General features: G+C 61.6%; 37 protein-coding genes and 1 pseudogene (1 of these 38 only partly in view). 30 read left to right on the forward strand and 8 right to left on the reverse strand.

Features of this window, described 5'->3' with window-relative positions; all coding sequences use genetic code 11:
* Nucleotides 1-317: pirin family protein (locus B7L09_RS29095; protein WP_141213515.1), on the reverse strand; the 317-nt coding region annotated here is incomplete at its 3' end.
* A 333-nt stretch (nt 318-650) separates the two neighbouring features.
* On the opposite strand from B7L09_RS29095, the gene B7L09_RS29100 reads away from it, so the two are divergent.
* Both B7L09_RS29100 and B7L09_RS29105 read left to right on the forward strand, forming a co-directional pair.
* Nucleotides 651-1601 carry a GlxA family transcriptional regulator gene (locus B7L09_RS29100; protein ID WP_094471688.1) on the forward strand — a complete coding sequence of 317 codons (951 nt, stop codon included), beginning with the start codon at nt 651-653 and terminating at the stop codon, nt 1599-1601.
* Between the two features lie 184 nt (nt 1602-1785).
* Nucleotides 1786-3270 carry an ATP-binding protein gene (locus B7L09_RS29105; RefSeq protein WP_094471689.1) on the forward strand — a complete coding sequence of 495 codons (1485 nt, stop codon included), beginning with the start codon at nt 1786-1788 and terminating at the stop codon, nt 3268-3270.
* On the opposite strand, the gene B7L09_RS29110 is transcribed toward B7L09_RS29105, so the two are convergent.
* Complete coding sequence (locus B7L09_RS29110; protein ID WP_094471690.1) at nt 3235-6087, reverse strand: ATP-binding protein; 2853 nt, start codon at nt 6085-6087, stop codon at nt 3235-3237. The genes B7L09_RS29105 and B7L09_RS29110 overlap by 36 nt on opposite strands.
* Before the next feature lie 430 nt (nt 6088-6517).
* On the opposite strand from B7L09_RS29110, the gene B7L09_RS29115 reads away from it, so the two are divergent.
* A complete protein-coding gene (locus B7L09_RS29115) occupies nt 6518-7093 on the forward strand; it encodes a flavodoxin family protein (protein WP_094471691.1) in 576 nt (191 codons plus the stop codon).
* 32 nt (nt 7094-7125) lie between these two features.
* Nucleotides 7126-7950 (forward strand): alpha/beta fold hydrolase, encoded by an 825-nt coding sequence (locus B7L09_RS29120; RefSeq protein WP_094471692.1) that lies wholly within the window; start codon nt 7126-7128, stop codon nt 7948-7950.
* Between the two features lie 57 nt (nt 7951-8007).
* On the opposite strand, the gene B7L09_RS29125 is transcribed toward B7L09_RS29120, so the two are convergent.
* Nucleotides 8008-8448 carry a helix-turn-helix domain-containing protein gene (locus B7L09_RS29125; protein WP_094471693.1) on the reverse strand — a complete coding sequence of 147 codons (441 nt, stop codon included), beginning with the start codon at nt 8446-8448 and terminating at the stop codon, nt 8008-8010.
* 160 nt (nt 8449-8608) lie between these two features.
* Here B7L09_RS29125 and B7L09_RS29130 point away from each other — a divergent pair, with 160 nt between their 5' ends.
* From B7L09_RS29130 to ycaC, 5 genes are all read left to right on the forward strand, one after another.
* Nucleotides 8609-9529 carry a LysR family transcriptional regulator gene (locus tag B7L09_RS29130; RefSeq protein ID WP_094471694.1) on the forward strand — a complete coding sequence of 307 codons (921 nt, stop codon included), beginning with the start codon at nt 8609-8611 and terminating at the stop codon, nt 9527-9529.
* A 1752-nt stretch (nt 9530-11281) separates the two neighbouring features.
* Nucleotides 11282-11698: a DoxX family protein gene (locus B7L09_RS29135; protein WP_094471695.1), complete on the forward strand. Its 417-nt coding sequence runs from the start codon at nt 11282-11284 to the stop codon at nt 11696-11698.
* Nucleotides 11691-12284 carry an antibiotic biosynthesis monooxygenase gene (locus B7L09_RS29140; RefSeq protein ID WP_094471696.1) on the forward strand — a complete coding sequence of 198 codons (594 nt, stop codon included), beginning with the start codon at nt 11691-11693 and terminating at the stop codon, nt 12282-12284. The genes B7L09_RS29135 and B7L09_RS29140 overlap by 8 nt, the downstream gene beginning before the upstream one ends.
* Nucleotides 12281-14119 (forward strand): amidohydrolase, encoded by a 1839-nt coding sequence (locus B7L09_RS29145; RefSeq protein WP_094471697.1) that lies wholly within the window; start codon nt 12281-12283, stop codon nt 14117-14119. The genes B7L09_RS29140 and B7L09_RS29145 overlap by 4 nt, the downstream gene beginning before the upstream one ends.
* 68 nt (nt 14120-14187) lie before the next feature.
* Nucleotides 14188-14814, forward strand: a complete 627-nt coding sequence (gene ycaC / locus B7L09_RS29150; RefSeq protein WP_094471698.1) for an isochorismate family cysteine hydrolase YcaC — start codon at nt 14188-14190, stop codon at nt 14812-14814.
* Nucleotides 14815-15020: 206 nt separating this feature from the next.
* Here the strand turns inward: ycaC and B7L09_RS29155 are convergent, their stop codons facing one another.
* Both B7L09_RS29155 and B7L09_RS29160 read right to left on the reverse strand, forming a co-directional pair.
* Nucleotides 15021-16457, reverse strand: coding sequence for a mechanosensitive ion channel family protein (locus B7L09_RS29155; RefSeq protein WP_094471699.1), 1437 nt, complete (start codon nt 16455-16457; stop codon nt 15021-15023).
* A gap of 152 nt (nt 16458-16609) precedes the next feature.
* The gene (locus tag B7L09_RS29160) at nt 16610-17629 is read right to left on the reverse strand and encodes an alpha/beta hydrolase (RefSeq protein ID WP_094471700.1); all 1020 of its coding nucleotides are present in this window, start codon (nt 17627-17629) and stop codon (nt 16610-16612) included.
* 161 nt (nt 17630-17790) lie between these two features.
* On the opposite strand from B7L09_RS29160, the gene B7L09_RS29165 reads away from it, so the two are divergent.
* Nucleotides 17791-18687 carry a LysR family transcriptional regulator gene (locus B7L09_RS29165; protein ID WP_094471701.1) on the forward strand — a complete coding sequence of 299 codons (897 nt, stop codon included), beginning with the start codon at nt 17791-17793 and terminating at the stop codon, nt 18685-18687.
* Nucleotides 18688-18801: 114 nt separating this feature from the next.
* Here B7L09_RS29165 and B7L09_RS32630 read toward each other — a convergent pair whose 3' ends face one another.
* The 3 genes from B7L09_RS32630 to gspG all read right to left on the reverse strand — a co-directional run bounded on the left by B7L09_RS32630 (nt 18802) and on the right by gspG (nt 21278).
* On the reverse strand, nt 18802-19491 hold the full coding sequence (locus B7L09_RS32630; protein ID WP_094471702.1) for a hypothetical protein: 690 nt from the start codon (nt 19489-19491) through the stop codon (nt 18802-18804).
* Nucleotides 19492-19641: 150 nt separating this feature from the next.
* Complete coding sequence (locus B7L09_RS29175) at nt 19642-20829, reverse strand: type II secretion system F family protein (protein WP_094471766.1); 1188 nt, start codon at nt 20827-20829, stop codon at nt 19642-19644.
* Nucleotides 20830-20843: 14 nt separating this feature from the next.
* Nucleotides 20844-21278: a type II secretion system major pseudopilin GspG gene (gene gspG / locus B7L09_RS29180; protein ID WP_094471703.1), complete on the reverse strand. Its 435-nt coding sequence runs from the start codon at nt 21276-21278 to the stop codon at nt 20844-20846.
* A 195-nt stretch (nt 21279-21473) separates the two neighbouring features.
* Between gspG and B7L09_RS29185 the strand changes: the two genes are divergently transcribed.
* From B7L09_RS29185 to B7L09_RS29280, 20 genes and pseudogenes are all read left to right on the forward strand, one after another.
* The gene (locus B7L09_RS29185; protein WP_094471704.1) at nt 21474-22082 is read left to right on the forward strand and encodes a lytic transglycosylase domain-containing protein; all 609 of its coding nucleotides are present in this window, start codon (nt 21474-21476) and stop codon (nt 22080-22082) included.
* Between the two features lie 206 nt (nt 22083-22288).
* Entirely contained in the window at nt 22289-28114 is a 5826-nt protein-coding gene (gene mnxG / locus B7L09_RS29190) for a manganese-oxidizing multicopper oxidase MnxG (RefSeq protein WP_094471705.1), read from the forward strand.
* A 73-nt stretch (nt 28115-28187) separates the two neighbouring features.
* A complete protein-coding gene (locus tag B7L09_RS29195; protein WP_094471706.1) occupies nt 28188-30140 on the forward strand; it encodes a YncE family protein in 1953 nt (650 codons plus the stop codon).
* Nucleotides 30141-30153: 13 nt separating this feature from the next.
* Nucleotides 30154-30810 carry an SCO family protein gene (locus B7L09_RS29200; protein WP_094471707.1) on the forward strand — a complete coding sequence of 219 codons (657 nt, stop codon included), beginning with the start codon at nt 30154-30156 and terminating at the stop codon, nt 30808-30810.
* Entirely contained in the window at nt 30807-31427 is a 621-nt protein-coding gene (locus tag B7L09_RS29205) for an SCO family protein (RefSeq protein ID WP_094471708.1), read from the forward strand. Before B7L09_RS29200 ends, B7L09_RS29205 begins: the two co-directional genes overlap by 4 nt.
* 9 nt (nt 31428-31436) lie before the next feature.
* The gene (locus tag B7L09_RS29210) at nt 31437-32987 is read left to right on the forward strand and encodes a cytochrome c/ABC transporter substrate-binding protein (protein ID WP_094471709.1); all 1551 of its coding nucleotides are present in this window, start codon (nt 31437-31439) and stop codon (nt 32985-32987) included.
* A 14-nt stretch (nt 32988-33001) separates the two neighbouring features.
* Nucleotides 33002-33955 carry a peptidylprolyl isomerase gene (locus B7L09_RS29215; protein WP_094471767.1) on the forward strand — a complete coding sequence of 318 codons (954 nt, stop codon included), beginning with the start codon at nt 33002-33004 and terminating at the stop codon, nt 33953-33955.
* Nucleotides 33956-34173: 218 nt separating this feature from the next.
* Nucleotides 34174-34707 carry a response regulator gene (locus B7L09_RS29220; protein ID WP_094471710.1) on the forward strand — a complete coding sequence of 178 codons (534 nt, stop codon included), beginning with the start codon at nt 34174-34176 and terminating at the stop codon, nt 34705-34707.
* Between the two features lie 84 nt (nt 34708-34791).
* Nucleotides 34792-36498, forward strand: a complete 1707-nt coding sequence (locus B7L09_RS29225) for a GspE/PulE family protein (RefSeq protein ID WP_094471711.1) — start codon at nt 34792-34794, stop codon at nt 36496-36498.
* Entirely contained in the window at nt 36479-37282 is an 804-nt protein-coding gene (locus tag B7L09_RS29230) for a hypothetical protein (RefSeq protein WP_094471712.1), read from the forward strand. The genes B7L09_RS29225 and B7L09_RS29230 overlap by 20 nt, the downstream gene beginning before the upstream one ends.
* 1 nt (nt 37283) lies before the next feature.
* Entirely contained in the window at nt 37284-37829 is a 546-nt protein-coding gene (locus B7L09_RS29235; RefSeq protein ID WP_094471713.1) for a PilN domain-containing protein, read from the forward strand.
* A complete protein-coding gene (locus B7L09_RS29240) occupies nt 37816-38364 on the forward strand; it encodes a GspMb/PilO family protein (RefSeq protein ID WP_094471714.1) in 549 nt (182 codons plus the stop codon). The genes B7L09_RS29235 and B7L09_RS29240 overlap by 14 nt, the downstream gene beginning before the upstream one ends.
* A complete protein-coding gene (locus B7L09_RS29245; protein WP_094471715.1) occupies nt 38364-38882 on the forward strand; it encodes a hypothetical protein in 519 nt (172 codons plus the stop codon). The genes B7L09_RS29240 and B7L09_RS29245 overlap by 1 nt, the downstream gene beginning before the upstream one ends.
* Nucleotides 38879-40714, forward strand: coding sequence for a type II secretion system protein GspD (locus tag B7L09_RS29250; protein WP_094471716.1), 1836 nt, complete (start codon nt 38879-38881; stop codon nt 40712-40714). The genes B7L09_RS29245 and B7L09_RS29250 overlap by 4 nt, the downstream gene beginning before the upstream one ends.
* Nucleotides 40715-40716: 2 nt before the next feature.
* Complete coding sequence (locus tag B7L09_RS29255) at nt 40717-41190, forward strand: type II secretion system protein (RefSeq protein WP_094471717.1); 474 nt, start codon at nt 40717-40719, stop codon at nt 41188-41190.
* A 3-nt stretch (nt 41191-41193) separates the two neighbouring features.
* Entirely contained in the window at nt 41194-41568 is a 375-nt protein-coding gene (locus tag B7L09_RS29260; RefSeq protein WP_094471718.1) for a type II secretion system protein, read from the forward strand.
* The gene (locus B7L09_RS29265; protein WP_094471719.1) at nt 41543-42082 is read left to right on the forward strand and encodes a type II secretion system protein; all 540 of its coding nucleotides are present in this window, start codon (nt 41543-41545) and stop codon (nt 42080-42082) included. Before B7L09_RS29260 ends, B7L09_RS29265 begins: the two co-directional genes overlap by 26 nt.
* A complete protein-coding gene (gene csgE, locus B7L09_RS29270; protein WP_094471720.1) occupies nt 42079-42471 on the forward strand; it encodes a curli production assembly/transport protein CsgE in 393 nt (130 codons plus the stop codon). The genes B7L09_RS29265 and csgE overlap by 4 nt, the downstream gene beginning before the upstream one ends.
* Nucleotides 42468-42887, forward strand: coding sequence for a curli assembly protein CsgF (locus B7L09_RS29275; RefSeq protein WP_094471721.1), 420 nt, complete (start codon nt 42468-42470; stop codon nt 42885-42887). Before csgE ends, B7L09_RS29275 begins: the two co-directional genes overlap by 4 nt.
* Nucleotides 42888-42918: 31 nt before the next feature.
* Nucleotides 42919-43791 (forward strand): annotated as a pseudogene (locus tag B7L09_RS29280) (CsgG/HfaB family protein); it runs 30 nt beyond the window's last position.

The following is a 43791-nucleotide window of genomic DNA, read 5'->3' on the forward strand; positions in this document are numbered from 1 at the left end:
TGGTTGAACTCGCTGTGGGCCACGCCGCTGCCGGCGCTCATCAGTTGCACATCGCCAGGGCGAATCACCGAGCCGGTGCCCAGGGTGTCCTTGTGTTCCAGCGCACCTTCGAGGACATAGGAGAAAATCTCCATGTCGCGGTGCGGGTGCTGGCCGAAGCCTTTACCGGCCGCCACACGGTCATCGTTGATCACCAGCAGGTCGGAAAAACCCTGCTCTTTCGGGTTGCGGTAATTGGCGAAGGAAAAGGTATGGAACGACTTCAACCAACCGTGATTGGCGGCGCCGCGATCCGAGGCTTTGCGAAGGGTCAGCATGATGAAATCTCCTGTGGGGACGTTGATTCGTCCGAGTGAGGAGAAGGTTAATGGTTACTGGCTGGTGCAATAAGTAGATGTAAATTGAAATACTGTCGCGTTCAGGTTGACAGTGATGAACTGGCAATGAGGTATTTCCTCCGACGCTGGCGCCGTACATTGGCCATAATGCACAGCACCTAATGCCGAACACGAAACCCCTGTGGGATCGGTGTTCAGCCAGTATTATTTTTTAATTNNGGCCATAATGCACAGCACCTAATGCCGAACACGAAACCCCTGTGGGATCGGTGTTCAGCCAGTATTATTTTTTAATTCAGTGATTGTGAACCCATGAAAACCGTGGCTATGGTGTTGTTCCCGGACTTTCTGCTGCTCGACATGGCCGGGCCGATGGAAGTGTTTTCCATCGCCAATCGATACCTGGCAGCGGATGACCGTTATGAGCTGTCGACCCTCGGAACAGAACATGGCGCGCTACGCGCTTCCAATGGCGTCAGCGTGCAGACCGATCTGCACATCGATCAGGCCGATCAAGCCTATGACCTGCTGCTGGTGCCGGGCGGCCCGGGCGCGTACAACGAAAAACATCCGCCGTTGCTGTGCTGGCTCAAAGACGCCGTCGATCGCGCCGGGCGCTACGGCTCGATCTGCACCGGTGCGTTCGTGTTGGGGCATGCCGGTCTGCTGGACGGCTATCGCGTCACCACGCACTGGCATTACACCGAGCGACTGATCAAAGGTTTCCCCAAGGCGACGGTGGAGACCGATCAGATTTACGTGCAAGACCGCAACCTCATCACCTCCGGCGGCGTCACCGCCGGCATCGACCTGGCCCTGTCGGTGGTCGCCGAAGACCACGGCAAGAAAGTCGCACAGGACGTGGCCAAGGTGTTGCTGGTGGTCATGAAGCGCCAGGGTGGGCAAGCGCAGTTCAGTCCGTTGATGGCCACTGTCGCGCCGCATGAAACACCGATCACCCGCGTGCAGAACCATGTGCTCGAACACCTCGACGAAGCCTTCAGCATCGAACGCATGGCCAGCCTGGCGAACATGAGCACGCGGCACTTCGCCCGGATGTTCGCCCGGGACGTGAACATGACGCCCATGGAGTTTCTGCAAAGTGCGCGCATCGATTGCGCGAGGAATCTGCTGGAAACCAGCGATCTGCCACTCAAGACCGTGGCCTTCAAAAGTGGCTTTGGCAGCGTGCGGCACATGCGCTTTCTGTTCGCTGAAAAGCTCGGTCTGACCCCGACGCAATACCGCGAACAGTTCAGCTAGAGCGTTCTTGGCCGTTGTGCGCACCGCAATGGCCGTGACGCTCCCCCCATGGCAGTTGTACCGTCACGGAGGCCTGCCAAGATAGCGGTGAACTCTTTGCAATGGAGGTGCGGGAGCCTGGAAGGTGGGTGCGACGGATATTTCTGCACTGTGAGCCGGGCCAGGTTTCAGCACGCAAACGTGCATGAACAGCCTCAGAGATTTAAACAGCGATACGGTGCTGCGGTTCGGCCCCTACGCCTTTCACCAGCGGCAACGGCTGATCCTGGACGGTGATCGGCCGCTGCGCATGGGCGGTCGGGCACTGGATATCCTCCAGGTGCTGGTCGAGCGCGCCGGCCATGTGGTCAGTAAGGACGAGTTGATTGCCCACGTCTGGCCGACGTCCGTGGTCGAAGAAATCAACCTGCGCGTGCACATTGCGGCGCTGCGTCGGGCCCTGGGCGACGGGCAGGATGGCCAGCGCTACATCGTCAACATTCCCCAGCGCGGCTACAGCTTTATTGCCCCGGTGGAGCGGGTGCCTGCGGGTACTTTGGTCTCGCTTGAGACTGCACAAAAACATCAACACAATTTGCCGGCACGGCTCACGCCTGTCACTGGCCGGGATTCGATAGTCGGCAGTCTGGTCCGGCAGTTGCCGGTGCGGCGTTTCATGACCCTGGTCGGTCCCGGCGGCATCGGCAAAACCACCGTGGCGCTGCGCGTGGCCGAACTGCTGTTGCAGCACTATGAAGATGGCGTGTGGCTGGTGGATTTCGCGGCGCTCGATGACCCCGCGCAAGTGGTCGACCATCTGACTCAAACCCTGGAACTGGAAGTCAGCACGACCCTGGACGTGTTGGCGAATCGGCATATGTTGTGGGTGCTCGACAACTGCGAACACCTATTGGAACGCTGCCGGACATTGGTCGACGATTTGCTGGCGTCGGCGCCTCGGCTGTCGATCCTCGTCACCAGTCGTGAACCGCTCATGGCGACGGGGGAAACGATTCAGCGCTTGCCGTCCCTGGCGGTGCCGCCCGCGTCGGCGTTGCACAGCGTGGCCGAGGCCATGGGCTACTCGGCGGTGCAGTTGTTCGTCAGTCGCGCCCGAGCCCTTCAACAAGGGTTTGCCCTGCGCGAACAGGATCTGAAGGCGGTGCGTGAAATCTGTCGGCGGCTCGACGGTTTGCCGCTGGCCATTGAACTGGCAGCGGCGCAGATCGACGCGCTAGCGCTGGTCGGTTTGCAGGCTCAACTGGATAACTGTTTTCAGTTGCTGACCCAGGGTCGGCGCACGGCCGTCCCCCGGCATCAGACCCTCAAGGCCGCGCTGGACTGGAGCTATGAACGGCTGAGCCCGTTGGAGCAAACCGTGTTGCAGCGCCTCTCGGTGTTCAAGATGTCCTTCACCCTCGACGCGGCGATTGGCGTGAGCAGTTGCGAGGTGCTCAAGCCCAATCAACTGGCGGCACTGGTGCAGCGGCTGGCCGCCAAGTCGTTGCTCTCGATGGATCAGGTCAACGGCACGACGCGTTATCGCTTGCTCAACACCACGCGCACCTATGCCCTGGAGAAACTCGAGCACAGCGGCCACCTGCGCACGTTCGAGCGGCGCTACTCGCATTACATCAGCCGTGCGCGCTGGATCTCAGGCGTGCAGTTGCCCATGGAGCTCGTCGAGTAGCCGCCGGACTTTGCTCAGGTCCGGCGTGGCAAAGCCTTCGGTGAACCGGTTGTAGATCGGCGCCAGCAGTTCGTGGGCTTGCCGGTACAAACCCTGGCGCTGCCACAGTTGCGCCAGTGAGGTGGCGCTGCGCAGTTCCCAGGCCAGGGCGCCCTGATGCCTGGCCACGTTCAACGCCCGAACCAATACCTCTTCCGCCACCGCGCTTGTGTTGGAGTGAGCTTGCTCGCGATAGCGTCCGCTCAAACAATCCACCTCTGGTGGATATTCCTCAGCCAGCAATGCATCAGCCCTGGCCCGCAATATCTCCGCCGTGCTCCATCCCGCCGCCCCCGTATCGGCCCGTTGCAACAAGGTTTCATCGACGAACGCGGTGTCCAGCGTGACCATGATTTCCTTGATCAGCCCGGCGCCCGATGGTGGCGTTGACGGTGCTTCAGCCTGGTCAATCACCTGCGCATAGTGTTGCGCCCACGAATAAAACAGCAGCACCGAATGTTTCTGCGCCTGCTCCAGCAGCAGCCGTAAAAGTTCGCGAGCGGTTTTACTGTCGCCGTTGTAGTGGGCGATCAGGCAGCCGGCCAGCGCCAGGGTGTAGCAAATGGAGGTGCCGTGGTTGATCTGGAGCGCGATGTCCAGTGCCTGACGGGCGGTGCGCCAGGCTTGTTCCGGTTGACCTTGCAGCCAGAGGATGCGCGCCAGAATCGTCAGGGCGGCCACGCTCTGATCGTATTGCACGCCGAAACCGTGGGTGAAACGGTTGAGGTGTCCGCTGTGGGCCATGCGCTGGATGACCTGTTCGGCATTCACCCGGGCCAGCTGCTGATTGCCGGCAAAGTGCAGGGCCAGGACGCGCAAGCGGTGCGTGCTCAGCGACAGCACGGGGTCACCCTGTGCGCCCAGGCGGTCGAACAGCTGGCTCTGCTCCAGCGCCATTTGGTAATGGCCGCAACTGAGGTTAACCGCCATGTGCCCCGACACCGCCCGCAGTTGACCGGCCACGTCGTTGTTGTGCCTGGCCAGGGCTCTGGCGCTGACGAACGCGGCGATGGTTTCGGCCGTGCCGCCCTGGGTGTGGTAGCAGGAACTGCCGAGGGCGAGCTTGAGGGCCATTTGCAGGTGAGGGCAGGGCGCGGGGGCCGCCTCAAGCAAGGCCAGCGCTTTGCGCACGTAAACCCCATGTTCCTTGAGCAGCGACAATTCCTGCCAGAGGGCCGTCGACGTCGCGGTCAAACGGATCGCCAATGCCTGCGGACCTTGGGCGTTAAAGCCCCAGTCGAGGGCCGAACGAATGTCATCCAGACTGCGGGCGTATCGCTCGATCCACAGGCCGGTGGAAATCAGCTCCCAGTCAGTTTGAGCCTGATGCATCAAGGCCAGGCAACGTTCAGCGTGGCGTTTTCGCGTGTCCGGCAGATCCGCGGTCTGGTCGAGTTTTTCCAGGGCGTAGCTGCGGGTGGTGTCGAGCAATCGGTAGAACACTTCTTCGTCGCCCACTTCCACGTTCAACAACGACTTGGCCACCAGTTGCGTGATCGAGCCGAACACCTCGCCGGGCTCGATGTGTTCGCCGACGATCACCGCCGCGGCCGACTCCAGCGTAAAACCGCCCCTGAACACGCCCAAGCGGCGCAGGCAGGTTTGCTCGCAGGCGTTCAGCAGTTCGAAACTCCAGTCGAGCGTGGCACGCAGGGTCTGGTGCCGGCCCAGTGCCGACGGACAGCCCTGGGTGAGCAGGCGAAAACTGCCTTGCAGCTGGGTCAGCAAACCGCTCAGGCCAAAGTGGCCGACTTGCGCCGCCGCCAGTTCAATGGCCAGCGGAATGCCGTCCAGACGGTGGCAGATTTCAATCAATAGCGGCAGCTCGTGGTCGCTGAGCTCGAAACTGTCATGGCTGGCCATGGCTCGCTCGACGAACAGTTGCAGCGCAGAAAAGGTCAGCGCTTGAGCGCGGTCCAGCACCGCGATGGGTGGTGGGCAATCAAGCGATTCCAGACGCTGGACGAACTCACCTTCGGCCCGCAGGCTTTCGCGGCTGGTGGCCAGGATGTGCACGTGCGGTGCGGCGCGCAGGATGCTTTCGCAGAGCAGCGCGACGGCGTCGATCAGGTGCTCGCAGTTGTCAATCACCAGCAGCATCCGCCGCTCGCGCAGGAACGCGGCAAGGCTGCTCATCGGTTCGGCGTCGTGCAGGGACAAATCCAGCAGCGTCGCCAGATGCGCGGTGATCAGCGACGGGTCGTTGATCGGCGCCAGGTCCAGCAGGCGAATGCCGTCCCGATAGCGACCGATCAACAGTTCGGCGACGCGCAGTGCCACGGTGGTCTTGCCGATGCCACCGGGGCCGACGAGGGTGATGAAGCGCTGGCGTGACAGCTGCGTGACGAGGTTTTCGACCAGCGATTGACGGCCGATCATGCGTGTCTGGCGGATCGGCAGGTTATGGGCGTTCGGCTCGAGGCTTTCGCTCCCGGGGTGTTGCTCGATGGGTTCGAGGGAGAATGGCGCGACAAAACTGTAGCCGCGCTGGGCGACGGTGACGATATAGCGCTGGCCGGCCTGGCCGTCGCCAAGGGCTTTGCGCAGCGCCGCCATGTGCACGCGCAGGTTGATGTCTTCGACGACGCTTTTGGGCCAGACCCCGGCGATCAGTTGCTGTTTGCTGACCACGTTTGGGGCGTGCTCCAGCAGGATCAGCAGAATATCCATGGCGCGCCGGCCCAGGCGCAGGGGCTGGTCGGCCTCCAGCACCAGGCGTTGTCCGGGATAGATCCGGTAGGGGCCGAAATGGATGGCCTGCTCGGGGGAAAGGGTCAACGTGTCGCTCCTGCTTGCAGCCGTCTGGTACGCGGTTTTCGAGCATATTCGTCAGGTTTTTCCGGCAACGCAACGAGGGTTCGAGTGACTGTCGGGTGTTCGCGGCGACTGCCCGTACCCGGCGCCACGGGCGGGTGCCCTGTTTATTGGGTACAACCGTAGCAAAGCAGGTGTTCAGGCTTTTGGCGCGCCAATGAAAATTAACAACGTTTAACTCGTCCTGCGTCTGGTCTACGCCCAAAACTCTGCTGCTTCAACACCCGCTGGTCTTGTAGGCGCGAGCCCGCTCGCGAAGGCGGCGGGTCAGCTTGCATCGATATTGAATGTGCCGCCGTCATCGCGAGCAAGCTCGCTCCCACAGGGAGCTTTGCAGGGCTGGCGGGTATGGGGGCTTGTTGCAAAGGGATTAACTTGTCATGAGGACACCGCAATGAGCAACGTGGTGGTGGTCTATCACAGTGGCTACGGGCACACCCGGGTCATGGCCGAAGCCGTGGCCCAAGGTGTGGAACGGCACGTGGGCAGCACCTGCCTGCTGCTTCCAGTCGATGAAGTGGACCAGCACTGGGACCGGTTGCACAGCGCCGACGCCATCATCTTCGGCGCGCCGACCTATATGGGCAGCGCGTCGGCACCGTTCAAAGGCTTCATGGAGTCCACGGCGGCGTTCTACCTCGCCCAGCCGTGGCGCGACAAACTCGCCGCCGGCTTCACCAATTCCGGCTGCCTGTGCGGCGACAAACTCAACACCTTGCTGCAGATGGCGGTGTTCGCCGCGCAGCATTCGATGATCTGGGTCGGCCTCGACCTGCTGCCGGCGCGCTCCAGCACCGGCGCCTTCGACGGGCAAATGAATCGCCTCGGCAGCTCGCTCGGCGCCATGGCCCAGTCGAATGTCGAACAGACCCCGGACCTCGCCCCACCTGCCGAAGATCGCTGCACCGCCGCGCACCTGGGCGAGCGGGTGGCGCGGCTGGCTGAACGAATGAACCCTTCACCGCTTTGATACACCCCCAACACTCGCAAAGGAGACATCGCATGAGTACGTTCACGACCCGAGACGGCACCGAGATCTACTACAAGGACTGGGGCACCGGCCAACCCATCGTCTTCAGCCACGGCTGGCCGTTGAACGCCGACAGCTGGGAATCGCAGATGATCTTCCTGGCCTCCAAAGGCTACCGGGTGATCGCCCACGACCGCCGTGGTCATGGCCGCTCCAGCCAGCCGTGGAGCGGCAACGACATGGACACCTACGCCGATGACCTGGCGCAGTTGATCGAGTTGCTCGACCTCAAAGACGCCGTGCTGTTCGGCTTCTCCACCGGCGGTGGCGAAGTGGCGCGCTACATCGGTCGCCACGGCACCGCTCGCGTGGCCAAGGCCGGGCTGATTTCCGCGGTGCCACCGCTGATGCTCAAGACCGAAGCCAACCCCGGTGGCCTGCCGATCGAAGTGTTCGACGGCATTCGTCAGGCGTCCCTGGCCGACCGTTCGCAACTGTACATCGACCTCGCCAGCGGGCCGTTCTTCGGCTTCAACAAACCAGGCGCCAAACCGTCCCAGGGCATGATCGACTGGTTCTGGATGCAAGGCATGCTAGCCGGCCACAAGAACGCCTATGACTGCATCAAGGCGTTCTCGGAAACCGACTTCACCGAAGACCTGAAGAAGTTCGACATCCCGACGCTGGTGGTGCACGGCGACGCGGACCAGGTGGTGCCGTTCGAAGCGGCAGGCATCGCCTCGGCAAAACTGGTGAAAGGTTCTACGCTGAAGATCTACCCCGGCGCCCCTCACGGCTTGACTGATACCCACAAGGATCAGCTCAACGCTGATCTGCTGGCGTTTCTCAAGGGTTGATGTGCCCCGGCGCGGGCGTAGATCCGCGCCGGTTTTCGCTCCTGATGAGAGCAGACATTATTGCGCGTGAGTTTGAGCGGAGTAGGGCGGGCGTTGGGGCAGGGCGCGTACAGCACGGCAACGCCACGCAAACGGATTGATGCCTTCGCTGCGGGTGAAGATGTGGCAGAAATGCGCCTGATCGCAAAAGCCGCATTCGAGGCTGATTTGCGTCAGTGTCAGGTCGGTGCTCTGGATCAACTGCTTGGCCCGGGCGATCCGTTGATGGCGAATCCAGTCTTGCGGCGAGAGCCCGGTGCTGCACTTGAACGCGCGGGAGAAATGACTGCGCGACAGGGCGCAGGCGCGGGCCAGTTCGGTCACTTCAACGGTTTCACCAAGGCGTTCGAGGATCAGTTGCTTGACCAGGCTTTCGCGCCACGGGGTCAGGCCGCCGGTGGTTTTCTTGCGCGTTTCAGTGACAGTCGCGCGGGCGACGTTTTGCTGAGAATAGGCCATGACAAATGTCCGTGTCGGTGAGCTTCATTCTTGGGCGCGGGGCTCTGGCAGGCGAGTTAAACGTTGTTAATTCCGTCGGTTTACAGGNNTTATAAACGTGCGGCCAAAGTACCGCTGATCGAGTAAAGTCCCCGGCTGAACACACAAGGAAACCGTGCCTATGAACCGTAACGATCTGCGTCGCGTCGACATGAACCTGCTGGTGATTTTCGAAGCGTTGATGTTCGAAAAGAACCTGACCCGTGTGGCTGAAAAACTGTTCATGGGGCAACCGGCGGTGAGTGCGGCGCTGGGGCGGTTACGGGATCTGTTCGACGATCCGTTGTTGCTGCGCAATGGCCGCGGCATGGAGCCGACGGCGCGGGCGCTGGCAATTCTCAAGGAGTTGCAGCCAGCGATGGATGTGATTTCCGGGGCGGTCAGCCGGGCCAAGGAATTCGATCCGACGACCAGCAGCGATGTGTTCCGCATCGGGCTGTCGGACGATGCCGAGTTCGGTTTGTTTCCGCCGTTGTTGCGGCAATTGCAGGAAGAGGCGCCGGGGATCGTCGTGGTGGTGCGTCGCGCCAACTATTTGCTGATGCCGGCATTGTTGGCGTCGGGAGAAATTTCCGTGGGGGTGAGTTACACCACGGATTTACCGGCGAATGCCAAGTGCAAAAAGTTGCGGGACATCCCCTGCAAAGTGCTGCGCGGGGACAAGCGACCGGGGACGCTGACGCTCGACGAATACTGCGAACGACCGCATGCCATGGTGTCGTTCTCGGGTGATTTGAGCGGCAATATCGATCTGGATCTGGCCAAGGTTGGCCGCAGCCGTCGGGTGGTATTGGGCGTGCCGCAGTTCAGTGGGTTGCGGGCGTTGCTGGCCGGCACTGAAATGATTGCGACTGTGCCGGATTATGCTGCGTGTGCGTTGGTTGAGGGGTGTGCGTTGCGGGCGGAGGATCCGCCGTTTCCCATTGATGCGGCGCAGTTGTCGATGGCCTGGAGCGGGGTGCATGACAATGATCCGGCGGAGCGGTGGTTGCGGTCGCGGATCAGTGAGTTCATGTCGAGGCCTTTGCCGGTTTCTGCTTGAACGTGGCGGCCTTCGGGCCGACCAGGTTCTTGGCGGTTGTGTACATATCCATNCTGTGGGAGCTGGCTTGCCTGCGATGGCGGCCTGGTAGCCGACCATGTTCTTTCAGGTGTACATATCCATTCCTGCGGTAACGGCCACTTATGGTTTCGCCCTTACGGCGACTCCCTTTGGCAAACGCCCCAAAGGAAGCAAAGGTCTTCGCCCCAACGTCCGGCCCCTCGCCTAGGCTCGGCGTACCTTCGCTCCGGCATTCATCTGGGGGCATCGCCTCCGGTCTGCTTCGCGACGACCTCCTCTCGATGTGTGCGGCTTCGCCGCACGGCGCTACGCGCCTAACCCCCTGATGAACACCTACGCTCGGCCTGCCGAAGGGGCGAAAGATCAAGATCAAGATCAAGNTCNCTAACGCTCGNCCTGATGAGTGGTGAAGAGCGAAGCGGTGTACTCCGAACCCTTGTAGGAGCTGGCCTGCCAGCGATGGCGGCCTGACAGCCGACCAATATTTTGCAGATGCACCCATTCCAATTGTGGGAGCTGGCTTGCCTGCGAAGGCGGCCTGACAGCCGACCAATATTTTGCTGATACCAAGGTTGTGCCGGAGGGTGAGGAAGAGTGAGCCGAGGCGGCCTTCGGGCCGACCTGGCTCAGGCTGATGACCCCCAGTCCCCTGTAGGAGCGAGGCTTGCCCGCGAAGGCGGCCTGACAGCTGACCATTCTCCCCCAGATGTACCCAGTCCAACTGTGGGAGCTGGCTTGCCTGCGATGGCGGCCTGGTAGCCGACCAATCTCTTTCAGGTGTAAATACCCATTTCTGCGGTAACGGCCTGCCAGCGATGGCGGTCTGACAACCGACCATTATTTTGCTGATACACCCATTTCAATTGTGGGAGCTGGCTTGCCTGCGATGGCGGCCTGACAGCCGACCAACATTTTGCAGATGTACCCAATTCTATTGTGGGAGCTGGCTTGCCTGCGAAGGCGGCCTGACAGCCGACCAATATTTTGCTGATGCACCCGATCCAACTGTGGGAGCTGGCTTGCCTGCGATAGCGGCCCCATCGCCGATCACTCTCCAACTGATGCACCGCGATCCAACTGTGGGAGCTGGCTTGCCTGCGATGGCGGCCTGACAGCCGACCAATATTTTGCTGATACACCCATTTCAATTGTGGGAGCTGGCCTGCCAGCGATGGCGGCCTGACAGCCGACCAATATTTTGCAGATGCACCCATTCCAATTGTGGGAGNGAGCATGCTCGCACCTACAGGTGCGAGGATGCTTTGGCTTTTGACGTTACCCCCATTCCACTGTAGGAGCGAGGCCTGCCCGCGAAGGCGGCCTGACAGCCGACCAATCTCTTGCAGGTACCCCAATTCTATTGTGGGAGCTGGCTTGCCTGCGAAGGCGGCCTGACAGCCGACCAATATTTTGCAGATGCACCCATTCCAATTGTGGGAGCTGGCTTGCCTGCGAAGGCGGCCTGACAGCCGACCAATATTTTGCTGATGTACCCAATTCTATTGTGGGAGTGAGCCTGCTCGCGATGGCGGCGTATCAACCAACATCAATGCCGAATGACACACCGCCTTCTCGAGCAAGCCCGCTCCCACAGGGATCTTCGTCGGTTGTAGATCCGGGCTCATCCACAAAAACAGCACACACATCCAATTTCCCCCGCTCCCGTCCCGGCACTATCAAACCAGGTCCCGGCGCAGAACGCCGGTGGTTTTTTATTTGTGCAGGTAGCCCATGAATACATCGCGATGGGATGAGCGGGTGCAGGATCTCGGACTGCTGTTTTTGCGGGTCAGTGGCGGCGCGTTCCTGCTGTGGGTGCACGGCTTACCGAAGCTGCTTAACTACAGCGCTCAACTGCAAGTCATCGAAGACCCGTTTCACCTGGGCGCGAACGTCACGCTGATGCTGGCGATTTTTGCCGAGGTGCTGTGCCCGTTGCTGATTATCGCCGGGGTGTTGGTGCGGTTGGCGTGCCTGCCGATTTTGGCGGTGCTGCTGATTGCGCTGCTGGTGGTGCATGCGCAATGGAGTCTCGATGAAGGGCAGTTCGGTTGGCTGCTGTTGATTGTGTTCACCAGCCTTCTTATCGCCGGGCCGGGACGGCTGGCGCTCAATGTCCGATTTGCCGGAGCTTTGCGTTATGCCTGAATCCAATCGTTTCGAGGAAGTCGTGACCCTGGTGATCAAGCACCGGGTCAAGGCCGGTTTTGAAGTGCCTTACGAAGCCTGGTTGCGCAACATTGTCAGCATCGCCGGGCAGCAGGAAGGGCACTTGGGCGTGGATGTGATGCGCGGTAAAAACGCTGGTCTGGACATGTACACCTGCGTGCTGCGCTTTTGTTCCACTGAGGCGATGCAGCACTGGCTCGATTCGCCGCAGCGCCTTGAGCTGGTCAACGAAGCCACGCCGATGCTCGCCGATGGCGACCAGACCGAGGTCAATCCGGTCAACGAATTCTGGTTCGCGCCGCAAGCCGACGCCGCTTCGCCGCCACCGCCGCGCTGGAAGCAGGCCGTGGTGACGTTGTTGGTGATTCTGCCGCATACCTTGCTGGTGCCGCTGCTCTGGGGCCCGCTGCTGCAACTCAACGCCATCCTGTCCAATTACGTGGTCGCGACGTTTCTGATCACGCTGACCATCGTTGTCTCGGTGGTGTACCTGTTCATGCCGATGGCGACGCGTCTGTTCGCGCCCTGGCTGTCTCAATCCACTCCGTCCAAGGAAACGCGATGAACGCCGATCTGATTTTATTCAATGGCCAATTTCATACCGTTGACCGTGAAAACCCACGCGCCAGCGCGGTGGCGATCAGCGAAGGTCGCTTCGTTGCGGTCGGCACCGATGCCGAGGCCATGGCCCTGCGCGGGTCGGGTACGCAGGTCATCGACCTCAAGGGTCGCTGCGTCATTCCCGGCCTCAACGACTCGCACTTGCACCTGATTCGTGGCGGTCTGAATTACAACCTCGAACTGCGTTGGGAAGGCGTGCCGTCGGTGGTCGATGCCTTGCGCATGCTTAAGGAGCAGGCCGATCGCACGCCCACACCGCAATGGGTACGGGTGGTCGGGGGCTGGAACGAATTCCAGTTCGCCGAAAAGCGCATGCCGACCCTCGAAGAACTCAATCAGGCGGCGCCGGACACCCCGGTGTTTGTCCTGCATTTGTACGATCGCGCCTTGCTCAACCGCGCCGCTTTGCGTGTGGCCGGTTACACCCGCAACACGCCGAATCCGCCGGGTGGCGAGATTGTGCGCGATGCCAATGGCGAGCCGACCGGCATGTTGGTGGCGCGTCCCAACGCGATGATTTTGTACTCGACGCTGGCCAAGGGGCCGAAGTTGCCGCTGGAGTATCAGGTCAATTCGACGCGCCAGTTCATGCGCGAACTCAATCGCCTCGGCCTGACCAGCGCTATCGATGCCGGCGGTGGTTTCCAGAATTATCCCGACGATTACCAAGTGATCGAGCAGTTGGCCAAGGACCAGCAGCTGACCATTCGCATCGCCTACAACCTGTTCACGCAGAAGCCGAAAGAAGAGCTGACCGACTTCAAGAACTGGACGTCGAGCGTGACCCTGCATCAGGGCGACGATTACCTGCGGCACAACGGCGCCGGGGAAATGCTGGTGTTCTCGGCGGCGGATTTCGAGGACTTCCTCGAGCCGCGTCCGGACCTGCCGCAAACCATGGAAGACGAGTTGGAACCGGTGGTCCGCCACCTCGTCGAGCAGCGCTGGCCGTTCCGTTTGCACGCCACGTACAACGAATCCATCAGCCGCATGCTCGACGTGTTCGAGAAGGTTAACCGCGACATTCCGTTCAACGGTTTGCCGTGGTTTTTCGACCACGCTGAAACCATCACGCCACAAAACATCGAGCGGGTGAGGGCGCTGGGGGGCGGTATTGCGATTCAGGATCGCATGGCGTTTCAGGGCGAGTATTTCGTCGAGCGTTACGGCGCCAAAGCGGCCGAGGCGACCCCGCCGATCAAGCGCATGCTGGCCGAAGGTGTACCGGTCGGCGCCGGCACGGATGCCACGCGGGTGTCCAGCTACAATCCATGGACTTCGTTGTACTGGATGGTCAGCGGCCGCACCGTCGGAGGGCTGGAACTGCACGCCGAGGGCCTGTCCCGGCAGACCGCCCTGGAGCTGTTCACCCACGGCAGCGCCTGGTTCTCGTCCGAGCAGGGCAAGAAAGGCATGATCAAGGTCGGCCAACTGGCGGATGTCGCGGCGCTCAGCGCGGACTTTTTCAGCGTCGATGAAGAAGCGATCAAGTGGATCGAATCGGTGTTGACCGTGGTCGGCGGCAAGGTGGTGTACGCCGCCGGTGATTTCGAAAAACTCGGACCTGCCAGCGTGCCGGTGCTGCCGGACTGGTCGCCGGTGGTCAAGGTGCCGGGTCATTGGCGTCCGACGTCGCCGATGCAGGCGCAGGTTCACCATTGCAGCGGGCCGTGCGGCGTGCATGCCCACAGCCATGAAAAGGCCCGTTTGTCGAACGCGCCGGTCAGTGATTTTGCGGGTTTCTGGGGCGCGTTCGGTTGTTCGTGCTTCGCGTTCTGACGATCACAACTTGCGCCGATGCACTGCGTCGGCGCCTTGCGTAATACCCATCCATCGAGGAGCTTCACATGAGCAACGTTCCGTACAAACGCCTGAACAAAGACGATGCCGTAGTCCTGTTGGTGGACCACCAGACCGGCCTGATCTCGCTGGTGCAGGATTTCTCGCCCAACGAATTCAAGAACAACGTGCTGGCCCTGGCGGACCTGGCNAAGTTCTTCAACCTGCCGACCATCCTCACCACCAGTTTCGAGCAGGGCCCGAACGGCCCGATGGTGCCTGAGCTCAAGGAACTGTTCCCGGACGCGCCGTACATCCCGCGTCCAGGCCAGATCAATGCCTGGGATAACGAAGATTTCGTCAAAGCCGTTAAAGCCACTGGCCGCAAGCAACTGATCATCGCGGGTGTGGTGACCGACGTTTGCGTAACGTTCCCGACGCTGTCGGCACTGGCGGAAGGCTTTGAAGTGTTTGTGGTGACCGACGCCTCGGGCACCTTCAACGAAACCGTGCAGCAAGCCGCGTGGGCACGCATGACCGCGGCGGGTGCGCANCTGGTGAATTGGTTCTCGGTGGCGTGTGAGTTGCAGGGTGACTGGCGCAACGACATGGAAGGCCTGGCGAACCTGCTGTCGCCGCGNATTCCNAACTATCGCAATTTGATGAACAGCTACGNGGCGCTGACGGCGAAGTAAGGTCGGCGATCCATAAAAATGCCCGCGACTGTGCGGGCATTTTTTTGTCTGACGAATGAGCTTGTTGTAGCAGCAGCCTCGCAAGCTCGACAGCTGCTACATGAAACCGCGTGATCCGTTACACAGATTGGNTTGTCTGACGAATGAGCTTGTTGTAGCAGCAGCCTCGCAAGCTCGACAGCTGCTACATGAAACCGCGTGATCCGTTACACAGATTGGCGCTTCTGCAGCCAGCTGAGGAAGCCGCTTTTCTTGATCGGCACCGGTTTGGCCATCAGCGCCAACCGGCTATTCTGCTGCCGCACCGCCTGCAGTTTGTTCAATGCCCGACCCACTTCAACCCGTTGTTCCATGCAACCACGGGTCAGCGATTTGTCGATCCGGTAAATGATGCACGAGGTCAGGGTGGTGAAGGTGGCCTGGGACGGTGTGTCGGTGAGGATGCTTTGTTCGCCCATCACCTCACTCGGCCCCATGCGCCCGGCTTCGGTTTGCCCGGTTCCATCGGGCACGGTGGCGCTGACCACGCCCGTGGCGATCACCATCAGACTGTCCGGCACTTCGCCCATCTCCAGCAGCACCTGACCCGCCGCGTATTGTTGCGGGACCATGGACTGGGCCAATTGATCACGCTCGTCCTCGCTCAGGGAACGGAAGACTTTCACCTCATCCAGCAACGCCCGCGCACGGGTCGTTGGTTCAATCACACCATCGATCTGCCGGGAAATTCCCGCCGCTTCGAGGTGCCGATGCGCCAGGTCGAACAGCTGATTGCGCACTTCACTCTTCTTGCCGAGCTCGGCGATGAAACCGCTGGCCACGTACTCGGACATGGCTTCGCCAGCCTCTTTGAGCACCACTTTCGGTGCCGGGTTGAGCAGCAAACTGCTGCTGCCTTGAAGCGTGCGCTCCAGTGCTTCCAGTACCCGGCGCGGGCGAATGTGGTTGGGCACCTGGATGCTGATCGACACGCCGTGCATGTTGTTCGGCCGGCTCAAATTGACGATCTTCGCCTTGGCCGCCACCGAGTTCGGCACCACCGCAGTGCTGCCGGCGCTGGTCAGCAGGTGGGTGGCGCGCCAGTCGATGTCGAGGACTTTGCCTTCGACGCCGTCAATCATGATCCAGTCATCCACCTGATAGGGCTTGGTGGTGTTGAGCACGATCCCGGAAAACACGTCGCTCAAGGTGCTTTGCAACGCCAGACCGACGACGATGGCCACCACCCCGGACGTCGCCAGCAAGCCTTTCACCGGCAGCTCCAGCACGTAACCGGCCGCCGCGACGATGGCGATCAGGAACACCAGCGCGCCAATGACGTCCTGCAACAAGCGACCGCTGTGACCGATGCGGCGCATCAGCACCAGGCCGATGACTTCGGTGAGCACCCGCGCGGCGTACAGCCACCAGAGAATTCCCAACGCCGTGGCGCCCAATTGAGCAACGCGATCCTCGGCGAACAACGGTGCCTGCAACGGGCTCACACCGGCATTGATCACCAGCGCGCTGAACATCACGAAAAGCGCCAGCCGCACGCTCACCCGCGTGACGCGATGCTTGAACGGCGCGAGGTGCCAGAGCACGGCGTCGATCACCAGCAGCAGGGCACTCCAGGACAGCAGGTGAGCGAGGACAAAGGACATGGGGAAACTCCAGAAGGGTTTGCAAATCGCTTTTGTGGCGAGGGGGCTTGCCNCCGNTGCGCGCTCCAACGGGGGCAAGCCCCCTCGCCACAGGTAAATCAGTGATCACAAAAGCTTCGCCACACATTGCTGTGTGGCAAGGCGAGGTGGTCTCAGTTCAAGTGAGTCTTGAGTTCCAGTGCCGCCTGACGAACCGCCGCTTTCACCTCTGGAATCTGGCTCAGCGGGTTGAGCAGGCCAAAGTCGTGAATCATGCCGTTGTAACGCACCGCCGTGACCGGCACACCGGCTGCGTCGAGGTGGCGGGCGTAGGCTTCGCCTTCGTCACGCAACACGTCGAACTCGGCGGTTTGCACCAGGGCGGCGGGCAGGCCTTTGAGCTGTTCGGCGTTGGCTTGCAACGGCGAGGCATGGATCTGCGCACGCTCGGCCTGGTCGGTCGTGTAGTTGTCCCAGAACCAGTTCATCATGCCCTTGGTCAGGAAGTGGCCTTCGGCAAACTGCTGGTACGAGCCGCTGTCGAACTGCGCATTGGTCACCGGCCACATCAACAACTGGAAGCGCAGCGCCGGGGTTTTCTGTTCCTTGGCCATCAACGCCACGACCGCCGCCATGTTGCCGCCGACACTGTTGCCGGCCACCGCGAGGCGCTTGCCATCGACGCCGATGTCCTTGCCATGCTCGCCCACCCAACGGGTCGCGGCGTAGGCCTGGTTGATCGCGGTCGGGTAATGCGCTTCCGGCGACGGTGTGTAATCGACATACACCGCGACGGCACCGGAACCCACCACCAGGTCGTGAATCAGACGCTGGTGAGTGGGGTAATCGCCCAACACCCAACCGCCACCGTGGAAGAACATGAACACCGGCAATTCACCTTTGACCTTGGCCGGCCGGACGATTTTCAGGTTGATGGTTTGCCCGTCGACCTTGATCACACGGTCGCTGACGTCCACACCCGACAGATCAACCTTCACCGAGTTTTGCGCACCGGTCAGCACCGCACGGGCCTCTTTCGGGCTCAACTGCTCAAGCGGCTTGCCACCGCCGGCGGCGAGGGCTTCGAGGAACGCCTGGGTATTGTGTTCGACACCCGGGCTGCCGGCGGCGAATGCGTTGCCGATGGAGAGGGCGAGAAGGGACGCGGTCAGGGTTTTGTTGATGATGTTCATGGGGCAAATCCTTTTTAATTAATTAGCGTTTTATGACCTGAGGTCGGGTCGCTGCTGGCGCTGGGGTCCAGGCCTCAGCAACACCGTGGACACAGATTAATAGGTCGCCCAAAAGGGAAAAAGCGGCTATAAAGTGTTTGACTGTCAACCAAGGCGTGACAATGAACCCGTTCGAAGATATGCGTATTTTTTGCCAGGTCATGGACTCCGGCAGCTTCACCTCGGCAGCCGATCAATTGGGCCTGTCCAAGCAGTTTGTCAGCCGCCGTCTGATCCAGCTGGAAGACCGCCTCGGTGTGCGGCTGCTCAACCGTTCCACGCGTCGTCTGGACGTNACGCCTCTGGGCCAGAGTTATTACGAATCCGCCTTGCGCCTGCTCGGTGAAGTCGAGCAAGTGGAGCAGGGCATCGCCGGCCAGACCACCGAGCCGCGCGGCACCATCCGCGTGAGTGCGCCGTTGTCGTTTGCGCTGGCGCACCTGGGGTGTCTGCTGCCGTTGTTTTTACAGCGCTACCGCGATGTCACGGTGGAAGTGGACTTGAGCGATCGGCCGGTGGACTTGCTCAGCGAAGGGTACGATCTGGCGTTGCGTATCGGCATCCTGGAAGACTCGACCCTGATCGCCCGTCGTATCGCCTCCATCGAACGCGTGTACTGCGCCAGCCCGGCTTACCTGGCCGAGCGTGGTACGCCGCTCAAACCCGAAGATTTGCACAGCCATGACTGCCTGCCTTACGGCCACGGGCGTCAGGTGCAATGGCGTTTCGAAGGGCAGGGCAAGCCGCTGAGCGTCAACGTGACGGGCAGGATGCGGGTCAACAACGGGGAGTTGCTCAAGGATGCGGCGGTGGCCGGGATGGGGATTACGTACTTGCCGACGTTCATTGTCGGCTCGGCGCTGAAGGAGGGGCGGCTGGTGCCGGTGCTGGATGAGTTTCGTCCGCAGCCGCTGACGTTGTCGGCGGTGTATCCGCAGCATCGCCAGAGTTCGCGGCCGGTGCAGGCGTTGATCGAGTTTTTGCGCGAGCGGCTGGATCGGGTTGAGTGTGGGTTGTAAGGCTCACCATTTCCACTGTGGGAGTGAGCCTGCTCGCGATTGCGGTGGGTCATTAAGCAAATATGCTGTCTGACATGACGCCATCGCGAGCAGGCTCGCTCCCACAGGGGATATTCAAAACAAGCGTTGACTGATACGACGCCTTCGCGGGCAAGCCTCGCTCCTACAGGTTCTTTTGTTATCGCCTGGCTCGCCACCGACATGCACGCCGTGGTCATCACCGATTTCGCCGGAGCGATGTACGCCGTGGTCGTCGCCGATTTCGCCGGAACGATGCACGCCGTGGTCATCGCCGATTTCGCCGGAGCGATGCACGCCGTGGTCATCGCCGATTTCGCCGGAGCGATGTACGCCGTTGTCGTCACCGGCTTCGGCGTGAGTGCCACTGCGTCCGGAGGAGGCTGTGTTGCCGGAGTGTCCTGAACCATTATCGCTGCCGCTGTGACCGCTGCCGCTATTGCCGGCGCTGCCACTGTTGCCACCGCTGCCGCTTCCNNTGCCGCCACTTCCGCTTCCGCCGTGACCACCGCCATTGCCGCCGCCACCGCTTCCGCCACCACCGCCATTGCCACCGCCACCGTTTCCGCCGCCACCGCCATTGCCGCCACCGCCGGAACCACCGCCCCCGCCGCCATTGCCGCCACCGCCGGAACCACCCCCACCGCCGCCTGATCCGCCGCCGCCACTACCACCATCCTTGGCCTGGGCACTCGATACCCCGGACAAGCTGTCCGGAATCAATACGGTAGACGCCGACAGAACTGCGCCAATAGCTACTGCAAGTAAAAGCTTGTTGATGTGCATGTCGTTCTCCGTCTTGTTACTCAGGTTGGAACGTTGATGAACAATGCAACTTGCTGCTCGATTCAATGGGAGAACACCGCAGCGCGCTGATTAATTCAGTTGCAATGTGGATGAACGATGAACGGTACAACGCGACCCTGCTCCAGAGGGTCAGTGAATACTCGAGGCCAGCTCGAAGATCGGGATGTACATCAGGATCACGATGACCCCGATCAGCAGGCCGATGAAGGTCATGAGCAAGGGTTCGAACAGCCGCACGAACCATTCGATCCAGCGGCTGATTTCTTCGTCGTAGAAGTCAGCGCTGCGCTCCATCATCTGGCCGAGGTTGCCGGATTGTTCACCCGCTCTAAGCAAGCGCAGGGACACCGGGGTCACCAGGTGATTGAGTTCCAGTGCAGCCGACAGTGATTGCCCCTCGCGTACCCGTTCGCAGGCCTGGTCCAGGCGCACGCGGGAGGCGGGGGTGAGCAAGCCGCGAACCATGCCCATCGCGGTGACGAGGGGGATGCCGCCCTGCAACAGAATTCCCAGGGAGCGATAGAAGCGGGCCAGTTCGTACATGAAGATGCGTTGGTGGACCGCCGGGAGTTTTTCGATTACACGGTCGACGCCCCGACGAAAGGCCGGTTGTCGCTGAAGAAAGCCGAGGGCGACGATGATTGCCGCCAATGCGCCGAAGAATTCACCCTGGTGGGCGTGCAGGAACATGCCGCAGCTCATCAGCACCTGCGACAGCCACGGCAGATTCGACCCCAGTCCTTCGAACACCAGGCTGAAGCGCGGCACCACGTAACCCATCAGGAACAACACCACGCCACCGCCCACTACCAGCAACAGCAGGGGGTAGATCGAGGCACTGACGATTTTTTGCCGAACCTCGTCCATGCGCTGGCGATAACTGACATAACGGCCCAGGGCATCGCCCACGGCGCCGGTCTTCTCGCTGGATTGCACTAGCGCCACGTAGAGCGGAGGGAACACCGCCGACAGCTGGGCCAATGCCTGGGAGAACGATTTTCCTTCATAAAGCAGGCGCACCAGTTCGCTCAAGGTTTTACGGGCCTGTGGCGCGTTCTCTTTTTCCGCCAGGCTTTCCAGCGCATCGATTAACGGCAGACCGGCGTTGAGTAAGGTGGTCAGTTCCTGGCTGAACAACACCAGGTTGAAGGTCTCGCGCTTCTGCAAACGCAACGCGCGCCAGTGCCGCTCGACGTGCAGGCTGACCACCCGCAAGCCCTGGTCTTCGACGATGCGCCGGGCTTCGCTGTCCCCTTGGGCCTCTACGGTCATCGAGACCACGCCGGCCTTGCCCACTGCCTTGAGATGAAAGCGCATGGTCGCGACCCCCGTCATTGCCAGCTGGTGACTTCGGCGTTTTCGCCTTCGCCGCCGGGTTGACCGTCCTTGCCCATGGACAGCAGATCGTATTCGCCGTTTTCGCCTGGGTAGCGGTAGTTGTAGTTACGGCCCCACGGATCCTGCGGCAGTTTTTTCTGCAAATAAGGACCGGTCCATTTGGTTTCATCGCTTGGCGCAGTGACCAGCGCCTGCAAACCCTGTTCGGTCGACGGGTAATGACCGACCTCCAGACGGTACAGGTCCAGCGCTTTGCCCAGGCCTTCGATTTGTGCCTTGGCCACCTTCACTTCGGAGCGGCCCAGTTGGGCGAAATACTTCGGCGCGACGATGCCGGCCAACAGCCCCAGCACCACCAGCACCACCAACAGTTCGAGCAGGGTGAACCCGCTTTGAGTACGCGGGGCGGAACGCAAACGCTGATTCATGATGACCTCACACAGTCGGCAGAAGAGTCGCCTTGAAGGCGTATGCAATTGCCATGCTCACCCCCAGTCATTCTTCTACAACCCCTGTATTGCGGGCCTTTGCGCTTTCGGCACAGTGCTTGCGTATGGCTTGTTTACTACCGGCCATTGGGGCATTACCCCCATTTTTCGGGGCCGGGCAGGGGAGGCAAACTAATGAAAACACTCACCACAGGACTGCTCGGCTGCTTGCTGCTGACGAGCGTCGCACAGGCCGATGTGTTCGTTTCCGTGGACGCCAAGGGCAGCTACGTGCTGTCCAATGTTCACCGTCCCGGCCGCACCTATGAACGGGTCATTCACGAGCCCCAATCCACGCTGGTCGGTCTTGATCAGCAGCCCCAGATGATTGCCAGGCAACCTTATGCAGAGCTGGTGTCGGCGGCCGCCACGGCCAATGAATTGCCGGCCGCGTTGTTGCACGCCGTCATCCGCGAAGAGTCCCGCTACAACTCGGATGCGACGTCCCCCAAAGGCGCCGGAGGGCTGATGCAATTGATGCCCGATACCGCCCGGGAGATGGGGGTGAAAAACGTCTATGACCCCAAGGCCAACATCCAGGGCGGTGCCAAATACCTCAAGCGCCTGCTGACCCTGTTTGACAACGACATCACCCTCGCCGTGGCGGCCTACAACGCCGGGCCACAAGCGGTGCTGAGCCGTGGCGGGGTGATCCCGCCGTTCGCTGAAACCCAGCGTTATGTGCCCAGTGTCTTGCGTCAGTACCGGCGCTTGCAGGGCCTGGCCATGGACGCACCGCTGTGATTGGCGAGTGTGGGGAACGGCCCCCAATAGTGGGGCAACAAGGACTGGGCCGAAAAAGTGGGGAATAAGTGGGGGATATCCCCCGAGTTATTAAGTGATTGCTTCAACTAACTGAAAAATAACTGAATTTTTTATGGCATGCGGATTGCTCAAGGGGATTTGTCGAGAATTATTCCCTGTGCGCACCCACAGCGAGGCCCGTGATCATGACCGGCATACCCTACGCTTCGTCCTTGTTTAAATTTGCGCTGATGGTGGCGTCGATGTTCGGCATCGAGCTGGCCGAAGCGGCCCTGCGCTGCGAGCGCAATCTGGTGGCGAACGTCGTGGCGCTGGATCAGCCGCTGATGTTCAATCGCCTCGGCGCGCAAAACGTCAACGGCATGATGTTCGCCCTGCGCCGTGACGTGGTCGACGATCATAATGTGTCCCTGGCCCAGGGCGGCGCGGCCGTGCCGGGCAAAGTCTCGCTGCGGCCCGACAAGCGTCCGCGCCCCTTGGTGTTGCGGGTGGCCGCCGGTGACTGCCTGACGATCAACCTGCACAACCTTCTGGCTTACCAGGCCAACCCCGGCAGCCACGAAAACGGCGAGGATGGGGTTGAGGGGGAAGTCGAAGTCGGTAACGTTGAGCAGTTCAAAGTCGATGAGCAGGTCACCGACCGCCACGTCGGCTTCCAGGTCAACGGCATGCAAGCGGTCAACAGCATCGATGACATCGCCTCGTACACCGGGCGCAACGGCAATTCGCTGGTCGCCCCCGGCGGCACCCGTTCCTACACCTTGTTCGCCGAACGCGAGGGCGCATTCGCCGCCAGCAGCCGTGGTGCGACCTTCGGTGGTGAAGGTGATGCTGGCAACGTTGCCAACGGTCTGTTCGGCCAGGTAGTCGTCGTGCCCAAAGGCGGGCGCAGCTATCGCAACACCTTGACCGAAGAAGAGATGCGCCTGGCCAGCAGCGGCCGCACCCCGGCCGGTCAACCGATCGTCGATTACCAGGCGCGCTACCCGCAACGCGAACCGTGGCTCCGTGAAGGCAAGGCCGGCACACCGATCATCAACATGGTCGACGGCAATGAAATCATCTCCAGCGAAAGCGACGCGATCGTGATGGGCAGCAACGCCGACGGCAGCTTCCCGCCGTCGACCTATCCGCTGGAAGCCATCGGTAAACGCAACCCGGCGATTCCGAACCGGCTGGAACCGTTCCGCGATTTCGCCTCGCAGTTCCAGGATGAAACCGCCGCGACCCAGGCATTCCCCGCTTATTGGGCAGACCCGGTCATGGCCCACGTGCTGGAGCCGACCCGCGACTCGTTCATGATCAACTATGGCTCCGGCGGCATGGGCGCCGAGGTGGTGGCGAACCGTTTGGGCGTCGGGCCGATGCACGATTGCCTGTCCTGCGCCTATGAAGAGTTTTTCCTCAGTTCGCACACCGTCGGCGACGTGGCGATGCTGGTGGACGTGCCGGCCAACGCTGGCCTGGAAGGCATTCTTCCCGGGCAGGTTCCGCGCGCTGATCAGATCGGGGTCAAGGCGACCATGGCGCTGTACCCGTCCGAGCCGTCCAACGTCAACCACAGCTACATCGGTGACTTCATCAAATTCCGCAACACCCACAATGGCCACGAGCAGCACATCTTCCACCTGCACGGCCATCAGTGGTTGTTCAACCCCAATGACGACAACTCCGACTATGTGGATGCCCAGGGCATCGGCCCGGGCGCCGGCTACACCTATGAAATCGCCAACGGCGGTTCGGGTAACCGCAACCGTGTCGCGGGTGATGCGATCTACCACTGCCACTTCTACCCGCACTTCGCCCAAGGCATGTGGAGCATGTGGCGAGTACACGACGTGTTTGAAGAAGGCACCAAACTCGAAGTCTCCCAACAAGGCACCGACGGTTACCACAGCGAACCCTACGCATTGCGCAGTGGCAAACCGGCGGCGGGCGCCCGGGCCTTGCCCGATGGCGAAATCGTTGCCGGGACCCCGATTCCTGCGGTAGTGCCGCTGCCGGGCAAAGCCATGGCGCCTATGCCAGGCAAGGTCGCGGTGGTGCCGAAAATCGGCGAGACCCTGGTCGCCGGTGGTGATGACGACGATGATGAAGAAGGTGACGACGGCGAACATAACAGCGGCAGTGGCGGCGCTCAGGCCATCGGTTCCCTGGCCCTGGTGGATCGCAGCGAAGCCAACCGCAATGCTGACGGCAGCCTGAAAAACCCTGGCTATCCGTTCTGGATTGGCGGCATGGAAACCTCGGTCGGCCAACGCCCACCGACTCCACCGCTGGACATGCTCGACGCGGCCAAGGCCCAGTCCTTGAAAACCAGCGGCAACGCCCTGTGGGCCAACCTCGACCCGGCTTCGTCCGGTGGTTGGGACGGCGGCCTGGGGCGGCATTCCCTGGACGGTTTCTCCGCCGGTGGCGTGGCGCATACCATTACCACGTCGCTGGATTTCTCCAAGGAAGTGACCCGCGCCAAACCCATCTACATGCCGGAAGAGGGCACCGAAGTCGAACAGGCGGCCATGGCCTTCCACGCCAAAAAGGACCACCCGAGCTTTGCCTTGCTTCCCGGCAATCAAATCGTGGCGAAGGCCTTCCGCACCAACGGTGCCTTGCCGATTGCCGGCGCGCCTTACTACGAACCGTGCATGGACGACCGGCAAAAACGCCTGACCAGCAGCGCCGGCACTGGCGAGTTTGCCAGCGGTGAACGCATCGACGGCATGTCCTACACCGGCTCCTCGACCTTCACCGCGGACCGTCCACGGGTCTACAAAGCGGCGAACATCCAGTTCGACGCGGTGTACAACAAGGTCGGCTACCACTTCCCGCAAGCGCGCATTCTGGCCTTGTGGGAAGACGCCTGGCCGGTCATCACCAAACAGCGTCCGCCAGAGCCGCTGGTGATGCGCATGAACACTTTCGACTGCGTGCAATACCAGCAAACCAACCTGGTGCCGGCCACCTATGAGATGGACGACTATCAGGTACGCACGCCGACCGACGTGATCGGCCAGCACATTCACCTGCCCAAATGGGACCTGACGGCAGCTGACGGTTCGGCCAACGGCTGGAACTACGAAGACGGCGTGCTTTCCCCGGGGGCCGTGCAAGAACGCATCCACGCCATTCGCGAGTTCAACCAATGCACCGGCACCGATCCACGTGACGGCACGCCGGCCTGCCCGAAAGCCAAGAATCACCCATACTTCGGTCAGTTTGGCCGGGCGGATTGGGTAGGGGCGCGCACGGCAATGCAACGCTGGTTCGTCGATCCGGTGGTGAACGCCAAAGGTGTCGACCGTGGCCTGGGGACCATTTTTACCCACGACCACCTGGGCCCATCGACTCACCAACAGATTGGCCTGTACGCCACCGTATTGGCTGAGCCAGCTGGCTCCACCTGGTTCCACGCCGAAACCGGCGAGCCGTTGTACAGCGGCGCACGCCAAGACGGCGGGCCGACTTCGTGGCAGGCGGTGGTGTCGACCGGGGACATCGACGGCGACGGCAAGAACGACAGCTTCCGTGAGTTCTTCCTCGAATACAGCGACTTCCAGCACGCCTATGAAGCCGGGGTGTATGTGGGCGCCGGGCCTAACGGCGTGCCTAATCCGCAAGCCTTCCCGGCCACCGCGGACAGCTTCCGCTACGCGATCAATCCGCCGGTACGCAACAACGCCAGCACCTTGCTCGACGGCATCATTGAAGTGCAGGGCGGCATGGTGCCGGGTTGTCCAACTCGGCCATGCCCACAGGCGATCTCGGTCGATGACCCTGGCATGTTCGTCGTCAACTACCGCAACGAACCGCTGGCCTTGCGGGTGTACGACCCGAACAAGGTCGGCCCGGACGGCAAGCGCGGCATGCAGGCCGACGGCCTCGGCGGCGACCTGGCGTATGCCATGCAAAGCCGTACCGACCGCGCCATCCCGGCGATGAACCTGGCACCGAACCTGGTCACCGCAGCCACGGGGCCAACCGGCGGCACCACGCTGTTCCCGCCACACGTCAACCGTGGCGGCGCGGAACCGGGTGACCCGTTCACGCCAATGTTGCGCACTTACACCGGTGACAATGTGCGGCTGCGGGTGCATGCCGGCGGTCACGAAGAAGAGCACAACGTGACCCTGCACGGCGTGAAATGGCTGCAAAGCGGTTCTGGCTTCGGCAACAGCTCCAACTCCGGCTGGCGCTCGTCGCAGATGGTCGGTATCTCCGAGCAGATGGGCTTCAACGCGCCGGTCTCGATGCTGTCCAGTTCGGCGGCGACCACGGGGGATTACCTGTACTCGATGGACGCTTCGATTGAAGGTTACTGGAACGGTATCTGGGGCGTGATGCGCAACTACACGACCCAGCGCAGCGATCTGTTCGCCGTGCCAAACAACCCCAAGCCGATGGGTATGCGCAATACCGTGGCATTCGATGGCTCCTGCCCACGGTACAGCGCCAACCCGAACGGCATCGGCACCCGGCCGACCGTGCAACGCAACTATGAAGTGGTTGCGGCGCTGGCCAACGACATCCTGCGCAATCCGTTGAACTTGACCATCGGCGATCCGGCCGGTATCGGGCAACACGTGGGTGGGCCGTTGAATCCGGCGGGTGGCACCCTGGTGTTCAACTCGCGGCCGGTCAATATCCCTCAGGTCACCGTGGTCGATCCTGAAGATGGCGAAACCATCACCATCGGCGGTCAAAGCGGCCCGTTGCATGATCCGACTGCGATCCTGTACGTGCGCAAATCCGACCTCGATCCGGTCACCGGAAAAATGAAACCAGGTGTACCGGTGGAACCGCTGGTATTGCGCGCAGCGGCGGGTGACTGCATCAACGTCACGCTGGAAAACCGCTTGCCCGTGGTCATGCCCGACCTGACCCAGACTGCCGTGATGCAAGGGCTGGTCAAGCGCGATCGCAACAATGGCCAGGGCTCGACCATCTTCACCAACAACCTGCTGCGGCCGTCGAGCCACGTTGGCCTGCATGCGCAACTGCTGGCGTATGACATCACCAAATCCGATGGCACCAACGTCGGCGCCAACCCGACCCAGACCGTGCCACCGCGCATCGGCAACAGCGGCGCGTACCCGACGCGTACTTATCAGTACTACGCCGGGCACCTGGAGCGTGAAGGCAAGCCGATCTCGCAACTGGGCCGCAGTGTCGACAACATCAACGCCACGGCGGTGGAGTTCGGCGGACTGAATATCACGCCGGCGGACCTCATCAAACAACCGCAGAAAGGCTTGGGTGGGGCGATGACCATCCTGCCGATCGGCGCAACCTGGGTTGAGGATGCGCGTAAAACCAACGCAACGGTCACGGCGCCAGGGCAGACCACTTACCGCGACTTTGCGATGGTCTGGCAGAAAGCGTTGAACATCCGCTGGGCCAACGGTCGGCCGGTGGAAGGCATTGCCGCCGAAGGCTTTGGTGTGCCGACCGATCCACAGGACAACTCGAGCATGGCCATCAACTACAAGGCCGAGCCGATCTGGTTCCGCTTCGGGTTGGCGCCGGATGCACCGTTCGGGCATGCCAACGGTGCCGGTTACGGTGACGTGCCGAACGCGCATATGGCCTACAGCAATGCGCTTATCGGGGGCGATCCTCAGACACCGGTGCTGTATGTGAAACCGGGACAACCGTTCCGCACCCACATCCTGATGCCGACCGGTGGCAGTCGCGGCACGACCTTCCAACTGGACGGGCACGTCTGGTCGGTCAACCCGTTCCAGTCGGAGAAGAGCGATACCGGCGGTTATCCGATGGCTACGCCAGGGGTGGGGTCGGTGCGGTTCGGCTACAACCCGATGTCGATGTACATCGGCGCGCGTGAAAGCATCCTGCCGGCGGCGCACTTCAGCTTCATGCACCCGAGCGCCGGGGGCAGCAACGCAATACCGGGCGACTACCTGTTCCGCGACTACGGCGCCTACGGCAATACCGCCGGGCTTTGGGGATTGCTGCGGGTAACCAACGAGCCAGAACCGGCACCGGCACCGTAGGGGCACTANCCAGCGGGAGCAAGCTCCCTCGCCACAGGGAAAGGCAGGCACAGATCTGTAAGGGGAGAGGGTAATGAACAGGACTACAAAAATCGCCGGTTGTGCGCTGCTCGTCGCGGTGGCACTCATCAGCTTCGGCGTCTGGCGCACCGCGCCGCCCAACCTGCTGAGCGAAGTCGCACTGCCGAACACCTGGAGCAGTCAGAACCTCTCCCGTGACGGGATTTCGGTGGCGCTTGAGGTCAAGTCATTGGCCAAGGACGGTGTGTTGCGTGAAGGCGAGTTTGCCGACGTGCAGTTCCGCGTCAGGGACGGTGCTTCAGGTCAGCCGTTGTCGGGCATCAATCCCGGTGCCTGGCTGGACCCGGAAACCATTGCCGCCGACCAGGCCCAGGGCCGGGAGAAAAGCTGCAAATCCCGGGTCGGGGTCTTCCTGAAATCGAGCATCGGCGCGCGGCCGCTGCTCGACCTGAACAGCTACTTCCTGCTGGTGATGAACCGCGACGCCAGTGTCTCGGTGGTCGACCCGTCGGTGTCGGTGGGCGGTATCACCAGCACCATGGCACGGATCGACATCAAGCAGCCGCCGATGGACTGGACCACACCCAAGGACAACAAACGGGTGTTCGTCTCCATGCCGACCGCCGATGCAGTGGCGGTGATCGACAGCGAGCAGTTCAAACTGATCGACTCGGTCGCCGCCGGCAGCAATCCGGTGCGCGTGGCCTTGCAACCGGACGAGCGCCTGCTGTGGGTCGGCAACAATGCCAAGACAGTCGAGCAGTCCGGGGTCACGGTGATCGACACCCGTAGCCTCAAGCCACTCAAACACCTGGCCACCGGGGCTGGGCACCATGAAATCGCCTTCAGCAAGGACAGCCGTTTTGCCTTCGTCAGCAACCGCGACGACGGCACCCTGAGCATCATCGACATCGCCAGCCTGACCATCAGCAAGCAACTCAAGACCGGCTCGCACCCGCTGTCGGTGGCGTACTCGCCGCTGTCCCAGGCGGTGTATGTCGCCGACGGCAAGAACGGCAGTGTGACCGTGGTCGATACCGCCAGCCTTACGGTTAGGCGGGTGATCAAGATGAAACAGGGCCTGGGTCCGATGGGGTTCAGCGCAGACGGGCGTTTCGGTATCGTCCTCAACACCCTGGAAAACCAGGTGACGGTGATCGACGCGGCCACCGATTCGACGATCCACGAACTGGACGTCTCCGCCGAACCCTACCAAGTGGTGTTCACCAAGGCTTACGCCTATGTCCGCGGACTGGCCTCGGCCAAAGTCACGATGATCAACCTTTCGTCATTGGGGGCCGGCCGCACGCCGATCACCCAGGGCTTCGAAGCCGGGCCCCAGGCGCCACGGCTCGCCGGTGATTTGCCGCTGGCCTCGAGCCTGGCGGTGTCGCGGGACGACAACGCGGTGTTCGTGGTCAACCCGGTGGACAACACCACTTATTTCTACGCCGAAGGCATGAACGCGCCGATGTCCGGCTACCCCAATCGCGGGCAGGTGGCGCGGGCTGCCATGGTCATCGACCGCAGCCTGCGCGAGGTCGAGCCAGGGCTCTACAGTTCGCGGATCAAGCTGCCAGCCGCCGGGCGTTTCGACGTGGCGTTCCTGCTCAACCAGCCGAACATCATCCATTGCTTCACGGCGCTGGTTGAGCCGGACCCGAACCTCGCCAGGCTCCCCGGCGTGCCAAAGGTCGAGTTCATGCTCGATAAATCCACGGCCGCCCTCGGCAGCCCTTACACCGTGCGGTTTCGCATTGTTCAGGGTCAGCAAAAGGCACAGCGCAGCGGGGTCAAGGACGTTCAGGTGCGCTACTTCCGCGCCCCGACATCTCGCGCCCAACAGGTCGCGGCCCTTGAAGTGGGGAACGGCATCTATGAAGCCCCGGTGACCCTCGACCAGAACGGCGCCTGGTACCTGCACGTGCGCGCGGCGTCCCTTGGCGCGAGTTTCGATGACCAGACCTTTGCCAGCGTTCGGGTAATCCCCGGCGATGCTCACTGAAGAGGAAACCGACATGAACCGATTCGCACACCGTGGACTGCTGACGTTCTGCCTGTTGGCCGTCGGCATCGGTCAAGCCCTGGCGCACTCGGCGGATGAACACGCCGGGCACGACATGCCGGCCAAAAGCGCCAGTTCGGAGAGCGCCCAGGTCAAATTCGCCGACGTCGCGCTGGTGGACCAGAACGGCAAACCGGTGCGTCTGGAAAAGGACCTGGTGACCAACAAAATCGTGGTCATGAGTTTCATCTACACCAGCTGCACCACGGTGTGCCCGGTGGTGTCCTCGATCATGGGCAAGGTGCAGACGCAACTCGGCGCCCGGGTCGGTAACGAGGTGCAGCTTGTCTCCATCAGCATCGACCCGCAACGCGATGACGCCAAGCGCCTCAACGACTACGCCCGCAGCTTCCAGAAGGGGCCGGGCTGGAGCTGGCTGACTGGCAGCTCGCAGTCGATCAACGAAACCCTCAAGGGCCTCGGCTCCTTCAGCGGTGACTTCAAAAGCCATCAACCGCTGATTCTGGTGGGGGACGGCAACAGCCGCCACTGGACGCGTTATTACGGCTTCACCGACCCGGCCGTGCTGACCCGCCAGGTCGAGAAACTCAGCGGCCAGCGCAACGCCCACGCCAAACACACGGCCATTGCCATGGAGCATCAACCATGAAAGCCCTCGCTCTGATCTTCCTGACGATGTGTTTTTGCGTCATCAGCTTTATGGCGTTTTCCCACGAAGGACACCAGGAGCCCGCGCCGGCGGTGGCCGCTGCGCAACCGGCCAGCGGCACCCGGGATGCGAAAACCTGGTTCACCGACACGCCGTTGCAGGACCAGAACGGCAACACGTTGCGCTTCTACAGTGACGCGCTGCAAAACCGTGTGGTGCTGCTGAACGTGATTTTCACCAGTTGCAACGATGCCTGCCCGCTGATCACCCAAAAGCTCAAGGAAGTCCGTGAGGTGCTGGGCGACAAGGCCGATGGCATCACCTTTATTTCCCTTACCAGTGATCCGCTGCGCGATACGCCGGCGGTACTCAAGGCTTACACCTTGAAGCAGGGCGTCGATGGCCCCCACTGGCTTTTTCTCACCGGCGACAAGGCACAAATGGACCTTGTACTGGGGCGCATCGGCCAGATTGTGCCGACCCCCGAGCAGCACTCGACGCAGCTGATTGTCGGTGACGTGGCCAACAAGCGCTGGAGCAAGATCCGTCCCGATGCACCGGCCGCCGCCATTGCCCAGCGCTTGCAGTTGCTGACAATGCCCGTGGCTGGTCGTTGAGTACGGGCCATGAAAATTGCCCTCGTCCTCGGCTTGCTACTGATTGGCGGCATCAATCTCGCCGCCAATGCGTTGCCGCTGAGCCCCAGCGAAAGTGCCGGCAAACGGCTGTATCGCGAGGGCGTGTCGGCAAGTGGTGAGCCGATCATGGCTCGGGTGGGCGCGGCGGACATGCTGCTACCCGCCACCAGCCTGCCCTGCGCCAATTGCCATGGCGCCGATGCCCAGGGGCGACCCGAAGGCGGGGTGCGGCCGCCGGACATCAGCTGGTCGAGGCTCTCGAGCAGTTACGGGCAACAGCAGATCAACGGTCGCAATTACCCGGCCTACACCGAGGGCGCACTGGCCCGGGCGATCCAGGAAGGGCGCGATTCGGCGAATAATCGGCTGGACCCGGCGATGCCACGGTTCGTGCTCTCGATGAATGATCAGCGCAACCTCACGGCCTACCTCAAGCGCGTGGCCGATGACCGCGACCCCGGGTTAACCGCCGACAGCCTGCACTTGGGCACTTTGTTGCCGCGACAGGGGCCGCTGAGCACGGAGGGCGCCACGGTGGCGGCGGTGCTCAAGGGCAGCGTGGCGCGGATTAACGAGGCGGGCGGCATCCATGGCCGGCAATTGCGCCTGACCATCCTCGATCCGGGGCCGGACCGCGCCAGTGCCGAACAGGCACTGGACCGCTTGATTGAGCAGGAACAGGTGTTCGCCCTGATCGCACCACTGGCACCTGCGCTCGATACCGAACTGGTCACGCGGCTGGAACGCGCCGGTATTCCACTGATCGGGCCGCTCTCGTTGCAGGGCATGGCGCCAGCCAGTCGGCAGATTTTCGAACCGCTGTCCGGGCTGCGCGAGCAACTGATCGCCTTGGCCGACTACGGCGCCGCCAATTTGCGCTTGCTCCAGGGACCGACGCTGATTGTCCACCCGGACGAGCCGAGCCAACGGCAAGCGGCACAAAACCTTGGCCAGTACCTGCAAGATCACGCCTGGCAGCAAGTGCGGCTAAAGGCCTACAACTCGGCGCAGGACGAGTTGCCGCTGGGCTCGCGATCGGTGTTTTACCTGGGCAGCGGCGTCGGTTTCAGTCACCTCGCCGAGCGCCTGCAAACGGCGGGGCAGGTGCCTTACCTGTTCGCCGCGTCGAATCAAGTGGCCGGCGACCTGTTTCAATTGCCCAGCGGATTTTCCCGGCGGGTGTTTCTGGCCTATCCGTTCGTGCCCAGTGACTGGACGCTGGCCGGGCGCCTGGCCTTGACGCAACTGCGCGAACACCAAGGCCTCGGCGGTGAGCACGCGGTGCTGCAAGTCGGCGCCTACAGTTCGATGCTGCTGCTCAGCGAAGGCATGAAGCAGGCCGGACGCGACGCCAGCCGCGAAAAACTCATCAGTGCCCTGGAAGGTTTGCACGATTTCGACACCGGGCTGACCCCGCTGCTCAGCTTCGGTCCGGGCCGCCGACTGGGCTTGAGCGGTGCTCATATCGTCACCGTAGATTTGCCCGACCAGCGCTTCTTTCTGGTCGCACCGTACAAACCCATTGCCGCGACACCCTGACGGGAGGCCTGATGATGAAACTCAAGACGCTGCTGATTCTGCTGACGATGTGGGCCCCTGTGGCCTTCTGCAGCAACGGCCCGGCTGCCGCGCGGGTCAATGGCGAGGAAATTTCCGAGTTTCGCCTCGAGCGCTACTTCGCCGAATACCTGGAGGACCAGGGCCGCGCAGTGGGCAGCATTCGCAATCCCAAGGCGTACAAGCAATTGCGCCAGAAAGCACTCGACGCGCTGATCGACAAGGAGTTGCTGTGGCAGGAAGCGCGCAAACGCGGGGTGAAGATCAGCGATGAAGTCGTGCAAAGCCAGGTTGAGCAGACGCGACAAGCGATGGGCGGTGCCGAGGTGTTCGCCCGCCGGCTCGAAGACGCCGGTTTCGATGAAGCCAGTTTTACCGAGTACACACGCCGTGAGCTCGCGGCGCAAAAGGTCTTTGCCGACCTGCTCCAGGTGGCTGAGCCGGACGAAAAACAGGTCCGCGCGTTCTACGAGGAACATCGCGCCGAAATGAGCACACCCGAGCAAATCCAGGCGCGGCACATCCTGGTAAAAGTGCCTCAGGGGGCCGATGCCGCCACAGTTGAAGCAGCCCGGCTACGCTTAGAGGAGATGCGGGTGAAAATCAGCCAGGGCGAGGACTTTGCCAGCGTTGCCCGGGCCGGCTCCGAAGATGCCTCCGCCGCCGAAGGCGGGGACCTGGGCTATTTTCCCCGGGGGCGCATGATGCCGGAATTCGAAGCTGCGGCGTTTGCGCTGGCGCCGGGGGCCGTCAGCGCGCCGGTGCGCACACCGTTGGGCTGGCATTTGATTTATCTACAGAACCACCAGGAGGCGGCCGATGTCTCAGAAGCTCAGGGACTTGAAATGGTTCGGGCTTACCTTGCCCGACAGCAAAAGTCCCAGGCTCGTCTACAGGTTCTGGGGCAGTTGCGATCAAGCAATCGAATCGAGCGGATTGACGACGATTGAAGGTTCCCCCCCAAATGTGGGGAAAGCTTCAGGGCAAATCCGAGCGCTTCCCCGCCTTTGGGGGACGGGGTTCCTGAACGAAAAGATTTTTTCATGAAAATCATAGAGATGAAGCGGCCAAAAACCGGCGCTCAGTCTGGCATGAAGTGTGCGTTAGCCTAATTGAGGCGCGTACTCCCAGGCACGAATTTCGGACCTGCAGTTTCAAGGAGTCCACCTTGTTAAACAAAGTACTGGTTGTTGAAGACGAACAGCTGCTGGCGGAAAACCTCCAGGGTTACCTGCAGGCGCAAGCGCTGGAAGTCCGGATAGCTCACAACGGTGAAACAGCCATCGGCGAAGCCGAACGTTTTTCACCCGATGTGATGGTGTTCGATTACCGCTTGCCCGATATGGAAGGCTTTCAGGTGCTCGATGCCGTCCGCCAGAACAGGAAGTGCCATTTTGTGCTGATTACCGGGCACCCAACCGCTGAAGTCTGTGAGCGGGCCCGGCAACTGGGAGTCAGCCATATCCTGTTCAAACCGTTTCCGTTGGCGGAATTGGCCCGTGCAGTCTGTGACCTTTTAGGGATGGAGCGGGAAAACCGAACAGGCGCGAGCCCATCCGAAGGATTCGTCGAACGACGCCAGAGCAGGACAGAAAGCTTCCCGCTGCAGCTGTACGACGGTAGTTGGGTGCTGGCAGATCGTCGACGAAGTTCATCGACCTCCAAGGCACCAGACGACGAACAATTGCTCACCGGGGAGTAGTGGCGCGACAAGCCGTTCCGGTATATGCCGTAATTGCTCGCCGCGTCGACAGGGCTCAAAGCCCCCGGCGTTGGAGAGCATGCCATGGACCGTCTATCCCTTGCCGTAGAACCGGCGCAGTTGGAATGTGTACCGTCTCGCTTTTCCAGTGAACAACTGGCCCAGGCCCGGGTCCGGGCAACCAGTTCCGGCGAGCGGGTTCTGGAGGCCCTCGGGGTGTTGTGCGAACTGGCCCCCATGCCCTTCATCCAGTGCCTCGGCGCTACCCTGCATTATCCGGTGCTCGACACCGACACCCTGTTTCAAGCCACCCCAGTGTTCGACCGGGTCACCCTGGCCCAATGCCTCAAGCGCGAATTCATCCTGCTGCGTCATGACGATGCGGTCATTGGCGTGTTTGCCGATCCGTTCGACACGGCTCGTCTGGCCTGGATTGACGACTGCCTGCACGGCGCGCCGCTGTACCTGGTGCATGCCGACGACCTGAAAGCCTACCTGGCGCGTCACGAAGAGAGCTTCCACGCGGTGGAATCGCTCAACGCCCAGGCTGATGCCAATATCGAAATCGATACCCTGCAAAGCCTGTCCCTGACCAGCATCAGCGAAGACGCCAGCGTGGTGGTCAAACTGGTCAACTCGACCCTCTACGACGCGCTGAAAATGCACGCCAGCGACATCCACCTGGGCACCACCGGCAGCGGCCTGGTGATCAAGTACCGGATCGACGGCGTGCTGAACAACATCAGCAAGATCCAGGGCAGTGAGTTCGCCGAGCAAGTGATCTCCCGGGTCAAAGTCATGGCCGAACTGGACATCGGCGAAAAACGCGTGCCCCAGGACGGTCGCTTCAAAATCGGCATCAGCGGCCGGCAGATCGACTTCCGGGTCTCGATCATGCCGAGCATTTTTGGCGAAGACGCGGTGCTGCGGGTACTCGACAAACAGGACCTGGCAGACAAAGTCAGCGGCGTGCAATTGCAGGCACTGGGCTTCGAAGACGAAACCCTGCGCGCGCTGCGCCGGTTGGCCGCCGAACCCTACGGCATGGTGCTGGTGACCGGCCCGACCGGCAGCGGCAAGACCACCACGCTCTACGCCATGATCACCGAGATCAACCACGGCGTGGACAAGATCATCACCATTGAAGACCCGGTGGAATACCAACTGCCGGGCGTGCTGCAAATCCCGGTCAATGAAAAGAAAGGCCTGACCTTCGCCCGTGGCCTGCGCTCGATCCTGCGCCATGACCCGGACAAGATCATGGTCGGTGAGATACGCGACCCCGACACTGCACAGATCGCCGTGCAATCGGCACTGACCGGGCACCTGGTGTTTACCACCATTCACGCCAACAACGTGTTCGATGTGATCGGCCGCTTTACCCAGATGGAAATCGATCCCTACAGCCTTGTCTCGGCCCTCAACGCCGTGCTGGCCCAGCGGCTGATCCGCCTCGTGTGCGCCAGTTGCAGCGCCCCGAGCACCCCGACCGATGAAGAACTGCGCCTCTCCGGGCTCGATCCGCAGAAGGTCGATCATTACCACTTCGTTCACGGCAAAGGCTGCGGCCATTGCCGGGGCACCGGTTATCGCGGGCGGACCGCGATTGCCGAGCTGCTGCACCTGGACGACGAACTGCGGCAGATGATCGTCGAGCGCCAACCCGTTTCGAAGATCAAGGCACACGCTTGCAAACGTGGCTTGCGCTTGTTGCGCGAGTCCGCTCTGGAACTGGTAGCTGAGGGGCGGACCACGCTCGAGGAGATCAATCGTGTCACTTTTGTCTCGTGATCGTTATGTCGCCGTGCTCGGCGCCAGTGGTGTCGGCCTGGGCCAGCGCAAAGGTGGCGACACCCTGTGGCTGGGCAGCGTCGGCTTTATCGACGAAGGCTTCCATGCCTGGACCGTCGCCCTCGAAACCCTCGACCGCTTGCTGGGCGAACACGCGCCAGCCGGTGCGGAATTGAGTGTGGTGATTTCCGGCCACTTCAGTCGCTTCTGCCTGGTGCCCTGGAGCGAACAGATCAGCAGCCCCGACGAATTGCTCGGGTTTGCCCAACTGTGTTTCGAAGACCTCTACGGTGTACCGGCCCAACCCTGGAGCATGGTGCTGTCGGCCGAACCTGCGGGTTACGACCGGATCGCCACCGCGCTGCCGCAAGACCTGCTGGCGCGTCTGCGCAGCCTGGTCAGCGGTCGCGGCCTGCGCCTGCGTTCGGTGCAGCCGTACTTGATGGCGGCGTTCAATCATTTCGATAAAAGCCTCGACGCCGGTGACTTCCTGTTCGTGGTCGCCGAGCCTGTGCGCAGTGTCTTGCTGCTGGCCAGGGAAGGGCGCTGGACCTCGGTGCGTTCGGTGGGCAGCAGCGACAGCGATGCCGCACTGACTGCGCTGATCGGCCGGGAAAGCCAGTTGCAGGCCTCCACCAGCGAGCGGCCGCTGAATGTTTACCTGCACGCGCCCGCTCGCATCGATGCGCAGCCCGACGTACCTGGTGTGCACTTGCGCACCCTCGAAGAAGACCGGACAGCCGTACACGATTGTTTGTACGTGATGTCCCGGGCGGTGGCCTGACATGCGCGCCCTGACGCTCGACTTCCAGCCACGCCGCCGCTCGGGCCCATTGGGCTGGAGCCTGCTGGCGGGCGGCGTGGTGCTGGTCGTGACCTGTTTTGTCGCCCAGCAGCACGTCGCCGAACAGGCCTCGCAACAGCAAGGCCATTTGCAGCACGCCCAGCGCGAACTCACCGGCGACACCGGCAGCAAAGTCACCCTGAGCCCGGCCGAAACCCGCGAACAAGCCCAGAACCTGGCGGAAATGCGCAAGGTCTCGCAGCAACTGCGCCGCCCTTGGGAACGTCTGTTCGCCATGCTCGAAGCGATGCCGCGCGACAACATCGCTTTGCTGACCCTGACCCCGGATGCCCGCAAGGGCCAGGTGCGCATCAGCGCCGAAGCACGGGACCTGGAAGCGATGCTCGACTTCCACCGCCGTCTCGAAGCCAGTGACGAGCTCTCCGATGTGTCGCTGCTCAGCCACGAAATTGTCGTGAAATCGCCGGAACAACCGGTGCAATTCAACCTGTCGGCTAGCTGGGAGATCGGCGATGCGAATCCCTAGATTGATCGTCCACGAATACCTCCAGGGCCTGGGTGTGCCCGGCCTGGCTGGCTTGGTGATGTTGCTGCTGGCGCTGGCCTGGGCCCTGGGTGGCCTGATGCCGGACTGGAATTCGTTGCAAACCCTCAGCCAGCAGACCCGCGAAGCCGGCGAGTACCTGGCCAAGGTTGAAGACGGCAGTGTCGCCGCCCCGGTGGTGCCGCAACGTCAGCTCGACGACTTCCGCAGCAAACTGCCGTCGCAGCCCCAAGCCACTGTGGCCATCGACAAGATCTACGCGCTGGCGGCCCAGGAACACATCACCCTGGCCCGGGGTGAATACTCACTGGGCATTGACCCCAAGACCCACTTGGCCCGTTATCAGATTCTGCTGCCGGTGCGTGGCAGCTACCCACAACTGCGGCGCTTCCTGCACGCGTTGCTCGGCCAGTTGCCGGCCGTGGTGGTGGAGGATGTGGAGTTTCAGCGTAAAAAAATCGCCGACACCGACCTGACCGGGCGGATCCGCATGACCCTTTACCTGTCGAGGTCATGATGAATACCAAACGCATAGTGGGCTGGGTGGCGTTCTTCGGCGTGGCCGCGGCGCTGACCTGGGGGCCTGATTATTTCATGCCGTCGGACGAAGGCGATGCGTCGGTTACGACCGCTGCCACACCCGTCAAAAGCAAAATACGCGGCACGCTGCCGGCCGCTTCAGCCAGTGGCAAACCCGCAGTGATCAAGGACCTGAGCCCGTCCGGCGACCTGTTCGCCGCTCGCAGCTGGAAGGCTGCACCGACGCTGGCCAGCGTCACCGAACAACCCGTCAACCAGACCCCGGTGGTGCAAGTCCCCAGCGTACCGCCGATGCCTTTCCAGTTCGTCGGCAAGCTGAATGACCGTTCCGACCTGCAAGTGTTTTTGCAGAACGGCGAAAAAATATACGTCGTGCGCAAAGGGGATGTGATCGACGACACCTGGCGGATTGAGGGGATTTCCGATGTGGAACTCAGCTTTGTCTACCTGCCTCTGCATTTGTCCCAGACCTTGTCTGTGGGGAGCACGCAATGAACAGATCCCGTTTGCTGATGAGCCTTTGCGTATGCGTAGGGCTGGCTGCGTGCAGCTCGGCGCAGGTTGCCAAGCAGGAAGCGACCGACTTGATGGAGTCGGGGCAGTACGAAGCCGGCCTGGCGCGCATTGAAGAAGGGCTGAAGGAAAACCCTCGGGATACCGAACTGCACCTGGCCCTGACCAGCGGCCGCGCCCGTGCGGTGACGGCATTGTTGACCCAGGCCGACATGGATCGCGCCCAGCGTGATTTCGCTTCGGCCCGTCTGGAGTATGGCCGGGTGTTGACCATTGAACCCCACAACCGCCGCGCCCAGGATTCAATGCGCCAGCTAGAGCACATGCGCAGTCTCGATGACAAACTCGAACTGGCCCGGGGCGACCTGCGTCGTGGCGACATCTACGGCGCCGACCGTCAGGTGAAACAGATCCTCGAACTGGACCCCAAGAATGGCGGTGCCCTGGAGTTGCAAGACAATATTCGTCTGGTGCAAAGCCGCAACGTCATTCCTTATCCGCAACTGCGCACCCGTCTCGACCGGCCGGTGACCCTGGAATTTCGCGACGCCAACCTGAAAACCATCTTCGAAGTGCTGTCCCAGGTCGCGGGTTTGAACTTCATCTTCGACAAGGACCTGCGCCCCGACATGAAAGCCACCATCTTCGTGCGTGACGTGCGCATCGAAGACGCCGTGGAACTGCTGCTGCAACAGAACCAGCTGCATCAGAAAGTGGTGAACGAAAACACCTTGCTGATCTACCCCGACTCGCCGCAGAAGCTCAAGGATTATCAAGAGTTGGTGATGCGCACGTTCTACCTGACCAGCATCGATGCCAACACCGCGCTGAACATGATCAAGACCATGCTCAAGACCCGTGACGTGTTCGTCGATGAACGCCTCAACACCCTGACCATGCGCGACACCGAAGACGCCATACGCATGGCCGAAAAACTCTTGCAGTCGCAGGACCAGTCCAACCCTGAAGTGGTGCTGGAAGTGGAGGTGATGGAAGTCGCGACTCAGCGGATTCTCGACCTGGGACTGCAATGGCCGAACACCTTCGGCGTGGTCAACAGCGACGGCTCGGCCGTGACCCTGCTCGATCAACTCAAAGGCATCAACTCCAGCCGGATCAGCATTTCGCCGTCGCCGCAAGCCAAGATCAACGCTCAGGACAATGACATCAACACCCTGGCCAGCCCGGTGATTCGCGTCAGCAACCGTGAACAGGCGCGCATCCACATAGGACAGCGTGTGCCGATCATCAGCGCCACCTCCGTGCCGTCGACCCAAGGTCCGGTGATCACCGAAAGCGTCACCTATCTGGACGTCGGTCTGAAGCTCGAAGTGCAGCCGACCATCCATCTGAACAACGAAGTGGCGATCAAGATCGCACTCGAAGTCAGTAACGCCACACCACTGGAACCGACCCGCCAGGGCACGATTCCGGTTCAGGTCGACACCCGCAACGCCCAGACCACGCTGCGCTTGCATGATGGCGAAACCCAGATCCTTGCTGGCCTGGTGCGTAACGACCATGGCGCCACCGGCAACAAGATTCCAGGCCTGGGCGACATCCCCGGTCTTGGCCGGTTGTTCGGCAGCAACAAGGACACCGTCGGCAAATCGGAACTGGTGCTCTCCATCACTCCGCGGATCGTGCGCAACCTGCCGTACCAGAGCCCGTCGGACATGGAATTCCCCACCGGCACCGAAACCAGCATGCACATCCAGGCGCCGGACCGCCGGATGCAAGCGCCGATTCAGAATGAACACATCGATCGGCCGGTTGCTGCCATTACCACCACTGTTGTCGTCGAGAAGCCTTGATCATGAACGCCTCGCAACGTGGTTTTACCTTGATCGAAGTCGTGGTGACGCTGGCCCTGATCGGCCTGCTGGCCGGCATGGCCGCGCCACTGACCGAGACCGTGGTGCGCCGGGGCAAAGAGCAGGAATTGCGTGCGGCGCTCTACCAGATCCGCGACGCCATCGACGCCTACAAACGTGCCTTCGACGCCGGTTACATCGAGAAGTCGCTGAACAGCAGCGGCTATCCACCGAACCTGCAAGTGCTGGTGGAAGGCGTGCGTGATGTGCGTAGCGCCAAGGGTGCCAAGTTCTACTTTTTACGGCGCGTGCCCCATGACCCGCTGACGCCGGTCAAGCGTGACGACGACGGTGGCTGGGGCTTGCGCTCCTACGACAGCACGGCTCAAAACCCGCGGGAGGGGGAAGACGTCTTCGACGTTTACTCCCATGCACGCGGCAAGGGTCTCAACGGCATCGCGTACAAGGAGTGGTGAATCATGCGTCGGGAAAAGGGTTTTACCCTACTGGAACTGATGGTGGTCATGGCAATCATCGCGACCCTGATGACCATCGCCTTGCCACGCTATTTCAACAGCCTCGAGGCCTCGAAAGAAACCACGCTGCGCCAGAGCCTGTCGGCTATGCGCGAAGCCCTGGATCACTATTACGGCGACACCGGGCGCTATCCCGATTCCCTGGAACAACTGGTGGAGCAGCGCTACCTGCGCAACCCGCCGATGGACCCGATTTCCGAACGCATGGACCTCTGGGTACTGGTCGCGCCGCCGGACGGCGTACCGGGCGGGGTCGCCGATATCAAAAGCGGTGCCACAGGGAGGGCGCGTGATGGCAGCCTTTATTCCGAGTGGTAAGCCCGCCGACGAGGCCGGGTTCACTTACCTGGGCGTGCTGTTTCTGATCATGGTGATGGGCATGGGCCTGGCCAGTGCCGGCGAGTTGTGGTCAACCGCCTCGCGCCGTGATCGCGAACGTCAGTTGCTGTGGGTCGGCACGCAATACGCCCAGGCGTTGCGCAGTTATTACCGCAGTTCGCCGGGGCTGGCGCAGTACCCCAAAGAACTTGAAGACCTGTTGCAGGACGAGCGTTTTCCAACGCCCAAACATCACATTCGCCAGCTCTACCCGGACCCGATTGGCGGCGGTGAATGGACCTTGATGCGCGGCTTCGACGGGCGCATCACTGGCCTCAACAGTCCTTCCACGGACCTGCCGCTCAAGCAGTCGGATTTTCCCAGTCAGTGGTCGGACTTCACCGGCATGGCGAGTTACAAGGACTGGCAGTTCGTGGCCGAGAAAGCCTTCCTCGATGGCGCCTCGGGCCCGGTGAAAAACCAGTCCACGTTGCCACAGGCGTTGTCGCCATGAACCGCCAATGGCTGCCGGCCCTGATCCTGGCGTGTGTGGCGACGTTCGCCAGCGCTGGGGAGGACGACGAGATGCTGGGCTTTATCGTCGATGACACGATTTCGCACATCGGCCACGACTTCTACTACTCGTTCAGTGAACGCCTGCGCGCCACCAGCCCGATGGATTTCAACCTGGTGGTACGCGAACGACCTTCGGCACGCTGGGGCAGCCTGGTGACCGTGGAATATCAGCAGCGACTGGTTTATCGGCGCTTCCTGCCGCCGAACACCGTGGAACTCAAAGACGAGGCCTATGACGCCGCCGACTGGGTTCGCGGACAGATTGTCCAGCGCAAACTGGAAGCCTTGTTGCAGGACACTACGGACCTTGAGAGGGACGAATTATGAAAACGAAAACTGTCTCACGGAACCTCGGGCTCTGGTTGATCGGGCTGGGCAGTTGCTGCCTGGTGCAGGCCACGGAGCTGGTGTACACACCCGTCAACCCCTCGTTCGGCGGCAACCCGTTGAATGGCACCTGGTTGCTGAACAACGCCCAGGCGCAAAACGATTACGACGATCCTGATCTGAAAAATCGCACCTCGGTGGCCGGGACTTCGGCTCTCGAACGCTTCACCAGCCAGTTGCAATCACGGTTGCTGGGGCAGTTGCTGGACAACATCTCCACGGGTAACACCGGGAGCCTGTCCACCGACGCCTTTATCGTCAACGTCGTCGACGATTCCGGTGCTCTGACCATTGAAGTGACCGACCGAGCGACCGGTGAAATTTCGGAAATCCAGGTGAATGGCCTCGCCCCTTGATGGGGATTCGGATCGATGGGGAGAGACGGACATGAAAAAAATAATAGCGCTGGGGCTGATGTTGGCGGCATTGCAAGGGTGCAGTTTGCGCGAGAACGTGGGTGCCGAGCAGGACACCGAATCACCGACCCTGACACCCCGGGCGTCGACCTATTACGACTTGATCAACATGCCACGACCCAAGGGCCGGTTGATGGCGGTGGTGTACGGCTTCCGGGACCAGACCGGGCAGTACAAACCGACCCCGGCCAGTTCGTTTTCGACCAGCGTGACCCAGGGCGCGGCGAGTATGTTGATGGATGCGTTGCAGGCCAGCGGCTGGTTTGTGGTGCTGGAACGTGAAGGGCTGCAAAACCTGCTGACCGAGCGCAAGATCATCCGCGCCTCGCAGAAGAAGCCCAATACGCCGGTGAACATTCAGGGCGAGCTGCCACCGCTGCAAGCGGCGAACATGATGCTCGAAGGCGGGATCATCGCCTACGACACCAATGTGCGCAGTGGCGGGGAAGGGGCGCGCTACCTGGGGATCGATATTTCCCGTGAGTATCGGGTCGATCAGGTCACGGTCAACCTGCGGGCGGTGGATGTGCGCAGTGGGCAGGTGCTGGCGAATGTGATGACCAGCAAGACGATTTACTCGGTGGGTCGCAGTGCCGGGGTGTTCAAGTTTATCGAGTTCAAGAAGTTGCTTGAGGCTGAGGTCGGGTACACCACCAACGAACCGGCGCAGTTGTGTGTGTTGTCGGCGATCGAGGCGGCCGTCGGGCATCTTTTGGCTCAGGGGATCGAGCGGCATTTGTGGCAGGTGGCGGGGGATAATTCTTCGCCTGATAACAATGCGACGCTGGATCGTTATTTGACTCAGAACAAGGTTGTGCCGGAGGGTGAGGAAGAAANNNTTTNG

The sequence above is a fragment of the Pseudomonas mandelii genome, from assembly GCF_002251635.1.
Classification (GTDB): Bacteria; Pseudomonadota; Gammaproteobacteria; order Pseudomonadales; family Pseudomonadaceae; genus Aquipseudomonas; species Aquipseudomonas mandelii_B.

Coding starts and splice junctions, on each gene's coding strand:
- B7L09_RS29100 (WP_094471688.1), top strand. CDS start 651: ATGAAAACCGTGGCTATGGTGTTGTTCCCGGACTTTCTGCTGCTCGAC.
- B7L09_RS29105 (WP_094471689.1), top strand. CDS start 1,786: ATGAACAGCCTCAGAGATTTAAACAGCGATACGGTGCTGCGGTTCGGC.
- B7L09_RS29115 (WP_094471691.1), top strand. CDS start 6,518: ATGAGCAACGTGGTGGTGGTCTATCACAGTGGCTACGGGCACACCCGG.
- B7L09_RS29120 (WP_094471692.1), top strand. CDS start 7,126: ATGAGTACGTTCACGACCCGAGACGGCACCGAGATCTACTACAAGGAC.
- B7L09_RS29125 (WP_094471693.1), bottom strand. CDS start 8,448: ATGGCCTATTCTCAGCAAAACGTCGCCCGCGCGACTGTCACTGAAACG.
- B7L09_RS29130 (WP_094471694.1), top strand. CDS start 8,609: ATGAACCGTAACGATCTGCGTCGCGTCGACATGAACCTGCTGGTGATT.
- B7L09_RS29135 (WP_094471695.1), top strand. CDS start 11,282: ATGAATACATCGCGATGGGATGAGCGGGTGCAGGATCTCGGACTGCTG.
- B7L09_RS29140 (WP_094471696.1), top strand. CDS start 11,691: ATGCCTGAATCCAATCGTTTCGAGGAAGTCGTGACCCTGGTGATCAAG.
- B7L09_RS29145 (WP_094471697.1), top strand. CDS start 12,281: ATGAACGCCGATCTGATTTTATTCAATGGCCAATTTCATACCGTTGAC.
- B7L09_RS29155 (WP_094471699.1), bottom strand. CDS start 16,457: ATGTCCTTTGTCCTCGCTCACCTGCTGTCCTGGAGTGCCCTGCTGCTG.
- B7L09_RS29160 (WP_094471700.1), bottom strand. CDS start 17,629: ATGAACATCATCAACAAAACCCTGACCGCGTCCCTTCTCGCCCTCTCC.
- B7L09_RS29175 (WP_094471766.1), bottom strand. CDS start 20,829: ATGCGCTTTCATCTCAAGGCAGTGGGCAAGGCCGGCGTGGTCTCGATG.
- gspG (WP_094471703.1), bottom strand. CDS start 21,278: ATGAATCAGCGTTTGCGTTCCGCCCCGCGTACTCAAAGCGGGTTCACC.
- B7L09_RS29185 (WP_094471704.1), top strand. CDS start 21,474: ATGAAAACACTCACCACAGGACTGCTCGGCTGCTTGCTGCTGACGAGC.
- mnxG (WP_094471705.1), top strand. CDS start 22,289: ATGACCGGCATACCCTACGCTTCGTCCTTGTTTAAATTTGCGCTGATG.
- B7L09_RS29195 (WP_094471706.1), top strand. CDS start 28,188: ATGAACAGGACTACAAAAATCGCCGGTTGTGCGCTGCTCGTCGCGGTG.
- B7L09_RS29200 (WP_094471707.1), top strand. CDS start 30,154: ATGAACCGATTCGCACACCGTGGACTGCTGACGTTCTGCCTGTTGGCC.
- B7L09_RS29205 (WP_094471708.1), top strand. CDS start 30,807: ATGAAAGCCCTCGCTCTGATCTTCCTGACGATGTGTTTTTGCGTCATC.
- B7L09_RS29210 (WP_094471709.1), top strand. CDS start 31,437: ATGAAAATTGCCCTCGTCCTCGGCTTGCTACTGATTGGCGGCATCAAT.
- B7L09_RS29215 (WP_094471767.1), top strand. CDS start 33,002: ATGAAACTCAAGACGCTGCTGATTCTGCTGACGATGTGGGCCCCTGTG.
- B7L09_RS29225 (WP_094471711.1), top strand. CDS start 34,792: ATGGACCGTCTATCCCTTGCCGTAGAACCGGCGCAGTTGGAATGTGTA.
- B7L09_RS29235 (WP_094471713.1), top strand. CDS start 37,284: ATGCGCGCCCTGACGCTCGACTTCCAGCCACGCCGCCGCTCGGGCCCA.
- B7L09_RS29240 (WP_094471714.1), top strand. CDS start 37,816: ATGCGAATCCCTAGATTGATCGTCCACGAATACCTCCAGGGCCTGGGT.
- B7L09_RS29245 (WP_094471715.1), top strand. CDS start 38,364: ATGAATACCAAACGCATAGTGGGCTGGGTGGCGTTCTTCGGCGTGGCC.
- B7L09_RS29250 (WP_094471716.1), top strand. CDS start 38,879: ATGAACAGATCCCGTTTGCTGATGAGCCTTTGCGTATGCGTAGGGCTG.
- B7L09_RS29255 (WP_094471717.1), top strand. CDS start 40,717: ATGAACGCCTCGCAACGTGGTTTTACCTTGATCGAAGTCGTGGTGACG.
- B7L09_RS29260 (WP_094471718.1), top strand. CDS start 41,194: ATGCGTCGGGAAAAGGGTTTTACCCTACTGGAACTGATGGTGGTCATG.
- B7L09_RS29265 (WP_094471719.1), top strand. CDS start 41,543: ATGGCAGCCTTTATTCCGAGTGGTAAGCCCGCCGACGAGGCCGGGTTC.
- csgE (WP_094471720.1), top strand. CDS start 42,079: ATGAACCGCCAATGGCTGCCGGCCCTGATCCTGGCGTGTGTGGCGACG.
- B7L09_RS29275 (WP_094471721.1), top strand. CDS start 42,468: ATGAAAACGAAAACTGTCTCACGGAACCTCGGGCTCTGGTTGATCGGG.